Annotated in this window: 56 protein-coding genes and 1 pseudogene (2 of these 57 running past the window's edge); 18 read left to right on the top strand and 39 right to left on the bottom strand. The window is 72.7% G+C overall.

The window, feature by feature from the left end; all coding sequences use genetic code 11:
* On the bottom strand, positions 1-148 hold the 5' end (the start) of the coding sequence (locus KM427_RS09855; protein ID WP_215527082.1) for a thiamine-phosphate kinase. 815 nt of this gene lie to the left of the window's left edge; 148 of the gene's 963 nt are visible here — the first part of the coding sequence; the start codon lies at positions 146-148; the stop codon falls past the left edge of the window.
* Between the two features lie 111 nt (positions 149-259).
* Between KM427_RS09855 and KM427_RS09850 the strand changes: the two genes are divergently transcribed.
* Entirely contained in the window at positions 260-496 is a 237-nt protein-coding gene (locus KM427_RS09850) for an Lrp/AsnC family transcriptional regulator (RefSeq protein WP_056149245.1), read from the top strand.
* Positions 497-526: 30 nt separating this feature from the next.
* A complete protein-coding gene (locus KM427_RS09845) occupies positions 527-1,024 on the top strand; it encodes a DUF3515 domain-containing protein (RefSeq protein WP_215527081.1) in 498 nt (165 codons plus the stop codon).
* A gap of 39 nt (positions 1,025-1,063) precedes the next feature.
* Here the strand turns inward: KM427_RS09845 and KM427_RS09840 are convergent, their stop codons facing one another.
* A complete protein-coding gene (locus KM427_RS09840) occupies positions 1,064-2,185 on the bottom strand; it encodes a D-alanine--D-alanine ligase family protein (protein ID WP_215527080.1) in 1,122 nt (373 codons plus the stop codon).
* A gap of 31 nt (positions 2,186-2,216) precedes the next feature.
* Here KM427_RS09840 and KM427_RS09835 point away from each other — a divergent pair, with 31 nt between their 5' ends.
* On the top strand, positions 2,217-3,302 hold the full coding sequence (locus KM427_RS09835) for a trans-sulfuration enzyme family protein (RefSeq protein ID WP_215527079.1): 1,086 nt from the start codon (positions 2,217-2,219) through the stop codon (positions 3,300-3,302).
* Between the two features lie 174 nt (positions 3,303-3,476).
* On the opposite strand, the gene KM427_RS09830 is transcribed toward KM427_RS09835, so the two are convergent.
* Complete coding sequence (locus KM427_RS09830) at positions 3,477-4,490, bottom strand: NAD(P)H-dependent glycerol-3-phosphate dehydrogenase (RefSeq protein WP_215527078.1); 1,014 nt, start codon at positions 4,488-4,490, stop codon at positions 3,477-3,479.
* Positions 4,487-5,266, bottom strand: coding sequence for a lysophospholipid acyltransferase family protein (locus KM427_RS09825; protein ID WP_215527077.1), 780 nt, complete (start codon positions 5,264-5,266; stop codon positions 4,487-4,489). The genes KM427_RS09830 and KM427_RS09825 overlap by 4 nt, the downstream gene beginning before the upstream one ends.
* A gap of 92 nt (positions 5,267-5,358) precedes the next feature.
* Between KM427_RS09825 and cofC the strand changes: the two genes are divergently transcribed.
* Positions 5,359-5,994 (top strand): 2-phospho-L-lactate guanylyltransferase, encoded by a 636-nt coding sequence (gene cofC / locus KM427_RS09820; protein ID WP_215527076.1) that lies wholly within the window; start codon positions 5,359-5,361, stop codon positions 5,992-5,994.
* 54 nt (positions 5,995-6,048) lie between these two features.
* Here cofC and KM427_RS09815 read toward each other — a convergent pair whose 3' ends face one another.
* From KM427_RS09815 to leuC, 3 genes are all read right to left on the bottom strand, one after another.
* Positions 6,049-6,684 carry an HU family DNA-binding protein gene (locus KM427_RS09815; protein ID WP_215527075.1) on the bottom strand — a complete coding sequence of 212 codons (636 nt, stop codon included), beginning with the start codon at positions 6,682-6,684 and terminating at the stop codon, positions 6,049-6,051.
* Positions 6,685-6,981: 297 nt separating this feature from the next.
* The gene (gene leuD, locus KM427_RS09810; protein WP_183590597.1) at positions 6,982-7,590 is read right to left on the bottom strand and encodes a 3-isopropylmalate dehydratase small subunit; all 609 of its coding nucleotides are present in this window, start codon (positions 7,588-7,590) and stop codon (positions 6,982-6,984) included.
* Positions 7,591-7,614: 24 nt separating this feature from the next.
* Positions 7,615-9,030: a 3-isopropylmalate dehydratase large subunit gene (gene leuC, locus KM427_RS09805; protein WP_183590598.1), complete on the bottom strand. Its 1,416-nt coding sequence runs from the start codon at positions 9,028-9,030 to the stop codon at positions 7,615-7,617.
* A 117-nt stretch (positions 9,031-9,147) separates the two neighbouring features.
* Here leuC and KM427_RS09800 point away from each other — a divergent pair, with 117 nt between their 5' ends.
* Positions 9,148-9,870 carry an IclR family transcriptional regulator gene (locus KM427_RS09800; RefSeq protein WP_183590599.1) on the top strand — a complete coding sequence of 241 codons (723 nt, stop codon included), beginning with the start codon at positions 9,148-9,150 and terminating at the stop codon, positions 9,868-9,870.
* A gap of 596 nt (positions 9,871-10,466) precedes the next feature.
* Here the strand turns inward: KM427_RS09800 and KM427_RS09795 are convergent.
* Together KM427_RS09795 and KM427_RS09790 are read right to left on the bottom strand one after the other, a co-directional pair.
* Positions 10,467-10,946: a methylated-DNA--[protein]-cysteine S-methyltransferase gene (locus tag KM427_RS09795; protein WP_215527074.1), complete on the bottom strand. Its 480-nt coding sequence runs from the start codon at positions 10,944-10,946 to the stop codon at positions 10,467-10,469.
* Position 10,947: 1 nt separating this feature from the next.
* Positions 10,948-12,429: a DNA-3-methyladenine glycosylase 2 gene (locus KM427_RS09790; RefSeq protein WP_286674364.1), complete on the bottom strand. Its 1,482-nt coding sequence runs from the start codon at positions 12,427-12,429 to the stop codon at positions 10,948-10,950.
* Between the two features lie 165 nt (positions 12,430-12,594).
* Here KM427_RS09790 and KM427_RS09785 point away from each other — a divergent pair, with 165 nt between their 5' ends.
* On the top strand, positions 12,595-13,671 hold the full coding sequence (locus KM427_RS09785; RefSeq protein ID WP_183590601.1) for an LCP family protein: 1,077 nt from the start codon (positions 12,595-12,597) through the stop codon (positions 13,669-13,671).
* 31 nt (positions 13,672-13,702) lie between these two features.
* Here KM427_RS09785 and KM427_RS09780 read toward each other — a convergent pair whose 3' ends face one another.
* From KM427_RS09780 to fdxA, 3 genes are all read right to left on the bottom strand, one after another.
* Positions 13,703-15,346, bottom strand: coding sequence for an Ig-like domain-containing protein (locus tag KM427_RS09780; protein ID WP_215527073.1), 1,644 nt, complete (start codon positions 15,344-15,346; stop codon positions 13,703-13,705).
* 94 nt (positions 15,347-15,440) lie between these two features.
* Positions 15,441-16,154 (bottom strand): helix-turn-helix transcriptional regulator, encoded by a 714-nt coding sequence (locus KM427_RS09775; RefSeq protein WP_215527072.1) that lies wholly within the window; start codon positions 16,152-16,154, stop codon positions 15,441-15,443.
* A 13-nt stretch (positions 16,155-16,167) separates the two neighbouring features.
* The gene (gene fdxA, locus KM427_RS09770) at positions 16,168-16,509 is read right to left on the bottom strand and encodes a ferredoxin (RefSeq protein ID WP_183590604.1); all 342 of its coding nucleotides are present in this window, start codon (positions 16,507-16,509) and stop codon (positions 16,168-16,170) included.
* A gap of 72 nt (positions 16,510-16,581) precedes the next feature.
* On the opposite strand from fdxA, the gene KM427_RS09765 reads away from it, so the two are divergent.
* The gene (locus KM427_RS09765; protein WP_215527071.1) at positions 16,582-17,022 is read left to right on the top strand and encodes an OsmC family peroxiredoxin; all 441 of its coding nucleotides are present in this window, start codon (positions 16,582-16,584) and stop codon (positions 17,020-17,022) included.
* 21 nt (positions 17,023-17,043) lie between these two features.
* Entirely contained in the window at positions 17,044-17,583 is a 540-nt protein-coding gene (locus KM427_RS09760; protein ID WP_215527070.1) for a hemerythrin domain-containing protein, read from the top strand.
* Between the two features lie 23 nt (positions 17,584-17,606).
* Here KM427_RS09760 and KM427_RS09755 read toward each other — a convergent pair whose 3' ends face one another.
* Entirely contained in the window at positions 17,607-18,182 is a 576-nt protein-coding gene (locus KM427_RS09755; RefSeq protein WP_183590607.1) for a TMEM165/GDT1 family protein, read from the bottom strand.
* Between the two features lie 323 nt (positions 18,183-18,505).
* Here KM427_RS09755 and KM427_RS09750 point away from each other — a divergent pair, with 323 nt between their 5' ends.
* Entirely contained in the window at positions 18,506-21,202 is a 2,697-nt protein-coding gene (locus KM427_RS09750; protein ID WP_215527069.1) for a winged helix-turn-helix domain-containing protein, read from the top strand.
* Here the strand turns inward: KM427_RS09750 and KM427_RS09745 are convergent.
* Positions 21,166-21,753 carry a hypothetical protein gene (locus tag KM427_RS09745; RefSeq protein ID WP_183590609.1) on the bottom strand — a complete coding sequence of 196 codons (588 nt, stop codon included), beginning with the start codon at positions 21,751-21,753 and terminating at the stop codon, positions 21,166-21,168. The genes KM427_RS09750 and KM427_RS09745 overlap by 37 nt on opposite strands.
* A 145-nt stretch (positions 21,754-21,898) precedes the next feature.
* On the opposite strand from KM427_RS09745, the gene KM427_RS09740 reads away from it, so the two are divergent.
* Complete coding sequence (locus tag KM427_RS09740; protein ID WP_215527068.1) at positions 21,899-23,527, top strand: MFS transporter; 1,629 nt, start codon at positions 21,899-21,901, stop codon at positions 23,525-23,527.
* On the opposite strand, the gene KM427_RS09735 is transcribed toward KM427_RS09740, so the two are convergent.
* Genes KM427_RS09735 through KM427_RS09720 form a run of 4 tightly spaced genes read right to left on the bottom strand, consistent with a single transcriptional unit; the run spans position 23,528 to position 28,008 of the window.
* Entirely contained in the window at positions 23,528-24,025 is a 498-nt protein-coding gene (locus KM427_RS09735; protein ID WP_183590611.1) for a hypothetical protein, read from the bottom strand.
* Positions 24,018-24,506 (bottom strand): DUF1269 domain-containing protein, encoded by a 489-nt coding sequence (locus tag KM427_RS09730; RefSeq protein WP_183590612.1) that lies wholly within the window; start codon positions 24,504-24,506, stop codon positions 24,018-24,020. Before KM427_RS09730 ends, KM427_RS09735 begins: the two co-directional genes overlap by 8 nt.
* The gene (locus tag KM427_RS09725; RefSeq protein ID WP_215527067.1) at positions 24,503-25,276 is read right to left on the bottom strand and encodes a hypothetical protein; all 774 of its coding nucleotides are present in this window, start codon (positions 25,274-25,276) and stop codon (positions 24,503-24,505) included. The genes KM427_RS09730 and KM427_RS09725 overlap by 4 nt, the downstream gene beginning before the upstream one ends.
* Complete coding sequence (locus KM427_RS09720; protein ID WP_252275235.1) at positions 25,273-28,008, bottom strand: cation-translocating P-type ATPase; 2,736 nt, start codon at positions 28,006-28,008, stop codon at positions 25,273-25,275. The genes KM427_RS09725 and KM427_RS09720 overlap by 4 nt, the downstream gene beginning before the upstream one ends.
* Positions 28,009-28,131: 123 nt before the next feature.
* On the opposite strand from KM427_RS09720, the gene KM427_RS09715 reads away from it, so the two are divergent.
* The 3 genes and pseudogenes from KM427_RS09715 to KM427_RS25845 form a co-directional block, all read left to right on the top strand.
* Complete coding sequence (locus tag KM427_RS09715; RefSeq protein WP_252275233.1) at positions 28,132-28,623, top strand: DUF6325 family protein; 492 nt, start codon at positions 28,132-28,134, stop codon at positions 28,621-28,623.
* 14 nt (positions 28,624-28,637) lie between these two features.
* Positions 28,638-28,952, top strand: coding sequence for an SHOCT domain-containing protein (locus tag KM427_RS09710; protein ID WP_183590615.1), 315 nt, complete (start codon positions 28,638-28,640; stop codon positions 28,950-28,952).
* A 298-nt stretch (positions 28,953-29,250) separates the two neighbouring features.
* A pseudogene (locus tag KM427_RS25845) lies at positions 29,251-30,078 on the top strand (DUF222 domain-containing protein); the annotation flags it as partial.
* A 279-nt stretch (positions 30,079-30,357) separates the two neighbouring features.
* Here KM427_RS25845 and KM427_RS09700 read toward each other — a convergent pair.
* From KM427_RS09700 to KM427_RS09675, 6 genes are all read right to left on the bottom strand, one after another.
* Positions 30,358-30,753, bottom strand: a complete 396-nt coding sequence (locus KM427_RS09700) for an SHOCT domain-containing protein (RefSeq protein WP_252275228.1) — start codon at positions 30,751-30,753, stop codon at positions 30,358-30,360.
* Positions 30,754-30,890: 137 nt separating this feature from the next.
* Positions 30,891-31,310, bottom strand: a complete 420-nt coding sequence (locus tag KM427_RS09695; RefSeq protein ID WP_215527065.1) for a DUF7144 family membrane protein — start codon at positions 31,308-31,310, stop codon at positions 30,891-30,893.
* Positions 31,311-31,425: 115 nt separating this feature from the next.
* Positions 31,426-32,931 carry an MFS transporter gene (locus KM427_RS09690; RefSeq protein ID WP_215527064.1) on the bottom strand — a complete coding sequence of 502 codons (1,506 nt, stop codon included), beginning with the start codon at positions 32,929-32,931 and terminating at the stop codon, positions 31,426-31,428.
* Positions 32,928-34,295 carry a M20/M25/M40 family metallo-hydrolase gene (locus tag KM427_RS09685; RefSeq protein ID WP_215527063.1) on the bottom strand — a complete coding sequence of 456 codons (1,368 nt, stop codon included), beginning with the start codon at positions 34,293-34,295 and terminating at the stop codon, positions 32,928-32,930. Before KM427_RS09685 ends, KM427_RS09690 begins: the two co-directional genes overlap by 4 nt.
* A 24-nt stretch (positions 34,296-34,319) precedes the next feature.
* Entirely contained in the window at positions 34,320-35,771 is a 1,452-nt protein-coding gene (locus tag KM427_RS09680; protein ID WP_215527062.1) for an anaerobic C4-dicarboxylate transporter family protein, read from the bottom strand.
* Positions 35,771-36,220 (bottom strand): hypothetical protein, encoded by a 450-nt coding sequence (locus KM427_RS09675; RefSeq protein ID WP_215527061.1) that lies wholly within the window; start codon positions 36,218-36,220, stop codon positions 35,771-35,773. The genes KM427_RS09680 and KM427_RS09675 overlap by 1 nt, the downstream gene beginning before the upstream one ends.
* 151 nt (positions 36,221-36,371) lie before the next feature.
* Between KM427_RS09675 and KM427_RS09670 the strand changes: the two genes are divergently transcribed.
* Positions 36,372-36,926 carry a TetR/AcrR family transcriptional regulator gene (locus KM427_RS09670; RefSeq protein WP_215527060.1) on the top strand — a complete coding sequence of 185 codons (555 nt, stop codon included), beginning with the start codon at positions 36,372-36,374 and terminating at the stop codon, positions 36,924-36,926.
* A 77-nt stretch (positions 36,927-37,003) separates the two neighbouring features.
* A complete protein-coding gene (locus tag KM427_RS09665) occupies positions 37,004-37,810 on the top strand; it encodes a PIG-L deacetylase family protein (protein WP_215527059.1) in 807 nt (268 codons plus the stop codon).
* A 7-nt stretch (positions 37,811-37,817) separates the two neighbouring features.
* Here KM427_RS09665 and KM427_RS09660 read toward each other — a convergent pair whose 3' ends face one another.
* A complete protein-coding gene (locus KM427_RS09660) occupies positions 37,818-38,657 on the bottom strand; it encodes a TetR-type transcription factor C-terminal domain-containing protein (protein ID WP_215527058.1) in 840 nt (279 codons plus the stop codon).
* Positions 38,658-38,743: 86 nt separating this feature from the next.
* Here KM427_RS09660 and KM427_RS09655 point away from each other — a divergent pair, with 86 nt between their 5' ends.
* From KM427_RS09655 to KM427_RS09645, 3 genes are read left to right on the top strand one after another with little or no spacing between them, the layout of a single operon-like run.
* Positions 38,744-39,766 carry a phosphotransferase family protein gene (locus KM427_RS09655; protein WP_215527057.1) on the top strand — a complete coding sequence of 341 codons (1,023 nt, stop codon included), beginning with the start codon at positions 38,744-38,746 and terminating at the stop codon, positions 39,764-39,766.
* Between the two features lie 9 nt (positions 39,767-39,775).
* The gene (locus KM427_RS09650; protein ID WP_215527056.1) at positions 39,776-40,981 is read left to right on the top strand and encodes an acyl-CoA dehydrogenase family protein; all 1,206 of its coding nucleotides are present in this window, start codon (positions 39,776-39,778) and stop codon (positions 40,979-40,981) included.
* Positions 40,982-40,997: 16 nt separating this feature from the next.
* Positions 40,998-41,786 (top strand): SDR family NAD(P)-dependent oxidoreductase, encoded by a 789-nt coding sequence (locus KM427_RS09645; protein ID WP_183590626.1) that lies wholly within the window; start codon positions 40,998-41,000, stop codon positions 41,784-41,786.
* A 9-nt stretch (positions 41,787-41,795) separates the two neighbouring features.
* Here the strand turns inward: KM427_RS09645 and KM427_RS09640 are convergent, their stop codons facing one another.
* The 14 genes from KM427_RS09640 to KM427_RS09575 all read right to left on the bottom strand — a co-directional run.
* Positions 41,796-42,641: a sulfite exporter TauE/SafE family protein gene (locus tag KM427_RS09640; RefSeq protein ID WP_183590627.1), complete on the bottom strand. Its 846-nt coding sequence runs from the start codon at positions 42,639-42,641 to the stop codon at positions 41,796-41,798.
* Positions 42,638-44,044 carry an MBL fold metallo-hydrolase gene (locus KM427_RS09635; protein ID WP_183590628.1) on the bottom strand — a complete coding sequence of 469 codons (1,407 nt, stop codon included), beginning with the start codon at positions 44,042-44,044 and terminating at the stop codon, positions 42,638-42,640. Before KM427_RS09635 ends, KM427_RS09640 begins: the two co-directional genes overlap by 4 nt.
* Positions 44,041-46,341 carry a xanthine dehydrogenase family protein molybdopterin-binding subunit gene (locus KM427_RS09630; protein ID WP_215527055.1) on the bottom strand — a complete coding sequence of 767 codons (2,301 nt, stop codon included), beginning with the start codon at positions 46,339-46,341 and terminating at the stop codon, positions 44,041-44,043. Before KM427_RS09630 ends, KM427_RS09635 begins: the two co-directional genes overlap by 4 nt.
* On the bottom strand, positions 46,338-46,826 hold the full coding sequence (locus KM427_RS09625) for a (2Fe-2S)-binding protein (protein ID WP_215527054.1): 489 nt from the start codon (positions 46,824-46,826) through the stop codon (positions 46,338-46,340). Before KM427_RS09625 ends, KM427_RS09630 begins: the two co-directional genes overlap by 4 nt.
* Positions 46,826-47,695, bottom strand: a complete 870-nt coding sequence (locus tag KM427_RS09620; protein ID WP_183590630.1) for an FAD binding domain-containing protein — start codon at positions 47,693-47,695, stop codon at positions 46,826-46,828. The genes KM427_RS09625 and KM427_RS09620 overlap by 1 nt, the downstream gene beginning before the upstream one ends.
* Positions 47,695-48,336: an SRPBCC family protein gene (locus tag KM427_RS09615; protein WP_215527053.1), complete on the bottom strand. Its 642-nt coding sequence runs from the start codon at positions 48,334-48,336 to the stop codon at positions 47,695-47,697. Before KM427_RS09615 ends, KM427_RS09620 begins: the two co-directional genes overlap by 1 nt.
* Before the next feature lie 13 nt (positions 48,337-48,349).
* Complete coding sequence (locus KM427_RS09610) at positions 48,350-48,736, bottom strand: RidA family protein (RefSeq protein ID WP_183590632.1); 387 nt, start codon at positions 48,734-48,736, stop codon at positions 48,350-48,352.
* Positions 48,733-49,551 carry a sulfurtransferase gene (locus tag KM427_RS09605; RefSeq protein ID WP_215527052.1) on the bottom strand — a complete coding sequence of 273 codons (819 nt, stop codon included), beginning with the start codon at positions 49,549-49,551 and terminating at the stop codon, positions 48,733-48,735. Before KM427_RS09605 ends, KM427_RS09610 begins: the two co-directional genes overlap by 4 nt.
* Before the next feature lies 1 nt (position 49,552).
* Positions 49,553-50,272 (bottom strand): ABC transporter ATP-binding protein, encoded by a 720-nt coding sequence (locus KM427_RS09600; protein ID WP_215527051.1) that lies wholly within the window; start codon positions 50,270-50,272, stop codon positions 49,553-49,555.
* Positions 50,269-51,072 carry an ABC transporter ATP-binding protein gene (locus tag KM427_RS09595; protein ID WP_215527574.1) on the bottom strand — a complete coding sequence of 268 codons (804 nt, stop codon included), beginning with the start codon at positions 51,070-51,072 and terminating at the stop codon, positions 50,269-50,271. Before KM427_RS09595 ends, KM427_RS09600 begins: the two co-directional genes overlap by 4 nt.
* On the bottom strand, positions 51,069-52,082 hold the full coding sequence (locus KM427_RS09590) for a branched-chain amino acid ABC transporter permease (RefSeq protein ID WP_215527050.1): 1,014 nt from the start codon (positions 52,080-52,082) through the stop codon (positions 51,069-51,071). The genes KM427_RS09595 and KM427_RS09590 overlap by 4 nt, the downstream gene beginning before the upstream one ends.
* A 29-nt stretch (positions 52,083-52,111) precedes the next feature.
* Entirely contained in the window at positions 52,112-52,993 is an 882-nt protein-coding gene (locus KM427_RS09585) for a branched-chain amino acid ABC transporter permease (protein ID WP_183590637.1), read from the bottom strand.
* Positions 52,994-52,996: 3 nt separating this feature from the next.
* Positions 52,997-54,178, bottom strand: a complete 1,182-nt coding sequence (locus KM427_RS09580; protein WP_215527049.1) for an ABC transporter substrate-binding protein — start codon at positions 54,176-54,178, stop codon at positions 52,997-52,999.
* Between the two features lie 70 nt (positions 54,179-54,248).
* Positions 54,249-54,895, bottom strand: partial view of an MBL fold metallo-hydrolase gene (locus KM427_RS09575; protein WP_183590639.1) — the 3' portion only. It continues 145 nt past the right edge of the window; only the last 647 of its 792 coding nucleotides appear in the window; its start codon lies beyond the right edge, outside the window; it ends in the stop codon at positions 54,249-54,251.

Raw genomic sequence — 54,895 nt, 5'->3', positions numbered from 1 at the left:
TGCGGATGCGCAGCACGGCCGCGTCGTCGCCGGGTCCGACCAGCACCTGCTCCCCCTGCGGGAACAGGTCGATCAGCGCCGAGATCAGCCCGAACTCCCCCGCGTCGGCGAGCGTTGCGTCGGGCGGGAACGGGGTGGGTGCGGCCATGTGCCCATCCCACCAGACGCCGGTGTCCAGCACCCGCGGCACCTACCGGCACGCGCGGACCGCGCGGTAGGTTGGGGCCTCCCGCACGCAACCAACCCGAGGGAGGGCGCGATGGTCGTCCAGGCGTACATCCTGATCCAGACCGACGTCGGCAAGGCCGCCGAGGTCGCCTCCGCGATCGCCCAGGTCAAGGGCGTGACTCTCGCCGAGGACGTCACCGGCCCCTACGACGTGATCGTGCGCGCGGAGGCCCGCAACGTCGATGAGCTGGGCAAGCTCGTGGTCTCGAAGGTGCAGAACCTCGACGGGATCACCCGCACGCTGACCTGCCCCGTCGTGCACATCTGAGTGCCCGATCACTCCAGGCCCCGACGCCCCGTGTCGCTGCTGGCACGGGGCGTCGTCGTGTGCGCGGCGGTCACCCTGACCGCGGGCTGCTCCAGCGGTCCGGTGGAGATCGACGCGCCCGAGCTCTCGGGCTCCGCCGCGGCGGACTGCCGTCGGCTCGTCGCCGAGCTGCCGGACTCGCTCGCCGGCCAGGAGCGGCGCGACACGACCGGCGACACGGCGTACGGTGCCGCCTGGGGTGACCCGGCCATCGTGGTCACCTGCGGGGTCGAGGAGCCGGCCGGCTACGACCTGGGAGCCTCGTGCGTGCAGGTCGACGACGCCGGCTGGTACGTGCCCGACGAGGTGCTGGCCGCGGCCGCCGAGGGCGACGAGGACGTCGACGTGACCGCCACCGAGCTCAACTACCGCCCCCGCGTCGAGCTCCAGCTGCCCGCGGACTACCGGCCCGACGGGTTCGGCAACGCCATCGGCGCGCTCACCCAGGTGATCTCCCGGGAGTTCGAGCGGACCGGCCGCTGCCGCTAGCCGGCGACCGGTCAGCGCAGGCCGGTCAGCGCAGGCCGGTCAGCGCAGGCCGGTGTCGCGCGCGAGCGCCAGGCCGATCAGGCGGTCGACCAGCGCCGGGTAGTCGACGCCCGAGGCCGCCCACATCCGCGGATACATCGACGTCGGGGTGAAGCCCGGCATCGTGTTGATCTCGTTGACGACGAGGTCGCCTCCGGGCAGCAGGAAGAAGTCGACCCGGGCCAGGCCCTCGCAGCCGACCGCCTCGAAGGCCCGCACCGAGAGCTCGCGGAGCCGCGTGACCACGTCGTCCGGCAGGTCGGCCGGTACGTCGAGCTCGGTGTGCTCCTCGGGGAGGTACTTGGCCGCGAAGTCGTAGAACTCGTGGTCGCCGCTGATCCGGATCTCCGCGGGCACCGAGGTCTCCGGCGTCCCGTCCAGCGCCTGGAGCACGCCGCACTCGATCTCGCGGGCGTCCACGGCCGCCGTCTCGACGAGGACCTTCGGGTCGTAGCGGAAGGCCTCCTCGACCGCCTGGTCGAGCTCGGCGGCGTCGTGGACCTTGGAGATCCCCAGGCTCGAGCCGCCCCGGGCCGGCTTCACGAACTGCGGGTAGCCCAGCCCGGCGGCCCGCTCGCGGCAGCCGGCGGCGTCGCGCTGCCACTCCGCAGCGGTCACGGTCACCGAGGGCAGCACCGGCAGCCCGACGGCCGCGAGCGCGACCTTCATGTGGGCCTTGTCCATGCTCACCGCCGACGCGAGCACACCCGCACCGACGTACCGGACCCCGGCCATCTCGAGCATGCCCTGGATGGTGCCGTCCTCGCCCCAGGGCCCGTGCAGGAGCGGGAAGACGACGTCGACGTCGCCGAGTGTGCGCGGGGGCTGCGCCGGCTCGGTCACGACCAGACCGGTCGAGCTCGCCTCCGGCGCGAGGGCGATCGTCGCCCGGTCGCCGTCGACGGAGGGCAGCTGGTCGCGGCCCCGGATCCGCAGCCGCTCCGGGTCGCCGGACTCCAGCACCCAGCGACCGTCGGTCGCGATGCCGATCGGCACCACCTCGTACTGCTCGCGGTCGATCGCGGCGAGCACGCTGCCGGCGGTGATGCAGGAGACGGCGTGCTCACTGGACCGGCCGCCGAAGACGACTGCGACGCGACGCTTGCGGGAGGGGGAGTTCATCGGCACGACCCTATCCATCTACTTTGGACGCATGACCGACGACCCGCGCGCCCCGCAACCGTCGCTGCATCCCGCCACCATCGCCGTGACCACCGGCCGGCCGGCGCGCGAGCCCGACCAGCCGCTGAACCGGCCGATCACGATGGCCTCGACGTACGTCGCGGGTGGGGACGTCGAGTACGGCCGCTACGGCAACCCGACCTGGGAGGCGTTCGAGGAGACCCTCGGCGCGCTCGAGGGCGGCCGCGCCCTGGCCTTCTCGAGCGGCATGGCCGCGGTCACGACGGTCCTCGACCTGGTCGGCCACGACGCGCTCGTGATCGCGCCCGCGCACGCCTACAACGGCACCCTCCTCGAGCTCGCCGACCTGGAGGGCCGGGGCCGGGTCCGCACCAAGCTGGTCGACGTGACCGACACCGAAGCCGTCGTCGGCGCGGTCGAGGACTCCGCGCTGGTGTGGCTGGAGTCCCCCACCAACCCGGCGCTCGAGGTGGCCGACATCCCGACCATCGCCGCCGCCGCGCGGGCGGCCGGTGCGCACGTCGTGGTCGACAACACCTTCGCGACGCCGATCAACCAGCGGCCGCTGACGATGGGCGCCGACATCGTCGTCCACTCGGCCACCAAGTACCTCGCCGGCCACAGCGACGCGCTGCTCGGCGCGGTCGTCACCGCCGACGACGAGCTGTACGCCGTGCTGAAGGGCCGTCGCGACATGCTCGGCGCCGTCCCCGGCACGCTCGAGGCCTGGCTCGCGGCCCGCGGCCTGCGCACCCTGCACCTGCGCGTCGAGCGGGCCCAGCAGAACGCCCAGGAGCTCGTCCGCCGGCTCGAGGGCCACCCCGCCGTCAGCCAGGTCCGCTACCCCGGCTTCGGCGCGATCGTGGCGATCGTGCTCGCCGAGGGCGCGCTCGCCGCCGACCTGCTGTGCCGCACGACCTCGCTGTGGGTGCACGCCACCTCGCTCGGCGGCGTCGAGTCGACGTTCGAGCGGCGCCGCCGGTGGAAGGCGGAGCCGGCGACGATCCCCGAGGGCCTGGTGCGGCTCTCCGTCGGCGTCGAGAACGTCGAGGACCTCTGGGCCGATCTGGCGAAGGCGCTCGACGACCTGGGGTGAGCTCGCCTGCGGTGGTTTCGAGGCTCAGGCGCCAGAGCGCCTTCGCACCTCAACCACCGTGCTCGGCGGTTGAGGTGCGAGGAGCGCCAGCGACGAGCCTCGAAACCCCCGGGCCCCGCTGGTTGAGGTGCGAGGAGCGCCAGCGACGAGCCTCGAAACCCCCGGCGAACCGCCTCAATCCGTCTCGGCCTTGGTGTCGCGGGCGATGAAGGCGTCCATCGTCTGCTGGGCCGTCATCCGGCCGGCGATGACCTCGTCGACGTACTGGGCGACGGGGGCGTCGACGCCGGTGCGCGCGGCCAGCGCCCGCAGCGACGAGCACGACTTGGCGCCCTCGGCCACCTGGCGGGTGGAGGCGATGATCTCCTCGGTCGTCAGGCCCTGGCCGAGCTTCTCGCCGAAGGTCCGGTTGCGCGACAGCGGCGAGGAGCAGGTGGCGACCAGGTCGCCGAGGCCGGCGAGGCCCATCAGGGTCAGGGGGTTCGCACCCAGCGCCATCGCCAGGCGGGCGGTCTCGGCCAGGCCGCGGGTGATCACCGAGGCGGTCGTGTTGTCGCCGAAGCCGAGCCCGACGGCCATGCCGACCGACAGCGCCACGACGTTCTTGTAGGCGCCGCCGAGCTCACAGCCGAGCACGTCGACGCTGGTGTAGGGCCGGAACGCCGGCGAGTGCACGCGGGCCTGGATCCGCTTGGCCACCTCCTCGTCGGCACACGCCACCACCGACGCCGCGGGCTCGCGGCGGGCGATCTCCTTGGCGAGGTTGGGGCCGCTGACGACCGCGATGCGCTCGGGGCCGGCGCCGGTGATCTCCGCGATCACCTGGCTCATCCGCTCCAGCGTGCCGAGCTCGACGCCCTTCATCAGCGACACGAAGACCGCACCCGGCTCGACGTACGGCGCCCACTGGGTCAGGTTCGCGCGCAGCGACTGGGAGGGCGTGGCCAGCACGACCACGTCGGCCCCGTGCAGCGCCTTCTCGACGTCGTGGGTCGCCTGGATGACGGGCGGCAGCTCGATCCCCGGGAGGTACTCGGTGTTCTGGCGCCGATCGTTGATGGTCGCGGCGACCTCCTCGCGGCGTGCCCAGATCGTCACGTCGTTGCCGGCGTCGGCCAGCACGATGGAGAACGCCGTACCCCAGGAGCCGGCGCCGAAGACAGCGATCTTGCCGTGCGAACCGGTCACGACGGCTCCTCCCGTGGGGTCTGGTGCTCGGGCTTGTTCGGGTTCCCGGTCTCGCGGACCCCCGCCTTCCTCATGTCGAAGCGCTCGGCTGGCGCCTGCTCGCCGCGCACCTCCTCGACGAGCGCGGTGACCGCCGCCATGATCCGGTCGGTGGCCCGCTGGATCACCGGCATCGAGCGCGGCTCGGCGGCCAGGTCGGCGAGGTCGATCGGCTCCCCCACCAGCATCGTGACCTTCTTGCGCGGAAAGAGGTCGGGCCGCTTGGCGTACGGCGCGAGCAGCTGCTGCGCACCCCACTGCCCCACCGGGATCACCGGGCAGCCGGTCTCCAGAGCGATCCGCGCCGCACCGGACTTGCCGGTCATCGGCCACCCGCCCGGGTCGCGGGTGATCGTCCCCTCGGGGTAGACCACGACGCACTTGCCCTCCCGCACCGCGGCGACCGCGGCGTCGAACGCGCCCGCGGCGTTGCGGCTGAGTCGCTCGACCGGGATCTGACCTGCGGCGGTGAGGAAGTAGGCGAGCCCCTTGTTCTTGAAGAGCCCGGACTTGGCCAGGTAGTGCGGCAGCCGGCCGTGGTCGTAGACCAGGTGCGCCGCCAGCAGCGGGTCGACGTGCGACACGTGGTTGAGCACGATGATGCAGCCGCCGGAGGCCGGGATGTTCTCCCCGCCGACCCACTCGTGGGTGGTGGTGGCGAACAGCGCGCCCCGCACGATGGGCTCGGCGAAGCGCCAGGCCCAGTTGCGTTTCTCCTGCATCCTGCGAACGACCACGTGCGCAGGCTACTCGCTCGGGTGCCCCGGTCCCGGTCTGCGACGCGGACGCGGCGCCGCCGGCCGGCACCGGGCCTGACAGGATCGGAGTGATGTCCGCACCCCAGCCCCTCCAGCGGTACGCCGTCCTGGTCCCCGTCAAGCCACCCGCCATCGGCAAGTCGCGCCTCGCGACGTTCGAGGCCGACGTACGCCGCCGGCTCGCCGAGGCATTCGCCCAGGACACGGTGCTGGCCTGCCTGCGCGCCGAGCGCGTGGGCCAGGTGCTGGTCGTGACCGACGACGCCCACTTCTCCCGGGCGCTCTCCGCGCTCGGCTGCGCGGCGATCCCCGACGGCGTCTCGGGCGACCTGAACGGCACGCTGCGCCAGGCGGCGGCCGAGGCGCACCGTCGCTGGCCCGGTCTGGTCCCGGTCGCGGTCTGCGCCGACCTCCCGGCGCTGCGATCGGGCGACCTGGACGCCGTCCTGACCGGGCTGCCGGACGATCGCCCCCACTTCGTGCCCGACGCCGCCGGCATCGGCACCACGATGTACGCCGCCGGGCACGACCGCTTCGACCCGCGGTTCGGACCGCGCTCGCGCGCCGCACACCTCGCCGCGGGCGCGCTGGAGGTCACCGACGCCCCGGCCTCGGTGCGCCGTGACGTCGACGACGCCGACGACCTCGCCGACGCGACCGGCCTCGGCCTGGGACCGAACACCTCGGTCGCGGTGCTCGCGACATGACGAACGGGCCGCCACCCCGCAGGGTGACGGCCCGTTCGTCGATGACGCGCTGCGTCAGGCCTTCTTGGCGGTCTTCTTCGCCGTGGCCTTCTTCGTCGCGGTCTTCTTGGCCGGAGCCTTCTTGGCCACGGTCTTCTTGGCCGGAGCCTTCTTGGCGGGCGCCTTCTTGGCCACGGTCTTCTTGGCGGCGGTCTTCTTGGCGGGCGCCGCCTTCTTCGTCGCGGCCTTCTTGGCGGGCGCCTTCTTCGCGGGCGCCGCCTTCTTGGCCGTGGCCTTGGTGGCGGTGGCCTTCTTCGCCGGAGCCGCCTTCTTCGCGGGCGCCGCCTTCTTGGCCGGAGCGGCCTTCTTCGCCGTCGCCGTGGCCTTCTTGGCCGCGGCCGGAGCGGCGGCCAGCGTCAGCTTCGGGAGCTTCTTGGCGCCCGAGACGACGTTCTTCAGGTCGGCGCCGGCGGTGAACTTCGGCACCGCCGTCTTCTTCGCCTTGATACGCGCGCCGGTCTGGGGGTTGCGCACCCAGCGGGCCTCACGGATTCGCTTCTCGAACGAACCGAAGCCGGTGATGGCGACCTTCTCGCCCTTCGTGACCTCGCGGGTGATCGTGTCGAGCACGGACTCGAGGGCGTGGGCCGCGGCCTTCTTGTTCCCGTCGAAACGGGCGGAGAGCGCCTCGATGAACTCTGACTTGTTCACTGTCTTCCCTTCCAATGAACGCTTGTGGTCGAGCCCATGCTCGACTTTCTCCAATGCACGCTAGGTAAACGGGGCCGCACTCACAATCACCACAGGGTGTTTTGCTCGGTGTTTTTCGCCATGAATTTGTCGCACCGGAGTCGGGCAGACCCCCCTCGGGCAGGCTCAGAACCGCTCAGCAGCGGGTGTTTGCCACCGATCCGGGCCGCTCGGGAGAAGGTGGCCGAAATCGACCGATGCCGAGATTTCCCAACCAGGACAGGGAAATCTCGGCATCGGCCGTGTCGTTGGTGAAGGTCAGCCGACCTTCTGCGTGGCCGGCTTCCAGCCGGGCCGGGTCGCCTCGAAGGCCGCGATGTCAGCCTCGTGGCCCAGGGTGATGCCGATGTCGTCGAGACCCTCGAGCAGACGCCACCGCGTGTAGTCGTCGATGTCGAAGGAGTCCTCGATGCGGTCGGGGCCCTCGCCGGCGGTCACCGTGCGCGACTCGAGGTCGACGGTGACGGCCGCGCCGGGGTGAGCCTCGAGGTAGTCCCACAGGCGCTGCACGACCTTCTCGTCGACACGGCCGGCGAGCAGGCCGGCCTTGCCGGAGTTGCCGCGGAAGATGTCGCCGAAGCGCGGCGACAGCACGGCCTTGAAGCCGTAGTTCTGCAGGGCCCAGACCGCGTGCTCGCGCGAGGAGCCGGTGCCGAAGTTGGGGCCGGCCACCAGCACCGACCCCACGGCGTACGCCGGGTTGTTGAGCACGAACGACGGGTCGTTGCGCCAGGCGGCGAACAGGCCGTCCTCGAAGCCGGTGCGCGCGACCCGCTTGAGGTACTCGGCGGGGATGATCTGGTCGGTGTCGACATCGCTGCGCCGCAGCGGGACGCCGACGCCGGTGTGGGTCGTGAACTTCTCCATGACGTTCTCCCTCTGGTCGTCGGGTCAGCGGGCCGCGGCCGGCGCGAGGTCGGCGGGCGAGGACAGGGTGCCGCGGACCGCGGTCGCGACGGCGACCGGCACCGAGACGAGGTGGGTGCGACCGCCCTTGCCCTGGCGGCCCTCGAAGTTGCGGTTGGACGTCGAGGCACTGCGCTCGCCGGGCGCGAGCGTGTCGGCGTTCATGCCCAGACACATCGAGCAGCCCGCGCCGCGCCACTCGGCGCCGGCCTCCTTGAACACCAGGTCGAGACCCTCGGCCTCGGCCTCGAGGCGCACCCGGGCCGAGCCCGGCACGACGAGCATCCGGGTGCCGTCGGCGACCCGATGGCCCTTGATGACCTCGGCGGCGGTGCGCAGATCCTCGAGGCGGCCGTTGGTGCAGGAGCCCACGAAGACCGTGTCGACCCGCACGTCGCGCAGCGGCGTGCCGGCCTCGAGGGCCATGTAGCGCAGGGCGTTCTCGGCCGCGACGCGGTCGATCTCGTCGTCGAAGTCCGTCGGCGCCGGGACACTGCCGCCCAGCGGCGCACCCTGGCCCGGGTTGGTGCCCCAGGTGACCCACGGCGTGACGTCGGCGGCATCGATGACGATCTCGCGGTCGAAGACCGCGTCGTCGTCGGTCACCAGCGTCCGCCAGTGCGCCACCGCGGTGTCCCACTCGGCGCCCTTCGGCGACTCGGGGCGGTCCTTGAGGTAGGCGTAGGTCACCTCGTCCGGCGCGATCATGCCGGCCTTCGCCCCCCACTCGATGCTCATGTTGCACACGGTCATCCGGCCCTCCATCGAGAGCTCGCGGATCGCCTCGCCGCGGTACTCCACGATGTAGCCCTGGCCACCACCGGTGCCGGTCTGGGTGATCAGGTAGAGGATCAGGTCCTTGGCCGTCACGCCCTCGGGCAGCGAGCCGTTGACGGTCACCGCCATCGTCTTCGGGCGGGCCTGCGGCAGCGTCTGCGTCGCCAGCACGTGCTCGACCTCCGACGTGCCGATGCCGTGGGCGATCGCGCCGAACGCGCCGTGCGTCGAGGTGTGCGAGTCGCCGCACACGATCGTCATGCCGGGCTGGGTCAGGCCGAGCTGCGGTCCGACCACGTGCACGATGCCCTGCTCGATGTCGCCGAGCGAGTGCAGCCGGACGCCGAACTCCTCGCAGTTCTTGCGCAGGGTCTCGACCTGCGTGCGCGAGATCGGGTCGGCGATCGGCTTGTCCCAGTCGATCGTCGGCACGTTGTGGTCCTCGGTCGCGAGGGTGAGGTCCGGCCGACGAACCCGGCGGCCCGCCAGGCGGAGGCCGTCGAAGGCCTGGGGCGAGGTCACCTCGTGGATGAGGTGGAGGTCGATGAAGAGCAGGTCGGGCTCCCCGTCGACCGACCGGACGACGTGCTCGTCCCACACCTTCTCCGCCAGGGTCCTGCCCATGACTCACTCCCTCCATCGCGACTCGCGACCGACACCGCAGTCGGCGCGCGCACGGATTTCCGCGCGTCGACCACCCTAGCCCTTGCATCCCATGATCTGAGACGGCAGTATTGCCATATGGACAACTCCAGTGGCGTCGGCGTCCTCGACAAGGCCGCTCTCGTGCTCACGGCCCTCGAGTCCGGACCGGCGACGCTCGCCGGTCTGGTCGCCGGCACGGGGCTGGCGCGACCGACGGCACACCGCCTGGCGGTCGCCCTGGAGCACCACCGCCTGGTCGCCCGCGACATGCAGGGCCGCTTCGTGCTCGGGCCCCGGCTCGCCGAGCTCTCCGCCGCCGCCGGCGAGGACCGGCTGCTCGCCACCGCCGGCCCGGTGCTCGCCCGCCTGCGCGACATCACCGGCGAGTCCGCCCAGCTGTGGCGCCGCCAGGGCGACCACCGCGTCTGCGTCGCGGCCGCCGAGCGACCGAGCGGCCTGCGCGACACGATCCCGGTCGGCTCCCAACTGACCATGCGCGCCGGCTCTGCCGCCCAGATCCTGCTCGCGTGGGAGGACCCCGAGCGGATGCACCGCGGGCTGCAGAGCTCGACGTTCTCGGCGGCCGCACTCTCCGGCGTACGCCGCCGCGGCTGGGCGCAGTCGGTCGGCGAGCGCGAGCAGGGCGTCGCGTCGGTCTCCGCACCGGTGCGCTCCCCCGGCGGCAAGGTGATCGCGGCCGTCTCGGTCTCCGGTCCGCTCGAGCGGCTCTCCCGCCAGCCCGGCCGGATGCACGCCCCCGCGGTCCTGGCCGCCGCCGAGCGGCTCTCGGAGTCGCTGCGCCGGGCCGCTGCCGAGTGACCACGATCCCTGGTTGATCGCTGGTTGGTCGCTGGTTGAGGAAGGCGTGCTGCGCCTGTCTCGAAACCATTGTCGGGGTCGAGGCCGACTTTCGTCCTACCGGGTTTCGAGACGGTTGCTAGCGCAACCTCCTCAACCACCGGGGCTCAGAACAACGAGTCCGCCTCCAGGTTGAGCAGCAGCTGCTTGCGCTCGAGCGGCTCTCGGAGTCGCTGCGCCGGGCCGCTGCCGAGTGACCACGATCCCTGGTTGATCGCTGGTTGAGGAAGGCGTTCTACGCCTGTCTCGAAACCATTGTCGGGATCGAGGCCGACTTTCGTCCTACCGGGCTTCGAGACGGTTGCTAGCGCAACCTCTTCAACCACCGGGGCTCAGAACAACGAGTCCGCCTCCGGGTTGAGCAGCAGCTGCTTGCGCTCGAGCGGCTCTCGGAGTCGCTGCGCCGGGCGGCTGCCGAGTGACGACGACCGCTGGTTGATCGCTGGTTGAGGAAGGCGTTCTGCGCCTGTCTCGAAACCATTGTCGGGGTCGAGGCCGACTTTCGTCCTACCGGGCTTCGAGACGGTTGCTAGCGCAACCTCCTCAACCACCGGGGCTCAGAACAAGGCATCCTGCTCCAGCTCGAGCAGCAGCTGCTTGCGCTCGAGCCCGCCCGCGTAGCCGGTGAGCGTGCCGTTGGCGCCGATCACCCGGTGGCACGGGATCACGATCGGGATCGGGTTGCGGCCGTTGGCGAGGCCGACGGCGCGCGAGGCGGCGTTGGTCATGCCGAGTCGGTGCGCGATCTCGCCGTACGACGCGGTCTCGCCCCAGCCGACGCCGAGCAGCTGCGCCCACACCCGCTTCTGGAAGGCGCTGCCCTCCGGGGCGAGCGGCAGGTCGAACTCCTTGAGATCACGGTCGAAGTACGCCGTGAGCTGGCGTGCGGCCTCGACCAGCAGCGGGTGGTCGTCCTGCTGCTGCCCGCGCGGCCGGCCGTCCGAGTCGCGGAACGGCGAGAACTCGATCGCGGTGATCGCGCCGTCGTGCTCGACGAGGCGCAGGGGGCCGATGGGCGACTCCATCACGGTCCACATGTCAGTGCTCCTTCGGGTTGTGAGTCTGCCAGAGGTACATCTGCGCGTACGACCGCCAGGGGCGCCATCCCTCGGCGAGGCCGACCGCCTCGACCGGGTCCCGCCCCAGACTGCGCAGCGCGTTGCGGATGCCGACGTCGGTCGGCAGGAAGACGTCCGGATGGCCGAGCGCGCGCAGCGCGACGTAGTCGGCCGTCCACGGCCCGATGCCGGGGATCGCCAGCAGGGCCCGGCGTACGTCGTCGCGGTCGGGTCCGCGGTCGAGCGCGATCGTGCCGTCGGCGAGCGCCGCGCACAGCTCGATCAGCGCGCGGCCGCGGGCGCGCGGCATCGGCAGGTCCTCCGGGTCGAGCCCGGCGAGCGTCGCCGCGTCCGGGAAGAGGTGGGTGAGCCCGTCGACCGGCCGGGCCAGCGGACGGCCGTGCTCGGCCACCAGCCGCTCGGCGGTCGTGCGCGCCCCGGCGACGCTGACCTGCTGGCCGAGCACGGCGCGCACCGCGATCTCGTGCCCGTCGACGTGGCCCGGTACGCGCAGCCCCGGCCACTCCCGCACGAGCGGCCCGATCACCGGGTCGCCGGCGAACGCGTCGGCGACGGCCACCGGGTCGCAGTCGGCGTCGAGCAGCCGGCGTACGCGCTCGGTCGCCGCGCTCGTGTCGCGCAGGTCCTCGAGCGCGAACGTCGCGGTGACGAAGGCGGTGCGGTTGGACTCGAGCTCGTCGGGGAGCTCCAGCCGCACCGTGCCGGTGCCGCGCGGCAGCACGAGAGTGCGGGCGTACCAACCCTCCCCCGCGGCCTCGACGCCCGGCACCGCACGCAGCGCCAGGAAGTCGAGCAGCGCCCGGCCCGAGTACGGCGTGCGCACCGCGAGCCGCATCGTGACGACGCCGGTCGCCGGCCGGCCGCCGCGCCGGCCGCGCAGGTCGGTCGGCGAGGAGTCGTAGACCTCGCGGATCGTGTCGTTGAACTGCCGGACGCTGGAGAACCCGGCGGCGAACGCGATGTCGGCGTACGTCAGGTCGCTGGTCTCGATCAGCACCCGTGCCGTCTGGGCGCGCCGGGCCCGGGCGAGCGCGAGTGGCCCGGCGCCCAGCTCGGCGGTGAGGATCCGGCCGAGGTGTCGCGAGGTGTAGCCGACCCGGTCGGCGAGGCCCTCGACGCCCTCGCGGTCGACCACGCCGTCGGCGATCAGCCGCATCGCCCGACCGGCGGCCGTCGCGGCGACGTCCCAGTCGGGGCTGCCCGGCGTGGCGTCGGGAAGGCAGCGCTTACAGGCGCGGTAACCGGCGGCCTGGGCCGAGGCGGCGCTCGGGTGGAAGGTGATGTTGTGGAGGGCCGGGGTGCGGGCCGGGCACGACGGGCGGCAGTAGATGCCGGTGGTGCGGACGGCGGTGTAGAAGACCCCGTCGAAGCGGCGGTCCCGCGACTTCACCGCGCGATAGCAGGACTCGGGGTCGAGCCGCAGGTCGGGAGTCGGGTTCATGCCTCATATCCTGCCTGACCCCGCCGACCCCTTACTGGCGGGAATCGGACACCGCCGTCAGGGCTCGGCGGACCACCGGTCACGAGGACAGGCGTAGGCTCCGCGCACAGCGTGGTTCTCGGTTCCGAGCGGAAACCGGGAATTCGGGGAGAGGGAGGGTCCGCCGTGACCAAGGCGAGCCGTCGGCAGCGTCGCACCGTGATGGCCGTCATCGTCGTCGCCGAGCTGGTCGTCGCACTCCTCACCGGGGCGGGCGTCGTCTTCGCCTACAACCACGTCGACAGCAAGATCGACGAGGGCGCCCCGATCCCGCACGAGTTCGCGCGGCCGGAGCCGAAGCTGCCGACCGGCGCGTTCAACATGCTCGTCATCGGCACCGACACCCGCGACTGCGAGGGCTGCGGCATCGACAAGGAGGGTGGCCTCGGCGGTTCCGACATGACGATCCTGCTGCACGTGGCCGACGGTCGCCGCACGGCCTACGGCATCTCGATCCCGCGCGACACGCTCGTCGACCGGCCCGAGTGCGAGGTCGACGGCACGACGGTCCCGGCCGCCGCCGGAGCGATGTGGAACGAGGCGCTGGCAGTTGGAGGCCCCACCTGCACGGTGGCGCAGGTCCAGTCGGTGACCGGCATCTACGTCGACGACTACATCGTCGTCGACTTCGCCGGCTTCAAGGACATGGTCGACGCCCTCGACGGGGTCGAGGTCTGCATCCCGTCGGACATCGACGATCCGGAGCACAACATCCACCTCGCCGCCGGCACCCGGAAGCTGCACGGCGACGACGCGCTCGCCTACGTCCGCCAGCGCACCTCGACCCCGAACGCCGACCTGGGCCGGATGAAGCGGCAGCAGGCGTTCATCGCGTCGATGCTCAACCGGGTGATGTCCGCCGAGACGCTGACCCGCCCCGACAAGCTGCTGCGCTTCGCCAGCGCCCTCGCCGGCTCGATCCAGACCAACCCGGAGATCGCCAGCGTCGGCGAGCTCGTCGACCTCGCCTCGTCGCTGCGCAAGGCCGACCTGGACAAGATCCGCTTCGTCACCGCGCCGACCACCGACTTCCCGACCGACAGCCCGAACTGGGGCCGGCTCCAGCTCACGCCCGAGGCCGACGAGCTGTGGCAGAAGGTGCGCGACGACGAGCCCCTCGGCTCCCTGGGTCGCGGCGCGATCAGTGGCCGCAACCCGAGCGGGTCGAAGGAGGAGGCCGCGGCCAACGGCCTCTGCGACTGAGTCCTCCCTCGACCGGTCCCCCGCGACGCGGCTACCGGACCGTGCAGGGCCCCTCGATCCGGTCGCCCGCGTCGGCCAGCACCAGGTTGGCCGCGCTGCGACAGACGACGTGGTCGCCGCCGGCGCCGTCGCGGGCGTTGATCAGGGTCCGGCCGGCGGCCCCGACCAGGCGGTCGGGCCCACTCCCGCCGACCAGCAGCACCGTGCCCGGCGTCCGGGCGACCAGGACGTCGGCACCGGGACCACCGTGCGCGGCGCCGCGCGCCGCGGTCACCACGATCCGGTCGGCGCCGGTGAAGCCGAACGCCGCGCTGCCCCGGGTGCTGACCACGACGTGGTCGTCGCCCCGCCCGGCCAGCACCGTGCTGTCCGGGCGTCGGGTCGTCAGCCGGTCCGTGCGGGCGCTCCCCAGGACCGTCCGGCCGAGGGTGCGCACGCCGGCGGTGCCGCGCCGACAGACCACCTGGGCGTCGACCCTGGTCCCGGCCGGGACGGTGCCGGCCGGGATCCCCTGCTTCGTCCCGGTGCCAGCGAACAGCTGCTCCGGGAGCACCCGCGTCGGGCTCGAGGCGTTGACCTGCACCGGCACCCACGCCGCGGGGCAGGCCAACCTCCGGGCCGGGGCTCCGCCGCGGGGTCCGGCGACGTAGGCACGGTCGACGACGACCAGCGGCGGCGTCGCTCCGGCCCGTCGGAGCCCGGGGACGTCGGCGTCCGGGGTGACGGTCTCGCCCGGGGCGCTCAGCACGGCGCTCCCGGCGGCGGTGCGCGCGGCCGGCGTGACGGTCAGGGTCCAGCTCGACGACTGCGCCGCCGTCAGGCCCTCCTTGGACGGCGAGTCGCAGTAGAGCGGGCGCCCCTTGCTGTTCACGCTGCCGGCGTACACGGCGTACAGCGTGTAGGTACCGGCGGCGAGGCCGGGGGTCTTCAACGTGCCCGTGCCACCCGAGAGGGCGCCCTGGGCGAGCCCGGTGTCGGTCCCTTGCGAGGTGACCTTGCCGTCGCAGTCGGTCTTCGTGGGGTCCGGCTTGCTGCCCGGCTGGAGCAGCAGCGCGATCGTGCCGCCCGGCGTGGTGCCGCCGTCGGGGTCGGTGACCTTGACCGAGTACGACGCGGGTGTGCCCGGCGTCGTCGTGCTGGCGCCGGTCACGGAGATCTTCGAGACGTGGAAGCGGTTGGTCTTGTACTCGTAGTCGTCGCCCTTGTACTGACTGCTGGAGACCGTGCCGCCCTTGGCGGTGTTCCAGATGGTCGTGGCTCCCCAGTGCCGCGACCCGTCCTCGCTGTTGAACGCCGTGAACGTGATCGACGATCCGAGGTCGCTGCCGTAGTACATGTAGGAGACCTTCACCCCGCCGGTCTGCTTCCAGCGGTGGTCGCGCTTGGTGTAGCCGAGTGCGGTGCTGTGCGTCCAGGTCTGGGTGTTGAACGACCCGATCTTCTTCTTCCCGCTCTTGGCCTGGTAACCGCAGGTGAAGCCGCCGCCGGTCCACATCACCCAGTCGTTGCTGCCGCCGGTCTGCGACGAGCACTCGCTCGCCCCGGCCGTGGGCGCCACCGCGACCAGGGCGCCGAGGGCCAGCGCGCCCGTCGCTCCGGCGGCGAGGAGCCGGCGGACACCGCCTCTCCGTCTCGTGGTGGGCAGGCCTCGTCCTCGGCTCTCCAGCGCGCTCATGTCGCGGAACCTAGCCCGCGACCGCCGCTCCCGGGATCCGAACGAGCCGCAACCACGCCAAAGGAGGGTCAGTATCGGACGGCAACCGTCCGGATCATCTTGCGTCCCCGGCCGCGGCCAGGTGAGCGACGCAGAGATCCGGCTCCGCGAAGGGCTGCAGCCGCGCCACGGTGAGCGGACTCTCCCACTCCTCCAGCGCCCCCAGCATCAGCCCGAGATGCACCGGGCAGACGACCTCCGGCCGGCTCGTGGCCAGCTCGAGGAACGGGCAGCTGCGCAGCCCGATCCGCGGCACGTCGCCCTCGAGCGGCTCGGCCGCGAAGCCCAGCTCGTCCAGCACCGTCACCAGGCCGTCGACCGACTGCCGCGCCCCGGGCCGGCGTACGTCGGCGAACCGGGAGCTGCTGCGCCGCCACCAGGAGCGTCCCGCCTCGACGAGGCGCTCCCGAGCGGCCGCCGCACCGCTCAGCGAGTCGGCCACCGAGTCGGCCAGCGAGTCGGCCAGCGCCTCGGCGAGCAGGCGGTAGTGCCGTGGGCCCTCGGGGTCCATCCGCGGCACGGCGCGGAACAGCAGCGGCGGCCGGCCCGGGACCCGCTGCGCGGGCGCCGCGCGCTCGACCTGGCCGCGGCGCTCCAGCGACTCCAGGTGGAAGCGGGCCGTGTTGGCGTGGATCCCGAGCCGCTCGGCGATCTCGGCGATGCTCAGCGCTGCCGAGGACGCCCGCAGCACGCCCAGCACGGCGTCCCGGCGCCCCGGCGTGGCGTCGGAGGGAGCGTCAGGCGGGGTGTCGTGAGCGGGAGCGGCCATGGTCTCGCCGACCCTAGCCCTGCGGCGGCAGCCCGGCCACCAGCGGCGTGTCGACGTCGAAGGCACCGAGCTTGGCCGCACCGCCGGGCGAACCGAGCGGGGCCGGCCGACCCGGCAGCGCCTCGTGGAAGAACGCCGCATTGTCGTCGAGGAAGGGCTCCCATGCCGCGGGCAGGTCGTCCTCGTAGTAGATCGCCTCGACCGGGCACACCGGCTCGCAGGCGCCGCAGTCCACGCACTCGTCGGGCTGGATGTAGAGGCTGCGCTGCCCCTCGTAGATGCAGTCGACCGGACACTCGTCCACACAGGCCCGGTCCTTCACGTCGACGCAGGGCTGGGCGATCACGTACGTCATGGACCGAGTTTACACAATGCCCTATTGTAGAAACTGCGGAAACGGCCGCGCCCGACCAGTTCAGGAGCCCAGATGAGCATCGCCGCACGCACGACTCAGACCACGTGGGAGGGCCCGCTCGGGAGCGGGCGAGGGCGGTTCACCAGCTCCAGCAGCACCGCGCTGGACGGCCTGGAGTCCACCTGGGCATCGCGCACCGAGCGACCCGACGGGCGGACCAGCCCCGAGGAGCTCGCGGCCGCGGCGCACTCCTCGTGCTTCTCGATGGCGCTCGCCCTCCGCCTCGGCGAGAACGGCACGCCTCCCGAGCGCCTGCAGGTGGACGCCACGGTCAGCCTCGACGACGTCGACGGCGTCCCGACGATCACCACCTCCGCCCTCCTGGTGCGCGCCCGGGTGCCCGGCCTGGACGCCGACCGGTTCGCCGCCGTCGTCGACGAGGCCGCCGCCCTCTGCCCGGTGTCGCGGCTCTTCGCGTCCGCCGAGATCACCGTCGATGCCGGCCTCGACTAGGCAAGCGACCGGGGCGCGGCCATGACCACGGAGTCGATCGTCGAGACCCTGACCCGCGAGCACCGCGCGATCGACGCCGCCGTCGAGGGCTTCGTCGAGCACCTCCAGGATGGCGAGCTCGACCCGGACCTCGTGCTCGGCGGGCTCGCCACCCTGCGCCGCCACATCTACCTGGAGGAGGTCCACCTCTTCCCGCCGCTGAGCCGCGGCGCCCTGATGATGCCGGTGACGGTGATGCTGCGCGAGCACGGCGAGCTGTGGCGCACCATGGACGCGATCGCCGAGTCGGTCGCCGAGGCGCAGGCCGGTGGCGACTCGCCCCGGGCGCGGGAGCGGACCCGGGCGCTGTGCCTCGAGCTGCTCGCCATGCTCGACCGGCACAACGAGAAGGAGGAGCCGGTCATCTACCCGCAGACGCCGCTGCTCCGCGCGGACGAGGCGGCGGCACTCGCCGCCGCTCTCGCCTCCGGTGCGATGCCCGACGGCTGGACCTGCCACGACGCCGGCACCGGCGACCCGGCGACGCCCGGCCTGACGCCGCCGTGGTCGACGGGTGCCTGACCTTCCCCGGCCGCGGTCGTCGGTCAGGCGAGGATGCCGTCGACGATCAGCGCGATGCCGAAGAGCGCGAACAGCGCGGCGGCGCCGTACTTGATGACGTTCTCGGGCAGCTTCTTGCCGAGGACGGCGCCGACGACGATCGCGAGCGCGTCGGCGGCGACCATGCCGAGCGTGCTGCCGATCCAGGTGCCGAGCCAGCCCTCCTGGGTGGCGAGGGTGATGGTGGCCAGCATCGTCTTGTCGCCGAGCTCGGCGAGGAAGAACGCCGTGCCGACGGCCAGGATGGCGGCCCCGGTCGCGCCGCGGGCCTTGTTGGCCTCGTCCTCGGTGAGCTCGTCGCCGCGCAGGGTCCACGCCGCGAACGCCAGGAAGGCGACACCGGCGATGATCCCGATCCAGTTCTGGTACTCGGAGAAGGCGTCGCCGATGAAGTAGCCGATGCCGACCGAGGCCAGGTGGACCAGCGCGGTGGCCGCGGTGATGCCGATCAGTACGTCGCGGGCCCGATAGCGGGCGGCGAAGGTCATCGCCATGAGCTGACTCTTGTCGCCCAGCTCCGCCACGAAGATCACGGCGGTGCTCAGCAGGAAGGCGTACACGGGGATCTGGTCCTCTCCGGCCCGGCCGGAGGAGCGCTACCCGTGTCGGGGAGGACCCTTCGACCAGGCGCAAACCTCACAGGGGTGTGCGAACTGGTCGAAAGTCTCGTCCGCCACCTCGCGGTGGCCTGCCGTGCCGGGCCCGGGGGCCAGTATGTCGACACGACTGTTGGGGACTACTCCCTTTCGCCGGCGACTATATCCCCTGCGGTGGCGTGCCGCCCAACGGGCGCGCGGCGGTCGGGCAGTCTCCCCCGAAACGGGTCATCGCCAACGGGTCGCGGCCGTGGCACTCTGGAGTGCCCGACTGTCACGTCGAGGGGGTGGGAGCCCTGTCCGAGGAAGACCAGCGCGCCCCCGCCCCGGTCGACCGCACCGACCCGCTCGACGGCGAGTCCCGCGCCGGGCGCTCCACCGTCCGGCAGGCGAAGCTGCGGCCGGCGGTGAACCCGGCGTACCTGCTGCCGCGGCCGCGGCTGCACGCGCTCCTGGAGGGGGCGGTCGACGCGCCGCTCACGCTGGTCGTCGCGCCGGCCGGCTCGGGCAAGACGTCGTTGCTGCGCAGCTGGGCGGCCGAGACCCGGCACCCGCTCGCCTGGCTCACCATCGACGAGGACGACCGCGACCCCGCGCAGTTCTGGCGGGCGGTCCTGGCCGCCCTCGAGGGGATCGCCCCGCAGGCGGCCGCGTCGACCACCGACCTGCTGCACCGGCCGCAGGTGCTCCTCGAGGCCGTCGGCGCGCTGCTCGACGACCTCGAGGCGCGGGACTACCCACCGAGGGTGCTGGTCATCGACGACCTCGACGTCCTCGACGAGGTCGAGCCGGTGGTCTCCTCCCTCTCCCACTTCGTCCAGCACCTGCCCGCGTGGCTGCACGTGGTGGTGGCCAGCCGGCGTACGCCGCCGCTGCCCGTGCACCGCCTGCGGGCGCGCGGCCAGCTGGGCGAGGTGTACTTCCCGGAGCTGCGGTTCTCCTTCGAGGAGGCGACCGCGATGCTGGCGCGGCTCGCACCCTCGCTCGACCCCGACGTGGTGGCCGAGGTGGCGACCCGGGCCGGCGGTTGGGCCGCCAGCATCCAGCTGGCCGCACTCGGCGCCCGCTCCGCACAGGCCCGGGGCCGGCGCTACCTGCCGAGCCAGGACGACGAGCGCCTCCACCTCGCGGACTACGTCTGGCACGAGGTGCTCGTCAACGAGCGGCCCGACGTGGTCGACGTGCTGCTGGCGACCGCGGTCGTCAAGCACGTCGACCCCGACCTGGCGCGCCGGCTGGCCGACCGCACCGACGCCGTCGACCTGCTGACCCTGGCCGAGCAACGCGGCCTGTTCCTGTCGCGCACCGAGCCGCACGGGTTCGAGATGCACGACCTGGTGCGCGAGACGCTGCTCGCCGTGCTCGCCGAGCGCTCCCCCGAGCGGCTCACCGAGCTCCACGCGCAGGCGGCCGCCTGGCACGAGGCGCGCGGGCAGACGGCGTCCGCCCTCGACCACTGGGTGCGCGCGGAGCGTCCCCGCGAGGCGCTGCGCCTGCTCGCCGCGCAGGCGCCGGCGCTGTACGACAGCGGCCAGGAGAGCACGATCCAGCGGACCATCACGGCCCTGCCCGACGCGGTCATCGCCGACGGCGTCGACGCGATGATGGAGTTTGCCTGGTGCCACCTGCTCGTCGACCGGCGCCGCTTCGCGGCCCTCGTCGACGGCCTCGGGCGGCTGGTCCGCGACGACCTCGACGTGGACCCGGTGTGGGGTGCGCGCATGGAGGTGCTCGAGTCGGTGGCCGCCACCCTCCGGGGCCACTGGGACGACGGCGCCTCCCTGGCCCGCTCGGCGCTGGAGAGCCTCGGCGACTCGTGGTGGCTCGACCCGCTCGGCCAGTTCGCGTGGAACGTGATCGCCCGTGACGTAGCCCTCTCCGAGAGGTGGGACGACGCCGGCCACGAGGCGCGCGAGATCATCCGGGCGCTCAGCGTCACGCCGGAGCGGCGGATCGCACTCGAGGGGAGCCGGGCGCTCGGCGAGGCGCTCTCCGGCCACCCCGACGACGCGCTCCGGCTCGTCGCCGGCGCCCGGCACGCCACCGCGCACGGGAGCATGACGATCCTGCGCACGGAGGCGCTGACGGCGGAGGCGATCGCCCGCCGCGAGCTCGGTGACGCCGCGACCGCGCTGCCGATCCTCCTGGAGCTCTCCGAGGCACGGATCGAGCCGGGCCCGCACTGCCAACTGCTGGCGCTCCTCGAACTCACCCAGGCACGGCTGGCCGACGGCGACCTCGAGGGTGCTGAGTCGGCGTTCGGCCGGGCCGCCGAGCTCGTCGAGGTCGAGATGCCGGGGCCGGGTGCCCGCACCCGGCTGGGCCGCATCGGCACGCTGCTGAGCCTGGCGGCCGGCGACCTCGATGCGGCGTACGCCTGGTCGGGGCAGGTGGTCGACCCGTTCTGGACCGGCATGGTCGCGGCCCGCCTCCACCTCGCCGCCGGCGACCTGGGCGGCGCGGCCGACGCACTGAAGACGGCCGAGCCCGGCTGCGTGCGGCACCGGGTCCTGCTGGGCCTGCTGCAGTTCCGGGTGGCCGGGTCCGCACCGGAGGCCGAGGCCCACCTGCTCGACGCGGTGCGCCTGGCCGCGAGCCACGGCCTGGTCGAGACGGTCGCGGCCGAGGGGCCCGACCTCCTCGAGGCGATCGAGCGGCTGGCCTGGCACGCACCGCAGCACTGGCTCGACCGGCTCCGCCGCGTCGGTCCGGCGGAGACGGCGGTCAGCACGCCGCTGGGCCTGGTCGAGGAGCTGACCGAGCGTGAGCTCGAGGTGCTGCGGATGCTGCCCAGCCGACTGACGCTGCGCGAGATCGCCGACGAGCTCTTCATCACGATCAACACGCTGAAGTTCCACCTCAAGGTGATCTACCGCAAGCTCGACTGCACCTCGCGGGCCGAGGCGGCCGAGGTCGCGCGCACGGCGACCGGTCTGCGCCGGACCGTTCAGCCGCCCAGCACCCGCCGCCGCTGGACCTCGTAGCGGTCCAGCGGCAGCAGTCCCCGCTCCACGAGCCGCGCGAGCTGACGCACCTGCGCCACCTGGTCGATCAGGGGCGCGGTGCCGGGGCCTCGGACGATCAGATCCGTCGGGCCCGCGCGAGCCAGCGAGCGCAGCACCCGGTCCCGCGCGATCCGCTCGCCGGTGATCCCCCGGGCGCCACCCTCGCGCGCGGCGTCGGACAGCGCCCCGGCCCAGCTGTCCTCGACGAGCAGCAGCAGGGCGGTCTCGTCGGGCGCCAGCGTCACCGCGGCGAGCTCGATGTCGTGGGGGCTCAGGAGCACGCTCCCCTCGGTGACGGTCATCAGTCCCGCGAGCCTCTCGTGGTCGGTGGGCGACACCGAGTCGACCCGGGCGGCGCCACCCTCACGGACGAGCAGCACGGCGTCCAGGAGCCGGATCGATCCGTCGCGCACCAGCCGGGCCACCGCCTCGGCGACCGGCGCGAGTCCCTCGGCGGCGTGCGCGGAGACGAGGACGTACTCGAGCAGGTCGAGGTCGGGCTCGTCCTCGCGGCGCGGCTCGTCAGGCATGTGGGCTCACCCCCACCGGGTGGTCGTATCGAGGCGTGCCGGGATCGTGTCAGTCCCGCGGGTGGCCCGGCACCACCCCGGAGCGGGTGAGGCGCCGCCACCCGCGCCGCGCCGATGCTGGCAAGCGACCGGGAGGGAGACGCCGATGTCCCGAGCAGCCGCCTCGAGCCGTGCCGCGACCTCGGGCGCCGTGCTGCTGACGCTGGCGTCGGGCCAGTTCCTGATGACGCTGGACAGCTCCGTCATGAACGTGTCGATCGCCCAGGTGGCGAAGGACGTCGGCACGACGGTCACCGGCGTGCAGACGGCGATCACCCTCTACACGCTCGTGATGGCCACCATGATGATCACCGGCGGCAAGGTCGGCACGATGATCGGGCACCGCCGGGCGTTCGCCATCGGGTGCGTCGTGTACGGCGCCGGGTCGCTCACGACCGCCCTGTCGCCGAACCTGGCGGTCCTGATCCTCGGCTGGTCGGTCCTCGAGGGCGTCGGGGCCGCGCTGATCATGCCGGCGATCGTGGCGCTGGTGGCCGCGAACTTCGTGGCCGCCGAGCGGCCCCGCGCCTACGGCCTGGTGGCCTCGGCGGGCGCGATCGCGGTCGCCGCGGGACCGCTGATCGGCGGCGCGGTGACGACGTTCTGGACCTGGCGCCTGGTGTTCGCGGGCGAGGTCGTCGTGGTCGTCGGCATCCTGGCGATGACGCGCCGGATCCAGGACGCCGCCCCGGGTGTGCGCACCCGGATCGACCTGGTCGGGGTCGGGCTGTCGGCGCTCGGCCTCGGCCTCGCGGTGTTCGGCGTGCTGCGCTCCGGCGAGTGGGGGTGGGTCACCCCCAAGCCGGGAGCACCCGACCTCTTCGGCGTCGCGCCGACCGTCTGGCTGGTGCTCGGCGGGCTGCTCGTGCTCCGCGTCTTCGTGTGGTGGGAGCTGCGCCAGGTCGGCCGCGGCCGGGAGCCGCTGGTCGACCTCGGGATGCTGCGCAACGCCCGCCTGATCGGCGGCCTGACGATGTTCTTCTTCCAGTTCCTGTTGCAGGCGGGGTTGTTCTTCACCATCCCGCTCTTCCTCTCGGTCGCGCTCGGGCTCAGCCCGCTCGAGACCGGTGCGCGGCTGCTCCCGCTCTCGGTCACCCTGCTGGTCGCGGCGGTCGGCATCCCGCGTCTGTGGCCGCACGCGTCCCCCCGCCGGGTCGTGGGCCTGGGACTCGTCGCGCTGCTCGCCGGCATCCTGTCGATGGTCGGTGCCCTGGAGGCCGGGGCCGGACCGGAGATCGTCACGACCCCGCTCCTGCTCGCGGGGCTCGGGGTGGGAGCGCTCTCGTCCCAGCTCGGGGCCGTGACGGTGTCGGCGGTCCCGGACGAGCGCAGCGGCGAGGTCGGCGGCCTGCAGAACACCTCGACCAACCTGGGCGCCTCGCTCGGCACCGCACTGGCCGGGTCGGTGCTGATCGGCGCACTGTCGGCGAGCTTCTTCGTGGGCATCGAGTCGAACGCCGCGGTCTCGGACGCCGTCTCCGAGCGGGCCACGGTCGAGCTCGCCGGCGGCGTACCGTTCGTCTCCGACCAGGACCTGGAGGCCGCCCTGGCCACGACCGACCTCAGCGCCGCGGAGGCCGACGCCATCGTCGAGGAGAACACGACGGCCAGGCTGGTGGGCCTGCGATCCAGCCTGACGGTGCTCGCGCTGATCGCCGGCCTGGCGATCTTCCTGACCCGGCTGCTGCCCACGAGGCCGGTCGGGTCGCCCGAGGCACCCGCCGGCCGGTCCTGATCAGTGCAGGCCGACCTTGAGCAGCACGACGAGCAGGCCGACGCCCGCGCCGGTGGCGGCGCTCGCGATCCGCCCGGCCGTGTCGAGCCCACCGCGCACTCCGGCGAGGTAGCTGTAGAGCGTGAGCAGCGCGATCGTCGCGATCAGCGCGATCCAGGCCGCCGTGCGGATCTCGGCGCCGAGCACGAACGCGACCAGGAGCACCCCGAGCGGGACGACGGACGCGCCGGCGATCGGGAGCGTCTCGCGCAGCGCGTGCCGCAGCGCCGCGACCGGGTGGTGCCGGTGGGTCAGCGCGCTGCCGATGGTGACCGCGTGCAGGTGGGCGATCCAGTAGACCGCGACGGTGCCGAGGATGACCAGGCTCAGCTGGCCGATGGTGTCCTTGTAGCCGGCGCTGTAGGCGATCGCCGCCGCGCACACCACCGTGCCCGTGATCGCGCCCTCACCGCCGCGGACCAGCCCGAGCGGGTCACGGCGCGTCGACGCCTCACTCACCGCCGAACGTCTCCAGCAGCGTGGCCCGCTCCGCCTCGGTGAGGTTGGTCGAGATCAGCCGGCTGTCGCGGCCGTGGAACCGCTCCCCCAGTCGGTCCAGGTCGGCGTCGTCGGTGACCAGGAACAGCGCGGAGGTGCCCGGCGTGACCTCCATCCGGATCCGCTCCAGGTCGCGCTCCGTGATGCCGGTGCCGTCGGTCCTCTTCACGAGCGCGCCGATGCCGGCACCCAGCGCGGCACCGGCGATCGGGATCGTGAAGAGCGCACCGCCGAGCACGCCCCACAGCACACCCCAGGCCGCACCGCGCTTGGAGCTGTCGTGCTCGTGGAGGAGGTCGGGCTCGGCGCTGTCCGTCGGCCAGCTCAGCACCGCGTGGTCGACGATCGTGACCAGGCCCTCGGCCTCGGCGGCACGCAGCGCCAGCTCGGCGCGGCCCGCTCCGTCCGTCTCGTCGAACTTCCACACCGTGAACGTGGTCATGCGCCGTCCTCCTGCTCCATGCGTGCCGCCAGCGCGGCCAGGGTGGTTCGGGTCTTGGCCTCCTGAGGCGTGCTCAGGTCGACGCCGTGGCCGGCGAGGAACACCTTGGTCTCGGCGGCCACCCGGAAGGCGTCGGCCGGCGGGCACTTCGTCGAGAGCTCGAGGATCCGCACACCGTCCGGGAGGAACCACAGCTCGGCCACCATCCGGTGAGGATAGTCGCGGTGCTCGAACTTCGCCTTGAGCAGCGTGACCGGCCCGAGCACCCGGAGGTCCTCCATCGTCACGCCCTCCGGGAGTCGCGCGAGCACCAGCGCGCCCTGCTCGTCCGAGAGCACGTCCGCGATCGTGCGGTTTCCGGTCAGCACGCGCCGCGCCTTCTTGTCCGACACCTCCGCGGTCAGCGAGCAGGAGCAGGTGTACCCCGCCGGCGAGGCGTCGACCTCGACCTTGAAGCCCGGGATCCCGCGCAGCCCCTCGGGTACGTCGGCAGGCAGCATCGGCCGCAGCTTCACCGTCACGTCGCCGGGCTTGTCCTGGGTGCGGCGGACGCGCAGCACCAGCCCGGCCGCGGACAGCGCCAGCTCGCGGGTGTCGACGAACGCCACCTGCCGGAGGCCGGCGTCGAGCGGGTCGATCCCGAGCGCCTCGATCACCCCGGGACGGTCCTGGTCCGAGATGGTGACCTTGAGCTCGACGGCGTCGACGTCGGGCAGCAGCGCGAGCAGGCCGGCGAGCTGCTCGGCCTCGTACGTGGGGAGGGTGGTCATGCGGGCGCTCCTTCCGATCGGCCCGATCGGCGCAGCACCAGCTTCACCAGCTCCTCGACGGCCACGAGCGACGCGGCGAGGCCGATGCAGGTGCACCACTGCGCGAACGTGAGTCCGGTGGTGTCGAAGATCCGCTCGAGGAAGTCGAGGGCGGTGATCGCGACGATCGCCAACAGGGCCACGGCGTACCGCCGCAGCTGGAGCGCGCCCGGGATCGCGGCCCGGTCGACGATGGTGCCGGTCTGGTCGCGGCAGAGCAGGGCGGCGGCGAGGTGGAAGAGGGACAGGGTGGTGAGCAGCATGGTCGCGGCGAGCACGGCGTCTCCGGCGTGGTCCCCGATCTGGTAGGCCACGAGTGCCCCGAGCGTCATCACGGCGCCCTGCACGCACAGCCGGATCCAGTTGCCGCGGGACAGCACGGGCGCGCCGACGGGGCGCGGCGGCCGGGACATCAGGCCGCGGGCCGGCTGGTCGAAGCCGAGCGCGATCGCGAGCGGGATGTCGACGACCATGTTGAGCCACAGGATCTGCAGCGGGTTCAGCGGTGCGCCCGCGGCGATGCCGAAGATGCCGGCGCCGATGAAGATAGCGATGTAGGCGACCAGGGTCGACATCTGGAACCGCAGGTACTTCAGCAGGTTGTCGTAGAGCGTGCGGCCGTAGGAGACCGCACCGACGATGGTGGCGAAGTTGTCGTCGGTCAGGATCATCACCGCGGCCTCCTTGGAGACCTCGGTGCCGGTGATGCCCATCGCGACGCCGATGTCGGCGGTCTTCAGCGCCGGGGCGTCGTTGACGCCGTCGCCGGTCATCGCGACGACGTTGCCCTTCTCCTTGAGGATCCGCACCAGCCGGACCTTGTCCTCCGGCGCGACCCGCGCGATCACCCCGATCTCGTCGATCTCGGTGGTCAGCCGCTCGTCGCTCATCGCGGCGAACTCGGTGCCGGTCACCGCGCGGCCCTCGATGCCGAGCTCGGTCGCGATCGCGGCGGCCGTCGTCGCGTGGTCGCCGGTGATCATCCGCACCCGGATGCCGGCGTCGTGGCACTCCGCGATGGCGGCCTTCGCCTCCGACCGGGGCGGGTCGACGATGCCGATCATCGCCAGCAGTGTCAGGTCCTGGACGAGGCCGATGAGGTCGTCACCGGGGCGGACGGTCCCGGGCTCGAGGTCGCGCTGGGCGACGACCATGACCCGCTCGCCGGCGTTGGCGATCGCGTCGTTGGCCTCGAGGGCGAGATGCCGGTTGGCGTCGGTGATCGCGACGAGCGTGCCGTCGGGGTTGCGGATGGTGGTCGCGCGGGCGACGAGCACGTCGGGCGCGCCCTTGACGTAGCAGCGCACGACCGGGCGGCCGTCGTCGGCGGTCATCTCGTGGAAGGTCGCCATGAACTTGTAGTCGGAGTCGAAGGGCACCTCGGCCACCCGGGGCAGCGCGGTCCGGGTCTCGGCGATGTCCAGCCCGCCCTTGGCCCCCAGCACGATGAGCGCGCCCTCGGTCGGGTCGCCGATCAGGCTCTCGCCGTCCAGCACCGCGTCGGCGCACAGCACCATCGGCAGCAGGTAGGGGTCGAGGTCGTGCCGCTGCCCGCCGACGTGGCTGATCTCGCCGACCGTGCTGTAGCCCTCCCCGGAGACCGTGTAGCGGTTCTGGCCCGGGATGACCAGCTCACGGGCGGTCATCTTGTTCAGGGTCAGCGTGCCGGTCTTGTCGGAGCAGATCGCGGAGGTCGACCCGAGCGTCTCGACCGCGGGCAGGCGCTTCACGATCGCGTTGCGCCGGGCGATCTCGCGGGTCCCCATCGACAGCAGCGCGGTGACCACCGCCGGGAGGCCGGTCGGGATCGCGGCGACCGCGAGCGCGACGCCGGTGATGAAGAGCGTGTCGAAGGACTGCCCGCGCGCCAGACCGAGCAGCACGACGAGCACCAGCGCGACCGCGGCGATCGAGGCGATGATCTTCGAGAGCGAGTCGAGCTGCCGCTGCAGAGGCGTCTTGCTGGTCTCGGTGTGGGCGAGCATGTCGGCGATGTGGCCGATCTCGGTGCCCATGCCGGTCGCGGTGACGACCAGCTCGCCGCGACCCCGGGTCACGGAGGTGTTCATGTACGCCATGCAGATCCGGTCGCCGAGCGGCACGTCGGTGCCCAGGACCGGGTCGGCGGTCTTCCCCACCGGCAGGCTCTCGCCGGTGAGCGCCGCCTCCTCGATCTCGAGCGTCGCCGCCAGCACGACCCGGCCGTCGGCCGGCACCCGGTTGCCCGCCTCGACCAGCACGACGTCACCGGGCACCAGCTCGGCGGCGTCGACCTCGACCGCCTGCCCGTCGCGGCGGACCCGCGCGACGGTCCGCATCATCTGGGAGAGCGCCTTCACGCTCTCCTCGGCCTTCGCCTCCTGCCGCAGCCCGATGACCGCGTTGAAGACCGTCAGACCCGCGAGGACGACGGTGGTGCCGGCGTCGCCGGTGACGAGCTGGTTCACGAGCGCCGCGGCAAGCAGCACCAGCTGCATGAAGTCCTCGTACTGCCTCAGGAACGCCCGCCAGCCGGGCTCCTTCGCGGTGCCCGTGAGCTGGTTGGGTCCGTGCGACGAGAGCCGGACCCGCGCCTCGTCGGCGGAGAGGCCGCGCCCGACGTCCACGCCGAGCCCGGCCGCCACCTCGGCCGCCGGCGCCGAGACCGGGTCGGTGACGCTCGGTGCGAGAGCCAGGTCGATGTCGTTGCCCACCGTTGCTCCCCTCGTCGGTCCGCGCCGGCCGGTCCGCGCCCCGAGGGCCATCGTCGTGACCGCACGGGTGGTCCCGCCTCACCCCTGTCGGGGTGGGGTCGAACCACCCACCCCTGTGTGAGCGTGAGCGCGTACCGCTGGACCTCGACCAGCGGGTCGGCCGAGGAGGACCCGATGACCCAGCTCGACGTAGGACCGATCGACTATCTCGCTGTGGAGCTCCCCGGGGCGAGGCTCCAGGGACAGGGCCTGGCGGCCCTGGTCGACCTGACCGACCGCGGGATCATCCGGATCCTCGACCTGGTGGTCGCCACGGTCGGCGAGGACGGCAGCGTCGCCGCCGTGGAGCTCACCGATCTCGACGGCGACGGCGAGCTCGACCTCGCGGTCTTCGAGGGCGTGCGGTCGGGGCTCCTCGACGACGACGACCTCGCCGAGAGTGCCGCGCTGGTCGAGCCCGGCAACGCGATCGCACTCCTCGTCTACGAGAACACCTGGGCCGGCCCGTTCGTCGCCGCGATGCGGGAGGTCGGCGCCGAGGTGATCGCCAGCGGCCGGATCCCGGCCGAGGACGTGATCGCCGCGCTCGACGCCCTCGACGCGGCACAAGCCTGAGGAAAGGACACGACATGGGACTGATCGGCGGCATGGCCCGCACCGCAGTCGTCGCCGGCACCGCGACCGCGGTGTCCAACCGCGTCTCCCGCCGCCAGGCGGGGCGCTGGCAGGCGCAGGCGGATGCGCAGGCCTACCAGCAACAGCAGTACCAACAGCCCCCGCAGCCGCAGTACGCCGCGCCGCCCCCGCCGGCGCCGGCTGCACCGGCCGCGTCCGGCTCCGACGACCTGATCGAGAACCTGCAGAAGCTGGGTGCGCTGCGCGACCAGGGAGTCCTGACCGACGCGGAGTTCGAGGCGCAGAAGGCCAAGCTGCTCGCCGGCTGACCGCTCCGGTCACCTCATGCCGACCTGCGGGGCCGGGCGGGTTGGTGGTGGTTTCGAGGCTCCTCGCTGGCGCTCGTCGCACCTCAACCACCGTCGTCGGGGGGCGACGGTGGTTGAGGTGCGAAGGCGCGCGCAAGCGCCTGAACCTCGAAACCACCAGCCAGCACGGGGAGTGTCGGCGTCATCGGGACACGGTGGTTGAGGAAGGCGCGCTGGCGCCTGTCTCGAAACCACCCCGGGTGTCGACGACGACCGCGCAGATGCGCGACCTCGCCGACGCCGTGGCCGATGCGTCGGTGTGGTCCATGGACCCCGCCGAGACCGGCGCGACACTGGTCGAGCTGACCCGGCTGGCCGCGCAGGTCAGCGAACTGCGGGCCCGGGTCGCCGCGCACGCCGACACGATTCACGTAGGTGCCGGGGTGGGGGCGTCCAGCGCGGCGAACTGGCTGGCCCACCAGACGAAGACCACCCGGGCGGCCGCGTACGGCGCGGTGCGGCTCGGCCACGACCTCGAACAGCACCCCCTGACGCGGGAGGCGCTGGCGGCCCCGAGACCCTCGCCAAGGCCGAGGCGCACCTGGTCGCCGAGGCGCGTCATCACGACGCCAAGGCATTGAGCCGGCTGGGGCGTCGGCTGTGGGAGGTCATCGCCCCCGACGATGCCGACGCCCACGAAGCCGACATCCTCCAACGACAGGAGGCGGCCGCGCTGCGGGCCTGCTCGCTCACGATGGCCGACGACGGCGACGGCACCACCCACGGCCGGTTCACCCTGCCGACCTACCACGCCGCCGCCCTCAAGAAGGTCCTCATGGCCCTGGCCGCACCCAAGCACCTCGCCGCCACCCAAGGCCCCGGCATCGAACGCCGACCCGGACCCGAGGCACTCGGCCGGGCGCTGTGCGAACTGATCGAGCGCTACCCCACCGACCGACTCCCCACCACCGGCGGCGTCAACGCCACCGTCGTGGTGGTCATCGACGAAGACACCCTCACCGGCCGGCTGGAGAAAGCCGGCGTCCTCGACACCGGCGACCGCATCAGCCCCGGCATGGCCCGCCGGCTCGCCTGCGAAGCAGGAATCATCCCCGCCGTCCTCGGCAGCGCCTCGGTCCCGCTCGATCTGGGCCGGCGAAGCCGCCACCACACCGAGCACCAGCGCATCGCCCTGTTCCTCCGCGACCGCGGCTGCCGCGCCGAAGGCTGCGACCGCACCACCGGACTCCACGCCCACCACCAGACCAGACGGCAAGATCAGGTTCCATCGCAGAACGTGACGGACCATCCGCGTGGTGGCACCCGGCGGTGGGGGTTCCACCGGGATGACGAAACTCCCCGCCCCGCGAAGCCGGACCAGCCCGGCCGGAGCGGCTTCCGGTCCGGCCCGGCAGAGCCGCACCGGTCAGGCCAGCAGCTTGGCCTTCGCCTGCTGGAACTCCTCGTCGCTGATCGCGCCGCTGGTGCGGAGCGCGGAGAGGCGCTCGATCTCGGCGGCCGCACTCGGCGCGCCGGCGACGCCCTGGACGTAGGCACGCATCTGCTCGTCCTGGCGGCGGGCGTCCCGAGCCGCGTGCTCCCCCATCTTCTTGCCGCGCGCGATCAGGTAGACGAACACGCCGAGGTAGGGCAGCACGATCACCAGGATCGTCCACCCGGCCTTGCCCCAGCCGCCCATGTCGTCGCTGCGGAAGATGTCGGCGAAGACGCTGATCAGCAGCCAGATCCAGATGAAGAAGAGGAAGAACCACAGCATGCTGAGGAAGACGTCGCCCGGGCTGTACTCCCATACGGTGACCACGATGCACCTCCTGGCAGGGTCGCAGCGGCGACGCCGCTGAGGCGAGCCGTCACGGCGACGGTGCCCGCGTCACATGATGGGGAGCCACCGGGTGGGCGGGCACCACCCCGGTCGGGGTGGTGCCCGTTCCCCCGTGATCAGCGGTCGTAGCCGCGCAGCTGCACGCTCAGCGCCCAGATGACGAAGCCGTCGAAGGCGATGATCACGATCGACCACAACGGATAGTGGGGCAGGAAGGCGAAGTTGGTGAGGGCCGAGAGCCCGGCGATGATCATGCCGAGGACCCGCGCCCACGACTTGCCCATCAGGATGCCGACGGCGACGACCGCGCCGATGACCGCGAGCACGATGTGGACCGTGCCCCAGGTCGTCATGTCCAGCTTGTAGAGGTAGTTGCTGCCAGCGGCGTACAGGTCGTCGTTCGCGACCGCCGACAGGCCCTGGAGCAGGCCCATGCCCGAGGACAGCAGGAGCAGCACCCCGCCGAACGTCGCGCCGAGATCGGCGAACAGGCCTCGAGTCGAGTAGTCGATGTCCCGCGCCGATTCCGTCCTCATGCGAGTGCCTCCTCGAGTGACCGGTGGCTCGATCGTCGGGGCGGGGTGGGTGGCGCCGCACCACCCCGGCCGGGGTGGACTTGTGGTCGCGCCCTCCTCCCGGACCCCCGGGGCCTCAGGTCGAGGAGCCCTCTGGAGCGCCCGCACCCGACCTGGCCGGTGTCGCCGAGGTCGGCAGCGTGTGGCTCGCCGAGGCGGCCGCCGCGGCGGCGTCGGCGAGGGTGCCGCGGGCCTCGCGGTGCCGGCCCATCACGACCGCCATCACGACGCCCGCGAGGCTGATCGCCGCCATCGCCCAGGCGGTCGTGCCGAGCCCGGCGGTGAGGGCGACGGCGGAGCCGTCGCCGTCCGCGATCCGGTTCGCCGTCACCGTGCTGTAGAGGGTCGCCGCCAGGGCGGTGGCGACCGCGGCCCCGACGTACCGGGCCATGTTGGAGACGCCCGACGCCTCCCCGACCTGGTCGGCCGATACGGCGGCGGTCGCCGCGGCCGACGACGGCCCGTTCGAGAGGCCCATGCCGACGGCGGCGGCGACGAGCGGCAGGAAGAACGCGGCGTACTGCCAGGACGCGTCGGCGAAGCCGATCCACGCGAACCCGACCGCGGTCAGCAGGAAGCCGAGGCCGACGACCTGGCGACCGCCGACCTTCGCGGCGAGCCGCGGCACCAGGGGGGCCGACACCACCAGGCCGACCGTGGCCGGCAGCGTCGCGAGGCCTGCCTCGAGCGGGCTGAAGCCCAGGGTGCTCGGGTCCTGGAAGTAGAGGCTCAGCACGTACATCAGCGCGTTGATGGTGCCCGCGCCGATAAGGATCGCGACGGTGGCGCCGACCAGCACCCGGTTGCGCAGCAGGGCGAGGTCGAGCAGCGGCTGCGCCACCCGGCGCTCGACGGCGACGAACCCGGTGCCGGCGAGGATCGCCACCAGGATGCAGCCGACCGTCGCGGCCGAGACCCAGCCCCAGTCGCTGCCCTTGCTGAGCGCGAGGATCAGCGGCCCCAGGGTGAGGGCGACCAGCACGGTGCCGACGTAGTCGACCGAGCGCGGCCGGTCCGCGGCCCGCGAGTCGGCGACGGTCGCGAAGGTCAGCACCATGCAGCCGACCGCGACGCCGGCGTCGATCCAGAAGAGCCCCTGCCACCCGGTGAGGTCGACCAGGACCCCGCCGACGAGCGGTCCGGCGGCCGCGCCGACCGCGGCCGCGGCGCCCCACAGCGACACGGCGCGCACCTGCTCCTGGCCGCTGTAGGCGACGGTCAGCAGGCTCATCCCGCAGGCGAGGATGGTCGAGCCGGCGGCGCCCTGGATCATCCGCCCGGCGATCACCATCTCCCCGGAGCCGGCCAGGGCGATCAGCACGCAGGAGGCGACGAAGAGCAGCAGCCCGGCCTGGAAGACCCGCTTGCGGCCGAAGACGTCGCCGAGCGAGCCGGAGGTGATGATGACGGCCGCGCCGACGAGCGAGTAGCCGGTGACCGCCCACTGCAGGGTGTTCACCGACATCCCGGTGTCCTCGCTGATCGCGGGCAGCAGGATGGCGACCGCGGACGTGTTCGCGTTGACGACCAGCGTGGAGATGCAGGTCGCCAGGAGCACGCCGGTGCGGCGGCCGCCCGTCATCGTGCGGCCGCGCCCTCGGCCGTCGTACCGGCGAGATGGACCAGCAGTCGCGCCTGGGCGATCACCATCTTCTCGATCTCGCTCGGATCGACGCTCTCGTCGGAGGCGTGGATGCGGGACTTCGCGACGTCCTCGGGGCCCCACAGGATGAACTCCGCCGTGGGGCAGGCGTCCTGGAGCGTACGCAGCAGCGGGATCGAGCCGCCGGAGCCGGCCTCCCCCGCCGGCTTGCCGTACGCCTCGGCGAGCGCGGCGCGCGCGGCGTCGTACCCGGGGCCGTCGGTGGCGCACCGGAAGGGTGGGGCCTGCTTGGTGCGTTGCACCTCGACCTGCGCACCGAACGGCGCGTGCGACTCCAGGTGCGCGACGAGCGCGTCGAGCTCTCGCACCGGGTCGGAGCCCGGCACGATCCGCATCGACAGCTTGGCCCTGGCCTCCGGGATCAGCACGTTCGAGGAGCCGGCGATGCTGGTCATGTCGACGCCGATCGCCGAGACCGAGGGCCGCGCCCACAGCTGGGTGCCGATGCTGCCGGTGCCGGCGAGCGTGACGCCGTCGAGGAGGTCGGCACTGGCCTCGAAGTCGGCGGCACTGAGGTCGGCGCCGGTCCACTCGCCGCTCGAGACGCCGTCGACCGCGACGTTGCCGTCGGCGTCGTGCAGCGTCGAGAGCAGCCGCGCGAGCGACATCATGGCGTCCGGTGCCGGGCCACCGAAGACGCCGGAGTGCAGCGGGTGCTCGAGCGTGCGCACCGTGACGACGCAGGCGACGTCGCCGCGCAGGGCGGTGGTGAGGACCGGCTCACCGACCGCGAGGTTGCCCATGTCGCAGACGATGAAGACGTCGCACTGGAAGAGCTCGGGGTGCGCCCCGACGAACGCCTCGAGGTTGCTCTCCGTCTCCTCCATGCCCTCGAGGATCAGCTTCACCGTGCACGGCGGCCGGCCGTCGAAGATCCGCATGGTGCCGAGGTGCGCGACCAGGCCGCCCTTGTCGTCGGCGGCGCCGCGGCCGTAGATCCGGCCGTCGTCCTTGTGCACGGCGGTCCACGGGTCCGACGTCCAGCCCTGCTCGGGCGGGGCCGGCTGCACGTCGTAGTGCGCGTAGAGCATGACCACCGGAGACCCCGGGGGGCCAGCCACCTCGGCGTAGATCGGCGGATAGCCGGTCGGCACGTCCATCAGCCGCGCGTCGGAGAACCCGACCTCGCGGAAGAGCTCGAGGGTGGTGGCGGCCATCTCGTGCACGGGCTCCTCGGGATAGCCCGGGAAGGCCACCGAGGGCACGGCGACCAGCCGCTCGAGCTGGCCGACGAGCAGCGGCATCATCGCAGCCGCCCGCTTCTCGATCTCCTGCAGGTCCATCGGGATCTCCTGTTCTCGCGAGGCTCAGGCGACGAGCGAGCCGATGGCGGCACCGACGGCGACGGTGACGACGGTCATGATCAGCATCGGCACGAAGAAGCTGTGGTCGAGCAGCTTGCTGCCGAGCTTCGTCGTGCCGCTGTGGTCGAAGTTCGCGGCCGCGATCTGGGTGCCGTTCGCGGGCAGCGTGTAGACACCGCTGAGGGCACCGGCCCACATGCCGGTGACCAGACCGGGCGAGAGCCCGGCGGCGAGGCCGATGGGCACGATGGTCCGGGTCGCGGTCGACTGGCTCGTCGTCAGCGCCGCCACCAGGAAGACCGCGAGGGCGAACAGCACCTTCCAGTCGGTGACCCAGCCCCCGATCGTGTCGATGATCTGCTCCTCGTGGGCCGAGATGAACGTCGCGGTCAGCCACGCGATCCCGAACAGGGCGATCGCCGAGATCATGCCGGCCTTGAAGACCGACTGGTCGGGCACCTCCGAGACCTTCGGCCGGCCGAGGAAGAGGATCGCGACGCCGACGGCGAACATCACCATCACGATGGTGGTGGTCATGTCGATCGAGACGGTGCCCTCGCCCTCGACCTCGAAGGCCGGCCGCAGGTCGGGGAAGAGGCCCAGGATGACGATCGCGACCACCCCGGCGAAGAACGCCAGCGCCGAGTTGCGCCCGGCGGCGGTGTAGGTCAGGGCCGTCGACGCGGGCGGCGTGTCGGCACCGGTACCGGCCGAGCCGCTCGCCGGGCCAGCGACGTCGCCACCCATGTCGCCGCCGGCGGCCGCCGGCACCGGCGCGACCGTGACCGCCGCGCCCGGGGCGGCGAGCTCGCCGGACGCGATCTTCGCCTGCACCTCCGGGTCGTCGTCGAGGTCGGGCCACATCCGGTTCACCACCAGCGCGGTGACCACGATGCCGACGACGCAGGCCGGCAGCGTGATCGCGAGGATCTCGGTCAGCCCCAGGTCGTACGGCGCGACGTCGGTCAGCGTCAGCATCGCCGCCATCGCCGCGGAGACCGGGGAGGCCGCCAGCGCCATGCCGGACTGCACGACCGTCACCGTCAGCGGTCGGGAGGGGCGGATGTGGTTGCGGTACGACACGTCGTAGATCACCGGCAGCAGCGGGTAGATGATGTTGCTGGTCCCCGCGCCGATCGAGAAGACGAAGGCCGTCAGCGGGGCGATCAGGGTGATCTGGTGCGGCCGCTTCTCGATCACCCGGGCCGCCATCGCCACCATCCAGTCGATGCCACCCGCCGCCTGCATCATGGCGGCGGCCGTCACCACGGCGAGGATGATCGCCATCGCCGCGGCCGGCGGCTCGCCCGGTGCCTCCCCGAAGACGAACACGAGGATGCCCGTGCCGAGGCCGCCCCAGAGGCCGACCCCCACGCCACCGGCTCGGGTGCCCATCACGATGCACCCGAGCACCACCAGCGCCTCGAGCACGAGCTTCACGTCGTCTGCACTCATCACGCCTCCCCGCACTTGACGTCCGCGACCCGCTCCAGCGCGCCCCATGCCTCGCTGACGGCGTCGATGCTGTCCTCCAGCAGCGGTCGGGCGGCGTCGAGCGCCTGCTGGCCCGCGTCGTTGGCCGCCGCCGCGAAGTCGTTGACGGCGGTGCGCACCGCCGAGATCAGGGTGTCCAGCTGGCCCTCGGCCGTCGCCTGCAGCGCATCGAGCTGGTCCTGCACGTCCTGGGCCCGGGCACGTACGTCGTCGACGGTCGCGGTGTCCGGGTCGAGCTCCGACAGCGAGTCGACCTGCTCGACGAGCTGGTCGTACTGGACGCACAGGTCGTCCTCCGCTCTGACCTGTGCCTCGCCGCAGCCCGCCGAGAGGGCCGCACCGACGAGGAGCACCGCCGCGAGCCCGCCCGCGCGGCTCCGCGCGGACGCCGGCCGACGTCGACCTCTCATGGCGCGGGACGCTAGCGAGGGGCGGGGTTGGCGGGCACCACCCCGGGACGGGTGGGTCCGAACCGGGTCGCCGAGGCCGGGCACCGACCGCCCACCTGGAGAATGGCCGCCGGACGAGGCGCGCAGCGGACGGTCGTTGACGGAGGATGCCATGGACAGGCGCACGGAGCTGGTGTCGGCGGCGAGCGACCACGTCGCCGAGCACGGGCTCATCGGTTTGAGCCTGCGCCCGCTCGCGGCGGCCATCGGCACCAGCGACCGGATGCTGCTCTACCACTTCGAGAGCAAGGACGACCTGGTCGCGGCCATCCTGGAGCACTCCTCGGGAACCGCGCTCGAGGAGCTGGCCGGGCTCGAGCCCCGCGCCGACGTGCGTGCCGCGGTCCTCGACCTCTGGCAGCAGCTCCGTGCGGGACGGCTGGCGGCCGACTACCGCGTGTACATCGAGGCCGCCGCCATGGGGCTCCTGGGTCGCGAGCCGTATCGCAGCGTCATCCGGGCGGGCAATCGGGAGTGGCGTCGCACACTGGCGCGCTACTTCGCCGGCAGCGGGGCCACCTCCACGTCTGCGGCCCGGGTCGCCGCGTTGGTGGACGCGGCCCTGATGGGCCTGTTCCTCGACCTGCCACTGGACGACGACCCCCTCGTCGAGCGCACGGTGCGGGACCTTGCCGACGCGGCAGCGGCGCTGTCCGGCGCCGGATAGTCGACCCCTCGCCGTGGCGCGCCCCTTCGCCAACGTGGGGGCTGCCGTCCGGCCCCGACCGCGGCTAGCCTCGCGAGATGAGCGCGGAGCGCACCCTGCCACCGCTCCCGGCCGACGCGTTCGATCGCGTCCTGTGCGTGGTGGCCCATCCCGACGACGTCGAGTACGGCACGTCGGCGGCCGTCGCGGCGTGGACGAGCCGGGGCGTGGACGTCGGCTACCTGCTGCTGACCCGCGGGGAGGCCGGCATGGACGCCAGCCACCCGGACCGGACTGCCGCGTTGCGCGTGGGCGAGCAGATCGCGGCCTCGGCCGCCGTCGGCGTGTCCGAGGTGGAGTTCCTCGACTACCCCGACGGCGTGCTCGTCTACTCGTTGGAGATGCGCCGCGACATCGCCCGGGTGATCCGGCGGCACCGCCCGGACGCCGTCGTCGTGGGTTCGTGGGAGGTGGAGTTCGCGGCCGGACTCAACCAGGCGGACCACCGGGTCGCCGGACTGGCGGCCGTCGACGCCGTCCGGGACGCCGGCAACCGCTGGGTGTTCCCCGAGCTGCTCGACGAGGGTCTGCAGCCGTGGTCGCCACGCTGGCTGCTCGTCGCCGGCGACGAGCGGCCCACGCACGGTGTGGACGTCACCGGCACCGCGCTCGAGGGCGGGATCGCGTCCCTGGAGGCGCACGGCGAGTACCTCGCCGGGATCGCGGGCCATCCCCCGCCGCGGGCGATGATCTCCGGCGTCACGGCGGTGCACGGCCGACGGATGGGGGTCGCCCACGCCGTGCTGTTCCGGGCCTTCGACTTCCACGCGCCGCCGCCGATCGCGGTCGAGGCCATGCGGCTCGCCGAGGCCGAGGCCGCGACGGAAGGCCCGGACCCGCCCTGACCGGTCGTCACCGCGACGGGTCGGGTGCGCGGTCGTCCAGCATCCTGATCGCCAGGCGCGCGTACTCCGCGGCCACCTGCGCCGGAGTCAGCGGCCCGTCGACCCGGAACCACGAGGGAAGCGCCGTGCACATGGTCGCGATCGCCCGGCAGGCGGTGCGCACCTCCACCCCGGGGAACGCCAGCGCCGCCTGCTCGTCGAGGAGATGCTGCACCTCGTCGCGCAGCGCCGTCACCCGGGCCAGGTCGTCGCCGGACATGCCGCGCATCTCGCTGGCGCCGATGAACGCGAGGTCGCCGCGCACCGCGTGGAAGAGGGCCAGCGACTCGACCATGAGCGCCAGCGACTCGACCGGGGTCCCACCGTCGGCGCGGGCGTCGAGCAGCCGCCAGCGGATCTCCGTCATCGTGACGTCCATCAGCGCGACCAGGATGTGCTGCTTGCTCGGGTAGTGGTGGTAGATCCCGGCCACGCTGACCCCGGCCTCGGTCGCGAGCTCGCGCATGCTGGTGGCGTGGAAGCCCTGCCGGACGAACAGCCGCACGGACGCCGCGAGCACCGGGCCCAGGCCGACGTCGTCGAACCGGCGCCAGTCCTGGTCGGTCCGCTCGTGCCCGTCCACGATCGGCGCAGGTGCCGCGACGTCGCCGCTCATCAGTACGGCGGCGGGGATCCCCACCAGCTCGGCGATCCGCTGCAGCCGGGCCACCGTGACCGGCGCCCGCCCCGTCTCGAGCGCGCTCAGCGTGGCCGGGCTCACCCCGAGCTCCGCCGCCAGCCTGCGCAGCGACAGGCCCTTCGCCACTCGGGCGCGGCGGACAGCCGCCCCCACCTCATGTTCGGTCACACCGAACATGTTAGACCCGCTGGACAGTTGCTGAACAGATTCCGTACGATCACTCGGTAATGTTCAGCGCGGTAGAAGAGGTGCACATGTCCGGTGACATCCGCGACCTGGTCCGCCTGGACCGACTCGGTCCCCGCCTGGCCGAGGTCACCGGCGAGGAGGCGTGGCGGAACAGCCGGGCGGAGCTGATCAGCGGGGGGAAGTCCAACCTCACCTTCACGCTGACCAGCGCCGCCGGCGAGCTGGTCCTGCGCCGCCCGCCCACCGGAACCCTGCTGCCGAGCGCCCACGACATGGGCCGCGAGGCACGCGTCCAGCGGTGCCTGGCCGGCACCGACGTCCCCGCCGCGCCGATCGTGCTCTACGACGAGGGCGAGCTGATCGGCATCCAGTGCTACGTGATGGAGAAGGTGCCCGGGCACGTGATCCGCGGCGAGCTCCCGGACGGGTACGCCACGACCGCGGCCGAGCGCACCCGGATGGCGTTCGCCTTCGTGGACACCCTGGCCGCCCTCCATGCCGTCGACCCGGAGGCGGTGGGGCTCGGCGACTACGGGCGACCGGCGGGGTTCATGGAGCGGCAGGTACGGCGCTGGACCGGGCAGTGGGAGGCGAGCCGCAGCCACGACGTCGCCGAGATCGACGAGCTGGGCCGGCGGCTGGCCGCGGCCGTGCCGGTCCAGCGGCGCAGCACGATCGTGCACGGCGACTTCCGCACCGACAACGTCGTGTACGACGCCGCCGACCCGGGCCGCATCAACGCCGTCCTCGACTGGGAGCTGTCGACGCTCGGCGACCCGCTCTCCGACCTCGGGCTGCTCATGCTCTTCTGGCGCGACGCCGACGACGGCGACCTGAGCCTGATCCCCGGCGTCAGCCAGCTGCCCGGCTTCCCGAACCGGGCGGGCATGCTCGAGCGGTACGCCGCGGCGTCCGGGGCCGACCTCAGCGACCTGGGCTACTACCGGGCGTTCGCGCACTTCAAGTTCGCCATCATCGTGCAGGGTGTCGCGGCGCGGTCCGCGGCCGGCGCGATGGGCGGCCAGGACTTCGGCGACTTCGACGACGAGATCCTCCGGCTGGCGCAGGCCGGTCTCGACCACATCTAAGGAGACACGATGGACTTCGCCCTCTCCCCCAAGGCCCAGGATGCCTGCGACAGCATGTGGGAGTTCATGCGCGAGCAGGTGTTCCCGGCCGAGCCCGTGTGGGCGGCGTACCTCGCCGAGCACGGCGAGCACGCCACCCCGCCGGTCATCGAGGACCTCAAGACCGAGGCGAGGCGCCGCGGCCTCTGGAACCTCTTCCTGCCCCAGCTGTCGGGCCTGTCGAACCTGGAGTACGCGCCGGTCGCCGAGATCTCGGGCTGGTCACCGGTGATCGCCCCGGAGGCGATCAACTGCCAGGCCCCCGACACGGGGAACATGGAGACGCTGGAGCTGTTCGCGACCCCGGAGCAGCGCGAGCGCTGGCTGGAGCCGCTGCTCGAGGGCCGGATCCGCTCGGCCTTCGCCATGACCGAGCCCGACGTGGCCTCCTCCGACGCCACGAACATCACCACGACGATCACCCGCGACGGGGACGAGTACGTCATCAACGGCCGCAAGTGGTGGATCACCGGGGTCGCCGACCAGCGGTGCGAGATCTTCATCGTGATGGGCAAGACCGACCCCGACGCCGCGACCCACCGACAGCAGTCGATGATCCTGGTCCCCCGGGACACGCCGGGCGTCAGCATCGAGCGCCACCTCCCGGTCTTCGGCTACCAGGACCAGCACGGGCACTCCGAGATCGTCTTCCGCGACGTGCGGGTCCCGGTCGACAACCTGCTGGCCGGCGAGGGCGACGGCTTCCGGATCGCCCAGGCCCGCCTGGGTCCCGGACGCATCCACCACGCCATGCGCGCCATCGGCATGGCCGAGCGGGCTCTGGCGCTGATGGTCGACCGGGCCAAGTCCCGGGTCGCGTTCGGCCGACACCTCTCCGAGTTCGGCAACGTGCAGGACCTGATCGCCGACTCCCGCATCGAGATCGACCAGGCGCGCCTGCTGGTCTACAACACCGCCTGGCTGATCGACCAGCACGGCGCGAAGGCCGCGAAGTCGGAGATCTCCGAGATCAAGGTCGCGGCACCGGCCGTCGCGGTGGCGGTGATCGATCGCGCCATCGAGGTCTTCGGCGCGATGGGCGTGTCCGACGACACCGTCCTGGCCGGCTTCTACGCCTGGGCCCGGGTGCTGCGCATCGTCGACGGCCCGGACGCCGTCCACCGGCGCACGATCGCCCGCCAGGAGCTCAAGCGCGTCCCCCCGCACCTCGGCTGACAGAGAGCAGGCACCCATGACCGCGAGCCCGGCCACCGCGAGCCCGCTCGACCGCTTCCGGCTCGACCACCAGGTGGTCGTCGTCACCGGGGCCAGCTCCGGCCTCGGCCTCGGCTTCGCCCGCGCCACCGCCGCCGTCGGAGCCACGCTCGTCCTGGCCGCGCGGCGGGAGGACCGGCTCACCGCCGTGGCCGACGAGCTGCGCCGGAGCGGCACCACGGTGCTCACCCACCGCACGGACGTGTCCCGGCCGGAGGAGTGTGACGACCTGGCGGCGGCCGCCGTCGCGGAGTTCGGGCGCATCGACGTGCTGGTGAACAACGCCGGGCTGGGTCCCGCCGGCGCCGCGCTGCGCGAGGACCCCGACGTGTTCGGCACCGTCATCGACGTGAACCTCAACGGCACCTACTGGATGGCCCGGGCCTGCGCTCCGCACATGCCCCGGGGGTCGTCGATCGTCAACGTCGCCAGCGTCCTGGCCCTGGTGGCCTCCCGCTTCCCACAGGCGCACTACGCGGCCAGCAAGGCCGGGGTCCTCGGCCTGACCCGCGACCTGGCCCAGCAGTGGTCGGCCCGGCGCGGGATCCGGGTGAACGCGCTCTGCCCGGGCTACTTCGCCAGCGAGATGACGGCGTCCGAGGGCGCGGAGCTGCTGCGTGGGATGGTGGCCGACCACAGCATCCTCGGCCGCTTCGGCGAGCAGGAGGAGCTCGATGCGGCGCTGCTCTTCCTGGCCTCGCCGGCATCGTCGTACATGACCGGGGGCTCCCTGGTCGTCGACGGCGGGCTCAGCGCCATCGTCTGACGCGCCGCCTCAGGAGCGTCCGGTCACCGACCGCGGCCGCTCGACCCACGCCCGACCGCCCAGCGCGAGGGCGACCACGGCGAGCACCAGCACGCCCGGCAGCAGCCAGCTCGACGGAGCCGCCTGCTCCAGCAGCACGAAGGTCCCGATCACGAGCACGAACCAGCCGAAGAGCGCCCGGAGCCGGTCCTCGGGGATCCGGCCGGTGAGCCGGCCGCCGACGACGGTGCCGCAGATCGCCACGGCGGTGACCGGGAGCGCGAGGTCCCAGGGGATCGAGACGGTGGTGAGGTAGCCGGCCAGGCCCGCCGCGGACTTCATCGCGATCACGACCAGCGACGTGCCGACGGCGACCGACATCGGCAGCCCGCCCAGCAGCACGAGGGCCGGAACCACGAGGAACCCTCCCCCGGCGCCGACGAGCCCCGTCAGCAGTCCCACGACGACGCCGTCGACCAGCGCCCGGGCCACCCTGAGCTCACCGGCGGCCGGCGCCACGCGCGGCCCGCGCAGCATGGCGACGGCGGTGGCGATCATCATCGTCGCGAAGGCCGTCAGCAGGAGCCGTCCCGGCAGGTGGCCGGCGACGAGGCCGCCGACGAACGCGCCGACCATCCCGCCCAGGCCGAACACCGCGCCCGTGCGCCAGCGGATCCGGCCCGCGCGGGCGTGCGTGACCGCGCCCACCGCCGAGGTCGTCCCGACCACGAGCAGCGACGTCGCGATCGCCTCCTTGGCGTCAAGGCCGGCGACGTACACGAGGATCGGGACGGTCAGGATCGACCCGCCACCGCCGAGGGCCCCGAGCGCGACGCCGACGACGAGCGAGAGCGCCAGGACGAGGACGAGGGTCATGCCGACCGGGTGAGCACGGGGAGACCCGCGTCGGCGGCCCGGCCGAAGTGGTCGTCGACCGCGACGACGTCGCGCCCCTCCGCCGCCAGCAACGACGCGGCGATCGACGCCCGGTAGCCGCTCTGGCAGTGGATCCACAGCGGGCGCCGCGGCAGTTCACCGTGCCGCGCGCGCAGCTCGTGCAACGGCACGTTCACCGCCCCGTCGATGTGCCCGGCGTCGAACTCCTCGGCCCGTCGTACGTCGAGGACGTCCACCGGCTGCCGCGCGAGGACGGCGGCCAGGCGGGGGAAGTCCGCCTGCTCGAACGAGCCCAGGGGCCGCTCGTCCCACCGCTCGGGCGAGCCCGTGGTCGCGGCCACCGGCCGCTCGATCCCGATGCGCATCAGCTCGACCTGGGCCGCGGCGACCTCGTCGGGTCGCGACCCCAGCAGCGTGAGCGGGGTGCCCCAGTCGAAGAGCCAGCCGAGGTTCGTCGCGAAGGCCCCGTCGAGGCCGACGTTGACGCTGCCGCGGACGTGACCGGTCGCGAAGGCGGTGCGGCCGCGCAGGTCGACGACCCACTCCCCCGCGTCGATGCGGCGCCGGATCTCCGCCGCCGTCGCCTCCCGGGGCGGCGTGAGGTCGCCGCGGCCGGGACCCGCCACGTTGAGCGGCGCGATGTGGGCGTAGTAGCTCGGCCACGGCCCGAGACCCGCGAGCAGCTCCCGCACGTACGTCGCCTCGTCGTCGACCAGCACCGGGTTCGTCCTGCGCTCGTCGCCGATCGTGGAGTCCACCGCGTCGGACTGGGTGGCCGAGCAGAACGACCCGAACCCGTGGGTGGGGTAGAGCCTCGCGTCGTCGGGAAGCAGCCGCCCGAGCCGGTGCGCCGAGCCGTGCTGCAGCCGGGCGAGCCGGTCGGTGTGCTCCTCGCCCAGCAGGTCCGGCCGGCCGGTCGAGCCGTAGAGCAGGGAGCCGCCGGAGAACACCGCTCGCCCCAGGTCGGCGTCCCGGTCCCGCAGCACGTAGGAGAGGTGGTGGAACGTGTGGCCCGGAGTGGCGACCACCTCCACCCGCATCCGGTCTCCGACCTCGAGGAGCTGTCCGTCGCGCAACGGCTCCCGGTCGAAGGCGACCTCGTCGGCGCCGTTGAGCAGGTACGCCGCACCGGTCTCGCGGGCCAGGGTCAGGCCGCCGGTGACGTAGTCGTTGTGGACGTGCGTCTCGAAGACGTGGGTCAGCGACAGCCGCTCGCGGTCCAGCACCTCGAGCACCCGGTCGATGTCGCGCTGCGGGTCGACCACGAACGCGACCGACCCGTCGTGCACCAGGTAGCTGCGGTCCCCGAGGCTGGAGGTCTCGACGGTGACGACGTGGAGCCCCGCGGTGGTCCGGTGCCGGTCGACACCCGTCGCGCTCATGCCCGGCCCCCCTCGTCGACGCACGCCAGCACGGTCTCCGCGAGCATCGGCAGCGTGGCCGGCCGGGCACCCACGGCGTCCTCGACCGCGCTGGCCAGGGTGGCCGCGCACGGACCGATCGGCGGCTCGCCGATACCGCGGGCGTGGAACGGGCCCACGCCCTCACCGGACTCGAGGATCGCCACCTCGATCTCCGGGCAGTCGGCGGCGGTCGGGATGGCGTACTGGTAGAACGCGCCGGTCAGGTTGACGCCCTCGTCGTACACGACCCGCTCCGTCAGCGCGTAGCCGATGCCCTGGACGACCGCACCCTGGATCTGGCCGCGGACGCTCAGCGGGTTGATGGCCCGACCCACGTCGTGGGCGGCCACGTAGCGCAGCGGCCGCACCTGCCCGGTGCGGGTGTCGACCTCGACGTACGCCGCGTGCGCACCGAAGGTGAAGTCCGGCACGATCCGCTCGGAGTCGACCAGCTCGGTCACCGGCTCGCCCGTCGGCGCGAAGTAGGTCCGCATCGCGTTGATCGCGACCCCGGACGCCAGGCACATGGCCACCACCTCGGCCAGCGGCACCACGCCGCCCGGGGTGAGCACGCCGCCCTCGGTGAGCGTCAGCTCCGACACGGGCTGCCCGGTGCCCTGCGCCACGCCTTCGAGCAGCTGGCCGCGCAGCTCCTCGGCCGCGGACAGCACGGCGTTGCCGGACATGTACAGCTGGCGGGTGGCCGTGGTGCGTCCCGCCAACGGTGTGCGTGCGCTGTCGCCGAAGTGCACCGTGACGCTGTCCATCGGCACATGCAGCACCTCGGCGGCGATCTGCGCGAGCGACGAGACCTGGCCGCCGCCCACGTCCGGGACGCCGCAGCGCACGACGACGCCGCCGTCGCGCTCGCAGCCCACCCACGCCGACGCGGAGTCGTTCATCCAGGCGACCCGGCCGTAGGGCTGCACGTTGCAGGCCAGCCCGAGTCCGACCCGGTGCTCCGGGGACGACGGCTCCGGTCGCGGGCCGATCGCCTCCAGCACCGCGTCGATGCACTGCGGCAGCCACACCGCGGTCTCGATCCGCTGGCCCGCCGGGATCCGGTCACCGACGACGAAGGCGTTGGCCTTGCGCACCTCGACCCGGTCCCGGCCCGCGGCGTCGGCGACCCTGTCGATCTGGGCCTCGTAGGCGAGCACGGGCTGCATCCCGCCGAAGCCGCGGAACGCCGAGCCCGGCGTGTTGTTCGTGTACGCCGCGCGCGAGTGCACCCGCACGTTGTCACAGCGGTAGGGCCCGGCGGCGTTCAGCGTGATGTAGAGCAGCACGAAGCCGCTCAGCAGCGGGTAGGCGCCCGCATCGGAGACGATCTCGATGTCGTGGGCCAGCAGCGTGCCGTCCGCGGCCGCCGCCGTGCGGTAGCGCATCCGCACCGGGTGCCGCTTGGCCCGCGCGGTCAGCGACTCCTGGCGGCTCCACACCATCTTGACCGGCCGCCCGGTCCGCTGCACCGCCAGCGCGATGTAGGGCTCGACGGTCATGTCCTCCTTGCCGCCGAAGCCGCCGCCGAGGTACGGCGCCTGCACCCGGACCTTGGAGTCCGGCAACCCGACGATGTGGGCGATCCGCCGGTAGTGCTCGATCTCCTGGGTGGAGGCCTTGATGTTGATGACGCCTTCGTCGTCCAGCCAGCCGATGCCGGTCTCGAGCTCCAGGTAGGCATGGTCGACGACCTGCGCCTCGTAGCTGCCCTCGACCACGATCGGGGCCTCGGCGAACGCGCGGTCGACGTCTCCCCGGTCGATGCGCCACTGGCTGAGCAGGTTGCCGCCCTCGTGCACCTCCGGCGATCCCGGCTCCAGTGCCCGCTCCGGGTCGGAGACGACCGGGAGCACGTCGTACTCCACCTCGATGAGCGCCTCCGCCGCGGCGAGCGCGCGCGGGCTCTCGGCCACGATCAGGGCGACCGGCTCGCCGTGGTAGCGCACCCGCTCGACGGCGAGCACCCATGACGGCGGCAGCGGCCGGCCCTTGATGCCCGCGGTGTTGGTCGGGATCTCGTTGTTCGGCACGTCCTCCCCGAAGAGCACCGCGACCACACCCGGCACCTGGAGGGCCGCGGACGCGTCCCGCGAGACGATCCGCGCCGACGGCACGGGCGAGCGCACCAGTCGGGCGTGGAGCTGCCCGGCGATGTCGACGTCGCCGGCGTACCGGGTCCGGCCGCGCAGCTTCTCGTGGGAGTCCCGGCGCGGCACCGCCTGGTTGACGACACGGGTAGTCGAGGCCGTCCGGCTCGAGAGCGTCTCGGTCATCGCGTCGCCCCCTCCGCGGCCGCGTCGACCACCGCATCGACGATCGCCTGGTAGCCCGTGCAGCGGCAGAGATTGCCGTGCAGGTGCTCGCGCACGACGGCGGGCGTGACCTCGACACCGGACCGCAGCAGCTCGACGGCGGACATCAGCATCCCCTGGGTGCAGAAGCCGCACTGCGCGGCACCGGTCTCCCAGAACTTCGCCTGCAGTGGACTGAGCTCCTCGCCGTCGGCGAGGGAGGCACTGGTCTCCACCGCGGCCCCGTCGACCTGGACCGCGAGCGTCGTGCAGCCCGTTGCCGCACGGCCGTCGACGAGGACCGTGCAGGTGCCGCAGGTGCCTTCGTTGCAGCCCTCCTTCACCTCGTACGCGTGCGCCTGCTCACGCAGCCAGCGCACCAACGTGGTGTCGGCCGGCGCCCGGCCGGTCACCTCCGCGCCGTTGAGCGTGATCGTCGTCTCCGCGGTGCCCATGCCGCCGGTCATCAGTGGTCCCTCCTCGCATCGGCGCAGGCCTCCCGGACCGCGCGCACCGCCATCGCCTCGATCAGCCGGGCCCGCTCCGACGCCGCGCAGTACGGGTCGTCGGCCACGTCGAGCTCCCCGGCGAGTCCGGTGATCGACCGAACGCCCTCCTCCACGGTCAGGCCGGTCAGCCGCCGCTCGACGGCGTCCAGCCGCAGCGGCCGGTCGGCCGCGCCGGTCACCCCGATCGCCACGCTGCTGATCCGTCCGCCGTCCAGGGCGACACCCGCGGCGGCGGACGCCAGCGCGAAGTCCCCGGACCTGCGGGAGTACTCCTGGAAGCCCCAGCCGTGCCCGGGACGGAGCGGCACCCGGACCGCCGTGACCAGCTCGCCGGGCGCGAGATCGGTCTGGTAGTAGCCCAGGGAGAAGGCGCGCGCCGGGCGCCACTCGGCGCCGGCCCGGCTCTCGACCTGGTAGTCGGCGTCGAGCACATGGCAGCTCACCGGCAGCTCGGCGGCGGCGTCGCCGTGCGCGACCGAGCCCCCGATGGTGCCCCGGTTGCGGATCCGCTGGCTGCCGATGTGAGCGGCCGCGCGGGCCAGCAACGGCGCGTGCTCGGCGATCACGGGGTCGCTGGTCAGCTCCGCGTGCGTGACCGCGGCGCCGATGACCAGATGGTCACCCTCCACGCCGACGCTGCGCAGCCCGGGGATCGCGGAGACGTCGACGAGGAACGCCGGGGCCGCGAGCCCCAGGTTCATCATCGGCACCAGGCTCTGGCCACCGGAGATCGGTCGGGCGTCCTCGCCGCCCTCGGCCAGCAGGACGATCGCCTCAGGGACGCTGCGGGCCCGCTCGTAGGCCATCGAGGTCAGCACGTCGGACATCAGCGTCCCCCACTCCGTCGACCGACGCGGCCCAGCAGGATGCCGACGACCACCGCCACCGCGACGGCTGCGACGCCAGCGAGCACCTTCGTCGGCACCGGCGAGGCGTCCAGCAGGTTGATCGGCTCGACGGGTTCGACCGGCGGGGCGGGCGGCGTCGTGTCGCCGGGGCGGCCGGCGTCCGCGGGCCGCGTCGCCGGCTCCTCCAGCCTGGCCGCGAGGCAGTCGGCGAACTGGCCCATCAGCTTCGCGCTCAGCTCCTTGATCGGTCCCTGGCCGAGCTGGGCCACCCGGCCGGTGAGCCCGAGGTCCGTGGCCAGGCACACCTGCGTGCCGCCGGGGGCCTCGGCCAGCGAGGCCTTGATCGTCGCCTTCACCGTCCCGCCGCCACGGCCATCGCGGCCGCCGGCCTCGATCGTGGCGATCATGCTCTCGTCGTCCTTGACCACGAACGCCGCCTCCCCGGCGTAGCTCATGTTCATCGGGCCGATGCGGAGCGCGACCCGCCCGGTGAGCGTGTCTCCCGCCACCGACTCCACCGTCGCACCGGGCAGGCACGGGGCCACCCGACCGAGGTCGGTGAGGAACTCCCAGGCCCGCTCCGGGGTCGCGGGGACGGTGAACTGGTTGTCGATGCGCACGCTGGCTCCTGTCCTACTGCTGATCGGGTTCGCGGACCGCGGCCACCGCCTGGACCTCCAGGCGCCACGCGGGGTTGAGGAAGCCCGAGACCTCGACGACGGTGCTGGTGGGTCGATGGTCGCCGAAGAACCGGCCGCGGACCGCCGAGACCGCGGCACCGTCGCCGATGTCTCGCAGGAACGTCGTGATCGACACGACGTCCGCCATCGTCAGTCCCTGGTCGGCCAGGCAGGCCTCGAGGTTGGCGAAGACCTGCTCGGCCTGGGCGGCCAGGTCGTCTGCGGGCAGGTGGTTGCCGTCCCGGTCGACCGGCACCTGGCCGGAGACGAAGCACAGCCCGGCGGCGACGACCGTCTGCGCGTAGGCCCCGAGCGGGGCGGGTCCCCTGGCCGGGCTCATGCGTGCCTCTCGATCGGGTTCTCGTCGTGCCGGGACCACTCCGACCACGAGCCGTCGTAGAGGGTGAGGTTCTCGTACCCGGCGTCGCGGAGGGACACCAGCACCGCCGCCGCCGAGACGCCGCCGCCGCAGTAGAGGACGGTGGGCCCCTCCTGGGCAACACCGGCCGCCGCGGCCAGTGCGACGACCTCCGCCCCCCGCTTGAAGCGTCCGTCGTCCCCGACCAGGGTCGGCGACGGGAGCCGGGTCGCACCGGGGATCCGCCCGGCCGAGGTGTCGAACGTCGCGTCCATCCGGCAGTCGACCAGGCGGACGTCGTCGCGGTCGAGCAGGGCGCGGACCTCCGCCATCTCCCGGCGGAGCTGCCGCGGCCCGTCGACGAGGAAGCTTCGTGGCTGCGGGAGCTCGTCGGCCTCGCCGACCGACACCGGCAGGCCGACCTCCTCCCAGGCGGGGAAGCCGCCGTCGAGCACCGCGACCCGCTCGTGCCCGTAGTGCAGCAGCGCCCACACCAGCCGGGACGCGGTGAAGAGCGAGTTGTCGTCGTAGGCGACGACCAGCGTGTCGTTGTCGACGCCGAGTCGCGACATCGCCGCCGCGAACTCGTCGGCCGGGGGCAGCATGCCCTCGACGCCGTCGACGGTCGTGCCCCAGTCGTCGATCCAGTCGGCATGCACGGCGCCGCGCACGTGGCCGGCCGCCCACATCTCCCGCCCCGTCGGTCCGTCGGCCAAGGAGGCGCGGGTGTCGACGACGCGGACGTCGGGCCGGTCGAGCAGGTCCGCCACGGCGGCGGGGTCGAGATACAGGTTCACGTCAGGCTCCCAGGTAGATCGCTTGCACGCGGGCGGAGTCGGCGAGGTCGGCGGCGACGCCGTCCTCCACGACCCGCCCCGTCTCGAGGATGTAGGCGTGGTCGGCCAGGTCGAGGGCGAGGTTGGCGTTCTGCTCGGAGAGCAGGATCGTGTAGCCCGCCCCACGCAGGGCGACCAGCGCCTCGTAGATCCGGTTGACCAGCACCGGGCTGAGGCCCATCGACGGCTCGTCGAGGACCAGCATGTCGGGGCGGGCCATCATCGCCCGGCCCATCGCCAGCATCTGCTGCTGGCCGCCGGACAACAGACCGGCCTTGCTGGCGCTGCGGTCCCTCAGCTCGGGGAACAGGTCGTAGACCTCGCCCAGCGTCACGTCGTCGTGCCAGCCGCCGTTGCGTCGGACCGCACCCATCCGGAGGTTCTCCAGCACGGTCAGGTCCGCGAACACCCGGCGCCCCTCGGGCACGAGCGCGATGCCGTGCCGGGCGATGGCGTGGGTCGGCACCCCGGACAGCGAGCGGCCCTGGAAGGTGACCTGCCGCGCGCGGCTGGGCTGGAGTCCGAGGATCCCCCGGATCGTGGTCGTCTTGCCGGCCCCGTTGTTGCCCACCAGGCACGTGACCTGGCCCGGCCGCGCCGCGAAGTCGATGCCGTGCACGACCTCGACCCGGCCGTAGCGGACGGTGAGCCCCTCGACGACCAGTCCCTCCGTGCCGCTCATAGCGTGAGCTCCTCGCTCGTCGTCGCGCCGGGCCCCAGGTAGGCCTCGATGACCCGGGGGTCCTGCTGCACCTCGGCGGGTGAGCCCTCGGTGAGCACCTGCCCCTGGTCGAGCACGACCACGTGCTGGGAGATGCTCATCACGAGCTTCATGTTGTGCTCGATGAGGAGGACCCCGATGCCGTCCTCGGCCAGCCCGGCGATGGTCTCGGCCAGCGGCAGCGCGCTGGCCGGCGGAAGCCCGGCGGCCGGCTCGTCGAGCACGACGACCTCGGGCTCCATGGCGAGCACCCGGACCATCTCGACCAGCTTGGCCTCGCCGAAGGGCAGCGACTCCACCAGCGAGTCGGCGCGGTGCTCGAGCCGGAACCTGCGCAACAGGACCAGCGCCGCCTCCTTGACCTCGATCTCGTCACGACGCGCCCGTGGACCCCGGACGAGGTCGCCGAGGTGGCTGCCCCGCTGCCGCGAGTAGGCACCCATCGCGACGTTCTGGAGCACGGTCATCCCGGTGAAGATCTCCAGGTTCTGGAACGTGCGCCCCAGCCGGTGCTCGGCCCGGGTGACCGCCTTCCCGGGCGGCAGCCGGACGCCGTTGACGACGACCTCCCCCCGGTCCTGGGTGACGAAGCCGGAGATGACGTTCGCCAGCGTGCTCTTGCCGGCGCCGTTGGGACCGATCACCGCCGTGATCGCCCCGGCCGGCGCGCGCAGCGTCACGCCGCTGAGCACCTGGAGGCCGCCGTACGCCTTGCACACGCCGGTGATCTGCAGGCCGGGCCGCTCGATCGTGCTGGTCATCGCTGCACCGCCTTCAGCGTCGTCGGGGCATCGACGGCCACGTCGGCGGCCAGGTCGGCGGACCGCTTCGCCCGCTCCCGGCGATCCTCCCGGCGGGCCGCCAGCTCGCCCGCGACACCGCGGGGGAACAGCTGGACGGCGACGAGGAAGACGATGCCCATGATCAACGGCTCGTAGTCGGCGTAGTCCGCCGCGAACACCTCGATGCCGGTGAGCAGCAGCGCCCCCAGGATCGGACCGATCATCCGCCCCGCCCCGGAGACGACCAGGGCGACGACCAGCAGCACCGCCGTCATGAAGTCGAACGTCGACGGGCTGACGAAGCGCGAGTCGAACGCCTCGAGGGCGCCGGCGACACCGGCGTAGAAGCCGCTCAGTCCGAAGGCCAGCAGTCGCAGCCGGAAGGGACTGGCGCCGACCGCCAGCGCCGCCGGCTCGGAGGCGCCGTAGGCGCGCAGCGCGCGGCCGGTGCGCGACACCAGCAGGTTGTGGGCCGCGATGGCGCCGATCGCGGCCAGGACGGCGGCCAGTCCGTACTTCATGATCGGCTCGGTGAACTCCATCCCGCCCACGGAGAACGGCGGGATGCCGACCAGTCCGTTGGGGCCACCGGTCAGCTCGACCATCCGCCCGAACAGCAGGTACAGGACGAACCCGGCGCCCAGGGTCGCCATCGTGAAGTAGATCTCCTTGAGCCGCATCGACAGGACGCCGATCAGGAGCGCCACCAGCGTCACGAGCACCGGTGCGAGAGCGAGCGCGAGGACCGGCGGCACGTCGTGACGCACCGTCGCGATGCCGGCGGCGTAGGCGCCGAGCCCGAAGAAGCCCGCCTGGGCGAGCGAGGTCATCCCCGCGACGCCCTGGATGAAGTTCAGCCCCGTCAGCAGGATCAGGAAGATCGCCATCCGGGTCCAGATGTGCAGGGCGTAGTCGGTGGCGGCCAGCATCGGCAGCACGACCAGCAGCCCGAGCGTGATCCAAAGCTCCCAGGTGGCCCGACGGCTCATGGTCCGCGCGGGACCGGCGAGACGGCTCATCATGTCCGCACCGCCCGCGACGTGCCGAGCATGCCGGTCGGCCTCAGGGTGAGGATCGCCAGCAGCACGACGAACGCGACCACGTCGGCGTACGCCGCCGCGCCGTAGCCGGACATCACGGCCTCCGCGACCCCGAGCATCAGGCCGCCGGCCAGGGCCCCACGGGGGTTCCCGAGGCCGCCGAGCATCGCCGCGGCGAAGCCCTTGAGCCCGAGCAGGGTGCCCGAGTCGAAGGACATCACTGTCAACGGCGCCAGTCCGGCGCCGGCGAGCGCACCCACGGCGGCAGCGATGGCGAACGCCCAGCGGGCGGTGGTGCGGTAGGAGACGCCGAACGTCTGCAGCGTCTCGGAGTCGCTTGCCGCCGCCCGCAGGGTGGTGCCCAGCTTGGTGCGCTGGAAGAACAGCGTGAGCGCGGCCACCGCAAGCACCGCGAGGAGCAGGTTGAGGAGCGTCTGCCGGCTGGTCGAGGCGCCGAGCACCTGCAGCGATCCCGGGCCGAGCAGCGACGGGAGGGCGAAGGTGTCCCGGTTCGAGATCAGCATCGCCGCGCCCTTGACGACGACGGCGATCGCGATGGTCGCGATCGTGATGCTGGCCGGGGTGCGCAACCGCCCGAAGCCGAGCAGGCCCATCTCCGTCAGCACGCCTAGCAGCGTCGTCAGCGCGATCGCGACCAGGATCGCCACGAGGACCGGGACGTCCCACGCCTCGTAGAGCATCCCGGCGCTGAGGCCCCCGACCATGACGTACTCACCCTGGACGAAGTTGATCGCCCCGGTGGCGTTGAAGACCACGCCGAAGCCGACCGCGACGAGCGCGTAGATCGCGCCCACGCTCAGCCCGGACAGGATCACCTGGATGAACAGACCGGTGTCCACAGGTCACTTCGCAGGCATGAAGCGCGAGCCATCCCAGCGGATGACGGCGACGTCGTCGACGCTGAGGCCGCTGTGGTCGTCGGCGGTGAACTTGAACGCGCCGGTGACGCCCACGTGGGTGCCGAGAGCCTCGATCGCGTCGGCGACCTTCTCGCCGTCCGGGTCTCCACCGGTGGCACGCAGCGCCTCCACGGCGACCATCATCGCGTCGTAGGCCTGGCCCGCGTAGACGTTGGGCTGCTCGCCGTCGTACTCGTCGGCGTAGGCGGCGGCGAAGTCCTCCATCACCGGCTGCTGCTCGTCGCTCTTGTCGATCTCGTCCCAGACCGGGAGCTTCGGCGACACCAGGAGCGTGCCCTTCGACGCGGCGCCGGCCTGCGTCATGTACCGCTCGTCCACGAAGCCGAAGCCGTGCATGACCATGACGTCGTCGCCGAGCACGCTGCGGACGTTCTTGAGGAACGTCACGCCCGCCGGGGTGATCGTCCACGCCAAGTAGGCCTGCGGGTCGTTGCCGGCCAGTCGCTTCACCTGCGGGGTGAGGTCGTTGGCGGCCGGGTCGAACGCCGCGGTGGAGACCTCGATGCCCGCCTCCGGGGCCAGTCGCTCGAGCTCCTCCTGGGCCGACTGGCCGAAGCTGGAGGTGTCCGGCATGAACGCGACCCGCGTGATGTCGTTGGCCTGCCAGAACTCGATCAGCTTCTCGACCATCACGGTGTCGTTGAAGGTGGTCTTGAAGGTCAGCGGGTGATCCTCGGCCGGCTCGACGATCTGACGGGCCCCCTCCGTCGCGATGAACGCGACCCCGCGGCTCGAGGTGATCGGGTCCATCGCGAGCGCGATGCCCGAGGAGCCGCCGCCCCCGACGACGAGCTCGACGCCATCGCTGTCGAGCATCCGATTCGTCTGCTGCACGGCGGTGGAGGTGTCACCCGCGGGGTCGTAGAAGACCCAGTCGATCGTCTTGCCGTCGATGCCACCGTCGGCGTTGACCTGCTTGACCGCCAGCGCGGCCCCCTTGCGCATCTTGTCGCCCAGGTTCGCCCCCGACCCGGACACCGAGAACAGGGTGCCGATCGTGATCGTGTCGTCGCTGCCACCGTCGGATCCCGAGCTGCCCAGGCCGCAGGCGGACAGCGCCAGGAGGGCCGAGCACGTCAGGAGCGTTGGGATCTTCTTCCTCATGATGTCTCCTCCGAGGGGAGTCGTCGAGATAGGTCGGGATCGGTCGGGTCGGGGGGTGACGGGTGGCCGGTCAGTCGGCCAGGGAGCCGATGCGGCCCATGTCGAAGGCCTCGGTCATGTGCAGCGGCAGGACGTTGTCGCCGCCGAGCTCCTTGAGCCGGACCATCTGCTCGTAGGCCTGGAACAGGTCCGTGTGCCCGCCGGGCGGGATGACCTTGAAGTGCTCGGCCTCCTCCTCGGACGGATAGAAGTTCTCCTTGAGCACGCACATACCGGCGATGACGTAGGTGCCCTCGGAGGTCGTGACCACCGCGGACTGGCCGCCGTGGGTGTGCCCCGGGGTGAGCAGCAGGTCGAAGCCGTCGGCGATCTGGTAGTCGCCGTCGAGCTGGGTCAGCCCCATGTCCTCGATGCGCTGGTAGTGCTCCGCCGGCGCGTACGACGTCGCGAACATCTCGTGGGAGGGGGTCTGCTGCCACTCCTGCCGCTGCACCAGGATCTCGCTGCCGCCGAAGGGCTCCATGGTCATGCAGTGGTCCCAGTCCAGGTGGGTCAGGATCGTGACGTCGATGTCGGAGGGCTTCATCCCGCGCTCGCGCAGGTGCGACTCGATGGGCTTCACGTCGACCACGTCGGCGAAGACCTGGCCCACGTGCACCAGCTCGCGGTCCACCGGGCGGATGTGCTCGTTGTAGTTGTCGGCGCTGCAGCCGACGT

This window comes from Nocardioides sp. LMS-CY, from assembly GCF_018732145.1.
Lineage (GTDB): Bacteria > Actinomycetota > Actinomycetes > Propionibacteriales > Nocardioidaceae > Nocardioides > Nocardioides soli.
The sequence above is the reverse complement of the archived record's forward strand: the minus strand, read 5'-3'. Positions and strand labels throughout refer to the sequence as shown.

What these genes read in the sequence shown, in the direction of transcription:
- KM427_RS09655 (WP_215527057.1), top strand. Translation starts at nt 38,744, where the DNA reads ATGTCCGGTGACATCCGCGACCTGGTCCGCCTGGACCGACTCGGTCCC.
- KM427_RS09835 (WP_215527079.1), top strand. Translation starts at nt 2,217, where the DNA reads ATGACCGACGACCCGCGCGCCCCGCAACCGTCGCTGCATCCCGCCACC.
- KM427_RS09710 (WP_183590615.1), top strand. Translation starts at nt 28,638, where the DNA reads ATGGGACTGATCGGCGGCATGGCCCGCACCGCAGTCGTCGCCGGCACC.
- KM427_RS09635 (WP_183590628.1), bottom strand. Translation starts at nt 44,044, where the DNA reads ATGAGCGCGACGGGTGTCGACCGGCACCGGACCACCGCGGGGCTCCAC.
- KM427_RS09775 (WP_215527072.1), bottom strand. Translation starts at nt 16,154, where the DNA reads ATGGCCGCTCCCGCTCACGACACCCCGCCTGACGCTCCCTCCGACGCC.
- KM427_RS09795 (WP_215527074.1), bottom strand. Translation starts at nt 10,946, where the DNA reads ATGTGGACCGTGATGGAGTCGCCCATCGGCCCCCTGCGCCTCGTCGAG.
- cofC (WP_215527076.1), top strand. Translation starts at nt 5,359, where the DNA reads ATGTCCGCACCCCAGCCCCTCCAGCGGTACGCCGTCCTGGTCCCCGTC.
- KM427_RS09595 (WP_215527574.1), bottom strand. Translation starts at nt 51,072, where the DNA reads ATGACCAGCACGATCGAGCGGCCCGGCCTGCAGATCACCGGCGTGTGC.
- KM427_RS09610 (WP_183590632.1), bottom strand. Translation starts at nt 48,736, where the DNA reads ATGAGCCCGGCCAGGGGACCCGCCCCGCTCGGGGCCTACGCGCAGACG.
- KM427_RS09640 (WP_183590627.1), bottom strand. Translation starts at nt 42,641, where the DNA reads ATGACCCTCGTCCTCGTCCTGGCGCTCTCGCTCGTCGTCGGCGTCGCG.
- KM427_RS09695 (WP_215527065.1), bottom strand. Translation starts at nt 31,310, where the DNA reads ATGAGGACGGAATCGGCGCGGGACATCGACTACTCGACTCGAGGCCTG.
- KM427_RS09800 (WP_183590599.1), top strand. Translation starts at nt 9,148, where the DNA reads ATGGACAACTCCAGTGGCGTCGGCGTCCTCGACAAGGCCGCTCTCGTG.
- KM427_RS09665 (WP_215527059.1), top strand. Translation starts at nt 37,004, where the DNA reads ATGAGCGCGGAGCGCACCCTGCCACCGCTCCCGGCCGACGCGTTCGAT.
- KM427_RS09765 (WP_215527071.1), top strand. Translation starts at nt 16,582, where the DNA reads ATGAGCATCGCCGCACGCACGACTCAGACCACGTGGGAGGGCCCGCTC.
- leuD (WP_183590597.1), bottom strand. Translation starts at nt 7,590, where the DNA reads ATGGAGAAGTTCACGACCCACACCGGCGTCGGCGTCCCGCTGCGGCGC.
- KM427_RS09760 (WP_215527070.1), top strand. Translation starts at nt 17,044, where the DNA reads ATGACCACGGAGTCGATCGTCGAGACCCTGACCCGCGAGCACCGCGCG.
- fdxA (WP_183590604.1), bottom strand. Translation starts at nt 16,509, where the DNA reads ATGACGTACGTGATCGCCCAGCCCTGCGTCGACGTGAAGGACCGGGCC.
- KM427_RS09650 (WP_215527056.1), top strand. Translation starts at nt 39,776, where the DNA reads ATGGACTTCGCCCTCTCCCCCAAGGCCCAGGATGCCTGCGACAGCATG.
- leuC (WP_183590598.1), bottom strand. Translation starts at nt 9,030, where the DNA reads ATGGGCAGGACCCTGGCGGAGAAGGTGTGGGACGAGCACGTCGTCCGG.
- KM427_RS09780 (WP_215527073.1), bottom strand. Translation starts at nt 15,346, where the DNA reads ATGAGCGCGCTGGAGAGCCGAGGACGAGGCCTGCCCACCACGAGACGG.
- KM427_RS09680 (WP_215527062.1), bottom strand. Translation starts at nt 35,771, where the DNA reads ATGAGTGCAGACGACGTGAAGCTCGTGCTCGAGGCGCTGGTGGTGCTC.
- KM427_RS09590 (WP_215527050.1), bottom strand. Translation starts at nt 52,082, where the DNA reads ATGAGCCGTCGGGCCACCTGGGAGCTTTGGATCACGCTCGGGCTGCTG.
- KM427_RS09740 (WP_215527068.1), top strand. Translation starts at nt 21,899, where the DNA reads ATGTCCCGAGCAGCCGCCTCGAGCCGTGCCGCGACCTCGGGCGCCGTG.
- KM427_RS09725 (WP_215527067.1), bottom strand. Translation starts at nt 25,276, where the DNA reads ATGACCACCCTCCCCACGTACGAGGCCGAGCAGCTCGCCGGCCTGCTC.
- KM427_RS09745 (WP_183590609.1), bottom strand. Translation starts at nt 21,753, where the DNA reads ATGCCTGACGAGCCGCGCCGCGAGGACGAGCCCGACCTCGACCTGCTC.
- KM427_RS09645 (WP_183590626.1), top strand. Translation starts at nt 40,998, where the DNA reads ATGACCGCGAGCCCGGCCACCGCGAGCCCGCTCGACCGCTTCCGGCTC.
- KM427_RS09620 (WP_183590630.1), bottom strand. Translation starts at nt 47,695, where the DNA reads ATGTCCGACGTGCTGACCTCGATGGCCTACGAGCGGGCCCGCAGCGTC.
- KM427_RS09790 (WP_286674364.1), bottom strand. Translation starts at nt 12,429, where the DNA reads ATGAACCCGACTCCCGACCTGCGGCTCGACCCCGAGTCCTGCTATCGC.
- KM427_RS09675 (WP_215527061.1), bottom strand. Translation starts at nt 36,220, where the DNA reads ATGAGAGGTCGACGTCGGCCGGCGTCCGCGCGGAGCCGCGCGGGCGGG.
- KM427_RS09850 (WP_056149245.1), top strand. Translation starts at nt 260, where the DNA reads ATGGTCGTCCAGGCGTACATCCTGATCCAGACCGACGTCGGCAAGGCC.
- KM427_RS09625 (WP_215527054.1), bottom strand. Translation starts at nt 46,826, where the DNA reads ATGACCGGCGGCATGGGCACCGCGGAGACGACGATCACGCTCAACGGC.
- KM427_RS09630 (WP_215527055.1), bottom strand. Translation starts at nt 46,341, where the DNA reads ATGACCGAGACGCTCTCGAGCCGGACGGCCTCGACTACCCGTGTCGTC.
- KM427_RS09730 (WP_183590612.1), bottom strand. Translation starts at nt 24,506, where the DNA reads ATGACCACGTTCACGGTGTGGAAGTTCGACGAGACGGACGGAGCGGGC.
- KM427_RS09840 (WP_215527080.1), bottom strand. Translation starts at nt 2,185, where the DNA reads ATGAACTCCCCCTCCCGCAAGCGTCGCGTCGCAGTCGTCTTCGGCGGC.
- KM427_RS09690 (WP_215527064.1), bottom strand. Translation starts at nt 32,931, where the DNA reads ATGACGGGCGGCCGCCGCACCGGCGTGCTCCTGGCGACCTGCATCTCC.
- KM427_RS09685 (WP_215527063.1), bottom strand. Translation starts at nt 34,295, where the DNA reads ATGGACCTGCAGGAGATCGAGAAGCGGGCGGCTGCGATGATGCCGCTG.
- KM427_RS09580 (WP_215527049.1), bottom strand. Translation starts at nt 54,178, where the DNA reads ATGAGGAAGAAGATCCCAACGCTCCTGACGTGCTCGGCCCTCCTGGCG.
- KM427_RS09600 (WP_215527051.1), bottom strand. Translation starts at nt 50,272, where the DNA reads ATGAGCGGCACGGAGGGACTGGTCGTCGAGGGGCTCACCGTCCGCTAC.
- KM427_RS09670 (WP_215527060.1), top strand. Translation starts at nt 36,372, where the DNA reads ATGGACAGGCGCACGGAGCTGGTGTCGGCGGCGAGCGACCACGTCGCC.